Source organism: Pseudomonas idahonensis (assembly GCF_037903935.1).
GTDB classification, from domain to species: domain Bacteria; phylum Pseudomonadota; class Gammaproteobacteria; order Pseudomonadales; family Pseudomonadaceae; genus Aquipseudomonas; species Aquipseudomonas danubii.
This window is the reverse complement of sequence record NZ_CP149586.1, coordinates 5,197,094-5,254,764: the sequence shown is the minus strand read 5'-3', so window position 1 is coordinate 5,254,764 and position 57,671 is coordinate 5,197,094. Positions and strand designations below refer to the sequence as shown.

Here is a 57,671-nt window from a genome sequence, read left to right as displayed (position 1 = left end):
GTTTGCCCTGGTGCCGAACCAGCCGGATGCGCCGATGCCGGTGGCCAGCGCCGAGTCGGATGCGGTCAGTGCGCTGATCTCCCTGGGCTACAAGCCGCAGGAAGCCAGCAAGGCGGTTTCCGCGATCAAAGACAAAGGCTTGAGCAGTGAAGACATGATCCGCCGAGCCCTGAAGGGAATGATTTAAGTGATTGAAGCTGACCGTCTGATCGCCGCCACGGGCCCCCGTGAGCGCGAGGAAATCCAGGACCGGGCGATTCGTCCAGTCAGTCTGGCCGACTATATTGGCCAGCCTAGCGTGCGCGAGCAGATGGAGCTGTTCATCCAGGCGGCCCGCGGGCGCAACGAGTCTTTGGATCACACCTTGATCTTCGGCCCTCCGGGACTGGGCAAGACCACCCTGGCCAACATCATCGCCGAGGAAATGGGGGTATCGATCAAGAGCACTTCCGGCCCGGTGCTGGAGCGCCCCGGTGATCTGGCGGCGCTGCTGACCAATCTTGAACCCCATGACGTACTGTTTATCGACGAGATTCATCGGCTGTCGCCGATCGTCGAGGAAGTGCTGTACCCGGCCATGGAGGACTTCCAGCTCGACATCATGATCGGCGAAGGCCCTGCGGCGCGCTCGATCAAACTGGACCTGCCGCCGTTCACTCTGGTGGGGGCGACCACGCGTGCGGGGATGCTGACCAACCCGTTGCGCGATCGTTTCGGTATCGTCCAGCGCCTGGAGTTCTACAGCACGGCGGATCTGGCGACCATTGTCAGTCGTTCCGCCGGCATTCTCGGCTTGCCGTTGGACCCGGAGGGCGCCTTCGAGGTGGCTCGGCGTGCCCGGGGTACTCCGCGGATCGCCAATCGGCTATTGCGCCGGGTGCGGGATTTTGCCGAAGTGCGAGCCAAGGGCCATATCACCAAGCCGATCGCTGATCTGGCACTGAACCTGCTGGACGTTGATGAGCGTGGCTTCGACCACCAGGACCGGCGTCTACTGCTGACCATGATCGAGAAGTTCGACGGTGGCCCGGTAGGGGTCGACAGCCTGGCTGCGGCCATCAGCGAAGAGCGTCATACCATCGAGGATGTGCTGGAACCGTACCTGATCCAGCAGGGCTACATCATGCGTACCCCTCGTGGTCGTGTGGTGACCCGGCATGCGTACCTGCACTTCGGTCTAAACATTCCGTCACGAATGGGGGACATGCCCGTGGTAGACGAATTCCTCGATGCCGTGGACGATTAGTAACCCGCGCCTTGTCGATTTATTCGGGGTTTGTGCTGTCCTAGGGACTGGCGTCGTTAAAACTTCACGAAAAGTCGTTCAAGAATGAAAAAACAGTTGCCTGGCCGGATTGGCAACCTGAGGAGTAAGCACTAGAGTATGCGCGCGCAAAACGGGCTTGAGCCGTTCGCACATCGTTGTCGCGTTTATTACGAGGACACCGATGCTGGCGGCATCGTGTATTACGTTAATTACCTTAAGTTTATGGAGCGGGCTCGAACCGAGCGGCTACGACACTTGGGCTTTGCCCAATCGCAGCTGGCAGGGGAGAACCTGTTATTCGTCGTGCATTCCAGCGAAGCGCGTTATCACGCGCCGGCGCGACTGGACGACGAGCTTCTGGTCAGTGCCCAAGTCACCGAATTGAACCGGGTCAGCCTGCGCTTCACTCAGCAGGTCAGGCGATCCACGGATAATGCGCTGCTCTGTGAAGGGCAGTTTTTGGTGGCCTGTGTGCGCGCCGACACTTTCAAACCCCGCGCCATTCCAGACGCTCTGCGTACGGCCTTTGCCGACGAGAGCAGCGCGGGTACACACTCAGAGCAGGAGATAAAGCGTGGAAGCTAACGTCGTCGACCATTCCTCCATGTGGAGCCTGGTCAGCAATGCCAGCGTTGTAGTGCAGTTGGTAATGCTGACCCTGGTTGCCGCATCGGTGACTTCATGGATCATGATCTTTCAGCGCAGCAACCTGCTGCGCGCCGGTCGACGTGCCCTGGAGAGCTTCGAAGAGCGCTTCTGGTCCGGTATCGACCTGTCCAAGCTGTACCGTCAGGCGGGCAGCAACCCTGACCCGGATTCGGGCGTAGAGCAGATCTTCCGTGCCGGTTTCAAGGAGTTCTCCCGTCTGCGCCAGCAACCGGGCGTCGATCCTGAAGCGGTCATGGAAGGTGTGGCCCGCGCCATGCGTGTAGCGATTTCCCGCGAAGAAGAAAAGCTCGAACAGAGCCTGCCGTTCCTCGCCACCGTCGGTTCCGTCAGCCCGTACATCGGTCTGTTCGGTACTGTCTGGGGGATCATGAACTCCTTCCGCGGCCTGGCTCAGGCACAGCAAGCGACCCTGGCCACTGTGGCCCCGGGTATCGCCGAAGCCCTGATCGCTACGGCCATCGGCCTGTTCGCGGCCATCCCGGCGGTGATCGCCTACAACCGTTTCGCCGCTCGTGGCGAGACGCTGATCAGCCGCTACTACACCTTCGCCGACGAGTTCCAGGCGATCCTGCACCGTAAAGTGCACACCAGCGAAGAGTGAGCAGGTAAACCCAATGGCCCGAGTTCGCCACAAACGCAAGCCGGTTGCCGAGATGAACGTGGTGCCCTACATCGACGTGATGTTGGTACTGCTGGTTATCTTCATGGTGACCGCGCCGATGCTCAATCAGGGCGTGAAAGTTGATCTGCCCAAGGTTTCCAGTGAAGCCTTGCCCCAGGACAACAACACCCAGGTACTGACCATTTCGATCAAGGCTGACAAGACCTACTACTGGAACCTTGGCAGTGAAGTCGACACCGAAAAGCAACAGGACAAGGCGATGACCTTGCCGCAGATGACCGACGCGGTGACCAAGATCATCCGTGCCGGCAACGAAGGCGGCAAACACACCCAGGTGTTCATTCGCGGTGATAAATCCGTCGACTACGGCGCCGTGATGGGTGCCATGGGCGGCCTGCAGAAAGCCGGAGTCGGTAACGTTGGCTTGATTACCGAGGCGCCCTGATGCACCAACAGCGAGAGCCGTCCGCCTCGGAAAGCTACTTCTGGCCTAGTGTTTGGGCAATCGCCCTGCACGTGCTGGTGTTTGGCATGCTGTTTGTCAGCTTCGCCATGACCCCGGAATTGCCTCCGGCCAAGCCGATCGTCCAGGCGACCCTGTATCAGCTGAAATCCAAGAGCCCGGCGACCACCCAGACCAATCAAAAAATTGCGGGTGAGGCGAAGAAATCCGCCGCGCGTCAGACCGAAGCCGAGCAGTTGGAGCAGAAGAAGGTCGAGCAGGAAGAGATCAAGGCTGCGGAACAAAAGAAAGAAGAGGCTGCTCAAAAGGCCGCGGAAGCGAAAAAGGCCGATGAAGCCAAGAAAGCTGACGAGGCGAAGAAGGCTGATGAAGCCAAGAAAGCTGCGGAAGCCAAGAAGGCTGAAGAGAAGCAATTGGCTGATGTAGCCAAGAAGAAAGCCGAAGAAGAAGCCAAGAAAGCCGCTGAAGAAGAGGCCAAGAAAAAGGCCGCTGAAGAAGCGAAGAAGAAAATCGTCGAAGACGCGAAGAAGAAAGCCGCGGAAGACGCGAAGAAGAAAGCTGAAGCTGACGAGGCGAAGAAAAAGATCGCTGAGGATGCGAAGAAAAAAGCTGCTGCTGACGCCGCGAAGAAAAAGGCCCAGGAAGCAGCGCGCAAATCTGCCGAAGAGAAAAAGGCTCAGGCCCTGGCAGACTTGCTATCCGATACGCCGGAGCGTGAAGCCACGAAGTCGGATGAGGTGGGGGACAGTGTCGCGGGCAGTTTCGATGACCTGATTCGTATCCGTGCAGCGGAAGGCTGGGCTCGTCCTCCTTCGGCGCGCAAGGGCATGACGGTGGAACTGCGGATCGGCATGTTGCCTGATGGCACGGTGACTACGGTTAGCGTGATCAAGTCCAGTGGTGATGGTCCGTTCGACGCCTCGGCGGTGGCGGCAGTCAAGAACATTGGGCGTTTGACAGAAATGCAGGGTTTGAGTCCGAAGGACTTCGCTCCCTATCGTTCATTCAAGATGACATTCACACCTGAGGATCTAGCCTTGTGAGAAACCTTCTTCGAGGAATGCTTGTCGTTATTTGCTGTATGGCAGGGATAGCGGCAGCGGATGAAAAAAACATTCTGGTCACCAGCGGCAGTGATCGGGCCACTCCGATCGCGGTAGTGCCGTTTGGCTGGCAGGGCGGTAGCGTGCTGCCGGACGACATGGCGCAGATCATCGGTGACGACCTGCGCAACTCGGGTTACTACGCACCTATCCCCAAGCAGAACATGATCAGCCTGCCGACCCAGGCCAGCGAAGTCATCTTCCGTGACTGGAAAGCCCTGGGCGCGCAGTACGTGATGGTCGGCAGCATTGTTCCAGCGGGTGGTCGCCTGCAGGTGCAATACGCACTGTTCAACGTCGCCACCGAGCAGCAAGTGCTGACCGGTAGCGTGTCGGGCAGCGTCGATCAGTTGCGTGACATGTCGCACTACATTTCCGACCAGTCCTTTGAAAAGCTCACCGGCATCAAGGGCGCGTTCTCGACGCGCCTGCTGTATGTGACGGCTGAGCGCTTTTCGGTGAACAACACCCGTTACACCCTGCAGCGTTCGGACTACGACGGTGCGCGGGCCGTGACTCTGTTGCAGTCCCGCGAGCCGATTCTGTCGCCGCGTTTTGCACCGGATGGCAAGCGCATTGCGTACGTGTCGTTCGAGCAGAAGCGTCCGCGCATCTTCGTCCAGCACATCGACACCGGGCGCCGTGAGCAGATCACCAACTTCGAAGGCTTGAACGGTGCACCTGCCTGGTCGCCTGATGGCAGCCGCCTGGCATTCGTGCTGTCCAAGGATGGCAACCCGGATATCTATGTGATGAACATGGCATCCCGGCAAATCAGCCGTGTCACCAGTGGCCCGGGCATCAATACCGAGCCGTTCTGGGGCAAGGATGGTTCCACCATCTATTTCACATCCGACCGTGGCGGCAAGCCGCAGGTCTATAAAAGCAATATCAACGGTGGTGGCGCCGAGCGTGTGACCTTTATTGGTAACTACAACGCCAACCCGAAACTTTCTGCTGACGAAAAGACCCTGGTAATGATTCACCGCCAGGATGGTTTCACCAACTTCCGGGTGGCGGCTCAGGATTTGCAGCGCGGTAGCGTAAAAATCCTTACAGACACCAACCTTGATGAGTCAGCTACTGTTGCGCCCAACGGCACCATGGTAATCTACGCCACCCGCCAGCAGGGCCGGGGAGTCTTGATGCTCGTGTCCATTAATGGACGTGTGAGGCTCCCGCTTCCTACCGCTCAAGGCGAAGTCAGAGAACCGTCCTGGTCCCCTTACCTGAACTGACGCGGCGCTACAATGTTTCACTTAACACACTGGGGTTCATTAGGAGTTTCACGATGGAAATGTTGAAGTTTGGTAAGTTTGCTGCGCTGGCTCTGGCCATGGCTGTGGCTGTAGGTTGCTCCTCCAAAGGTGGCGACAACGCCGGCGAAGGCGCTGTTGATCCAAACGCTGGTTACGGCGCTAACACTGGTGCTGTTGATGGCTCCCTGAGCGAAGAAGCTGCTCTGCGCGCAATCACCACCTTCTACTTCGAATACGACAGCTCGGACCTGAAGCCAGAAGCCATGCGCGCTCTGGACGTTCACGCCAAAGACCTGAAAGCAAACGGCGCTCGCGTTGTTCTGGAAGGCAACACCGACGAACGTGGTACTCGTGAGTACAACATGGCTCTGGGCGAGCGTCGTGCGAAAGCCGTTCAGCGCTACCTGGTTCTGCAGGGCGTTTCCCCTGCACAGCTGGAGCTGGTTTCCTACGGTAAAGAGCGTCCAGTTGCTACTGGCCACGACGAGCAGTCCTGGGCTCAAAACCGTCGCGTCGAACTGCGTAAGTAATTCGTCATGCGAACGTGCCGTCGTGCTGTAACTATTTTGGCTCTCAGTCTCACGCCGCTTGCGGCGTGGTCTGCGGTTCCTGTGGTCGATAACAACTCCGGCTATAACAATAGCGGGAGCAGTTATCCGCCAGCGGGTTATGGCACGAACGGCGCCTATGCCGGGGGAGGGGTTTCGACCCCTGTCTCGGCACAGGGCGAGCTGTTCCAGCAACTGCAGCAAATGCAGGAGCAGATTGCACGCCAACAAGGCGTGATCGAAGTTCTGCAAAATGATGTAGCGCGCATGAAGCAAGAAAGCCTGGAGCGATACCAGGATCTTGATCGGCGCATAGGAAGCGGTGTTGCACCTGCCGCGACTCCTGAGAATTCTTCTACCGGTGGCGATAGCAATGCCGCCGGCGCTGCTGCCCAGGCACCAGCTGCCAGCAGCGAACCCGGTGATCCGGCCAAGGAAAAGCTCTATTACGATGCTGCCTTCGACCTGATCAAAGCCAAGGATTTCGACAAAGCCAGCCAGGCTTTCTCGGCATTCCTGCGCAAGTACCCCAACAGTCAGTACGCCGGCAACGCCCAGTACTGGCTGGGTGAAGTGAACCTGGCCAAGGGCGATCTGCAAGGCGCAGGTCAGGCGTTCGCCAAGGTTTCCCAGCTGTATCCCAAGCACGCCAAGGTGCCGGACTCGCTGTACAAGCTGGCTGATGTAGAGCGCCGCTTGGGTCATACCGACCGGGTCAAAGGCATTCTGCAGCAGGTGGTAGCCCAGTATCCGGGCACTTCCGCCGCTCAGTTGGCACAACGGGATCTGCAACGCATGTAAATGCGTTGGCGGCCGTTACAAGAAACCCGCGCTTGCCGCGGGTTTTTTCGTTAGAATCCATGCCCTTTTTTCTGAAACACGCTTCCTGGGATCTGCGCGATGGCGGGGTTCCTTGAAGTGCCTGACGGAGGCGGACAGCCTGTTTAGCTGTTACGCCCGTGGCGACTATGCAAGACACATTGAGAATCACCGAAGTTTTCTACTCGTTGCAGGGGGAAACTCGGACTGCCGGGCTGCCCACGGTTTTTGTGCGCCTGACCGGTTGTCCGTTGCGTTGCCAATACTGCGACAGTGCCTACGCCTTCAGCGGCGGCACCCTGCGTACTCTCGACAGCCTGCTGGAGCAGGTTGCCGATTTCCGTCCGCGTTACGTCTGCGTCACCGGCGGCGAGCCGCTGGCCCAACCTAATGCCATTCCCTTGCTCAAGCAGCTGTGCGATGCCGGTTATGAAGTGTCGCTGGAAACCAGCGGCGCCCTGGATATTTCGGCCGTGGATCAGCGCGTCAGTCGGATCCTTGATCTGAAGACGCCGGGCTCCAAGGAAGCTCATCGCAATCGCTACGAGAACATCGAGCTGCTGACCGCCAACGATCAGGTCAAGTTTGTCATCTGTTCCCGCGAGGACTATGACTGGGCCGTGTCCAAGCTGATCCAGTACGGCCTTGAGCGACGTGCCGGCGAAGTGCTGTTTTCGCCGAGCCACCACGACCTGAATGCACGGGACCTGGCGGACTGGATCGTCGCTGACAACCTGCCGGTACGCCTGCAATTGCAGCTGCACAAATACCTTTGGAATGATGAGCCGGGGCGCTGACATGACTGAGCAAGCACAGAACCAAACCTTGACCGAAAAACGTGCAGTGATCCTGCTCTCCGGTGGCCTGGACTCGGCGACCGTGGTCGCTATGGCCCGCGCCGAAGGCTACCGCTGCTACACCATGAGTTTCGATTACGGCCAGCGCCATCGTGCCGAGTTGCACGCTGCCGAGCGCGTGGCGCGGGATCTGGGCGTGGTGGAGCACAAGGTGATTGGCCTGAACCTCAACGGTATTGGCGGCTCGGCACTGACCGACAGTTCCATCGATGTGCCGGAAACTCCCGGTGAAGGTATTCCGGTGACTTATGTGCCGGCACGTAACACCGTATTCCTGTCCCTGGCCCTGGGCTGGGCGGAAGTCCTGGAGGCGCGGGATATCTTCATTGGCGTCAACGCCGTGGATTACTCCGGCTACCCGGATTGCCGTCCCGAGTTCGTCGAAGCGTTCGAGCGCATGGCCAATCTGGCGACCAAGGCCGGTGTCGAAGGGCAGGGCTTCCGTATCCAGGCGCCTCTGCAGAACCTCAGCAAGGCCGAGATCATCAAGGCCGGGGTGCGCCTGGGAGTGGATTACGGGCTGACGGTTTCCTGCTACCAGGCGGACGACAGTGGGCATGCGTGCGGTAAATGTGACAGCTGCCGTCTGCGTGCGGAGGGCTTCAATGCAGCCGGTATCAGCGATCCAACACCTTATTTTTGATTTTTTTCACATAGGGTGTTGAATTCCCGTTAGAAATCAGTATTATACGCGCCACCACACAGCGGGTCGTTAGCTCAGTTGGTAGAGCAGTTGGCTTTTAACCAATTGGTCGTAGGTTCGAATCCCACACGACCCACCATATTTGGCGGTTTAGAAAATCCGGAAGGCCCACGAAAGTGAGGATTTCCGGGTTTTTTTTTGCCTTGCAAAAACGTCCCTGCCGCGCTGCGATGGTTCAATTCACCAGCTCCCCCCACGACTCAAAGCCCCGTGTTTCTGTAACGACTGGCCTTTTGCCGGTAGCCCGACTCCTCCCTAAAAACCTTGATAAATTCAGGGGCTTTATCTGAATTCCCACTTTTTTTCAGTGGTTATCGCTTTAAATTCGAAATAAGTGTGGGTCTCGTTGACAGTGCAAATGCCTCCCGCGTAAATCTTGCCGCCATTGCCGACAGGGGTTGCGTCCCTGGCAAGGAGAACACGTACCAGGGTCGGTAACTTCGCAACCAGCAGGGCTTTGCCCTGCCTGCACGAATCTGTCCCTGAGTATGTGCGTGAGTCACAAGCCCGGCTTACTCAAGGTGACAGGATGTTCACAGAAGCGGTTGCAATATCCGTTAAGCGCAGCGCCCCCTCCAGCCCTTCCGTTGTTCGTGGCAAGGGATGCTTTCTTTACGATGAGCAGGGCAAATCCTTTCTCGACATGTCCGGTGGCAGCGGCGCCGCCAACCTGGGTTATCAGCGCGATGACCTGGTCGAGGTCCTCAAGCGTCAATCCGAACTGCTGATTCATACCGGCTGGAACATCGACAACCCGCAGCGCCATGAAGTGGTGGCCAAGCTGGAGGGCCTGGTGCCCTACGCGCAAGCTTCGGTGTTTGCCGCGGTCACCGGTGCCGAGGCGATCGAGGTAGCGCTGAAAATCGCCCGCGCCGCGACCGGACGCCAGGGCGTGATGTATTTCCACAACTCCTTCCATGGCAAGACCCAGGGCGCCTTGTCGGTGACCTCCAACCGCGGTTTTCGCAAGCACCTGGCCGGTAGCGACAGCCTGCAACTGACCGCCCTGGCCCTCGATTATGACGCCGACCAGGACCCGGCCCGAGCCGCCCTGTGGCGCGAGCAACTGGCCGAGGATCTGCGCCAGGCGCAGCAGGCCAATCGCTTGCCGGCGGCGCTGATCATCGAGCCGATCCAGGCGGCGGAAGGCATGTACCCGGTGCCCCTGACGGCGCTCGAAGCGATTGTCGAACTGGGCAAGACCTTCGGCGTGATCACCATCTTCGATGAGATCTACACCGGTTTCGGTCGCACCGGGACCCCATTTTTCAGCAACCCGCAGCTACTGCCGGACTTGCTGGTCCTGGGCAAGGCCCTGGGCAACGGCCTGCCGATTTCTGCAGTGGTGGGCCGCCCGGAGTTGGTGGACTGCCTGGGGTATGCCGAGCACTCCTCCACCTTCACCTTGATGCCCCTGGCCTGCGCCGTGGCCTCCAAGGTGCTGGACATCTATCACCAGGAGCAACCCTGGGAGTGGGCGGCGAGCAACGGCGCCTATCTGCGCCAGGCCCTTGAGGAACAGGGGGGGCAGGATGCACGGGTGGTCAATGTGCGCGGTCGCGGCCTGATGCTCGCCTTCGATTTCGAGGGCCAGGGTCAAGGCGGTGATGTACTGGCCCTGCGCAACCGCCTGCTGGAGCACGGCGTGATCGTGCGCACCGGCGGACGCAATCCGGCGACGGTCAAGCTGACCCCGCCACTGAGCATCTCCCGGCAGGAAATCCAGGCATTCATGCAGACGCTGCAGGGCGTTTGCCGCTCCCTCTAATAACAACAAGGCAGGGATATCATGTTGCAGGCTTTTGCTCGCATGGCGGGTACCGATGTTGCAGGAATCATTGATGTCCAGGGCAGCCTTGGTTTTGCCGAGCTAGACCAGTTGCGCGAGGCCTTCAGTGCCGAATTGGAAGGGTTGCAGCAGCCGGTGGTGGCGTTGTATGCCAGCCATGGCCGGGCCCTGTATGCGGCGCTGCTCGCGGCCCTGTCCAGCGCCCGGCGCGTGGTGTTCATTGACCCGGCGAGCAACCTGGATGAGTTGGCGCCAGTGCTCGAGGGCCTAGGCGTGAACCTGATCCTCAATGGCACAACCCGGCCCGGCGCGCAACTGAGCGCCTACTTGCCGGTGCTCGACTTGCTGCAGTTGCAGTCCCGGCCCGTAGCCCCTGGCCGTGCATACCCGCTGCGCTGCCAGGAGTACGTGATCTTCACCAGCGGCTCCACCGGCGAGCCCAAGGCCATAGTGCAGCGTATCGAGGCCCTGGGTCGGCACATCGATAACTACATCGGCTATGTCGGTATCGGCCCCGGGCAGCGTGTCCTGCAACTGGCTTCCGCTGGCTGGGACGCCGGCCTGATGGACATATTTGCCAGCCTGAAGACCGGCGCCACCCTGTGCAGCCTCAATCCCCGGGAACATGACTTCGCCGCCGTCGAGGCAATGATCGCCGAGCACGACATCGACGTGCTGCACATGACCGTGCCCTACCTGCGAGCCTTCTACAGCGACGCCAGCGCCACTTACGCCCGGCCCAAGCGGTTGGTGATCGGTGGCGAGATCATCCACCCCTCGGACATCCAGCGTTTCAACCAGGCCTTTGCGCCAGGTTCGCAATTGTTCAACGCCTACGGGCCGACCGAGTGCACCACCGCGCTCTACGCCAGGATCGATCAGGGGCAGACCCTGCAGGACCCGACCTGGGCCCTGGATCGTCCGGTGGAGGGTGTAACCCTGGAGATTGCCCAGGAACTGGGGCAGCCCTATGGCGAGGGCGTGGGTGAATTGCTGCTCTATTCCTCCCTGGTTGCCCGGCGCCTGGACCCGGCCAGCGGGCTGATCGTCGAACTGACCCAGCCCAGCCCCATGGACCCGCAGCGCCCGTGCTACGCCACCGGCGATCTGGCGTGCCGCCTGCCTGATGGCGCCATTCGCCTGCTGGGGCGCAAGGACTCCATCGTCAAGGTCAACGGGCAGAAGGTCAGCCTGGTTCAGGTGGAGTCGGAGCTCAAGGCCCTGGCCCAGGTGCAGGAAGCCTGCGTGATCGCCCATCAGGCGGGGGATAACGTGGCCCTGGTGGCCTTTGTCATTGCCCGCGACTCCAGCCTCGACGAAGACCTGCTGCGTCAGGCCGCCAGGGCCGCGCTACCCGCGCACAGGGTGCCGGCGCGGTTCATGCTGGTGGAGCGTTTCGCCCTGAACCGCAATAACAAGATCGACCGGCAAGCGCTCGCGCAACTGGCCGCCAGTGCCATGGCACCAACGTCAACAGAGGCCGCATCGGAGCCTTTGTGGCAGGCCATCGGCCAGGTGCTCGGCGGGCAGAGTGCGGACCCGGCCAGGAGTTTTATCGACAATGGCGGTGATTCGCTGCGGGCCTTGCAGGTGGTCGCCACGCTGAAGAGAAAAGGTCTGGTGCTGGACCTGGAAGAGCTGCTGTCGGATCAGGCACTGGGGCAGTTGCAGCTTCAACCGGCGAAGGCCAAGGCCCGTCCCGGAGTTTCCCGAGCACAGGCCATTGGCTTGCCCAATCGGCGTTTTCTGCTCAGTCGCGGGATCAGCGACCTGGACCACTGGAACCAGGCCCTGGTGCTGGATATCGCCGAAGGCGAGGAGCCAGGGCGGGTCAGCCAGGCGTTGCGGGCGATATTCAGCCATCACTTCATCGAGCACGGCGTGCAGGACCTCGGCTTGCTGCCCGCCACGACGGACCTGCAACAAGCCGTGGCCCAGACCTGCGCGACCATCTCCCTGAGTCAGGGGCAGCACTTGTGTTTCAGTCAGCAACAGGACGCCGATGGCCACCACCTGATCATTGCCGGGCATCAGTTCCACGTCGATCGGTACTCCTGGATGCTATTGGTTTCCGAGCTGGACGAATGCTTGGTACGGGGCCTGGAGTGCATGCAGCGCTGGGCTCGGCCAACGGCTTTCGAGGAGTGGCAGCAGACCTACCAGCGTGAGCATGCCGCTGCTACCCATGAGGCGTTCTGGGAGGCGCTGCCGTGGAGCCGCTGCGGGGCGTTGACGGAGCAGCCGCCCGAGTTTCCCCGGCGCGAGGCTTTTCGGCGTGTCGAGCTGTCGCTGGGGCCGGTCGGCGACCTGCCGCAGTGGGCCCAGGGCGTTGCCGAGACCAGCCAGCTGTTGCTGGCGGCGATTCTCCGTGCCATGAGCCAGGGCGACGACAACCCGTTCCAGAAAGTCCATGTGCTGGATCACGGCCGGGCCCTGGACAAGAGTGGCGCCGAGCTCAACAGCGTGTTCGGTTGGCTGACGGTGATCTACCCCCTGGTGTTGCAGATCACCAGCCTGGACCTGCAGGCGATTGCCGGCGCAATCAAGGCCAGCCAGCAGGCCAGCCAGGGGATCGCCCACAGTTTCGGCAACCGCTATTTCGCCACGCCCGAGGCCGAGCGGCTCAAGGGCCTGTTCGATTGTGGCTACAGCTACAACTTCCTCGGCGCCGTGGAGAACCAACCCGGGGCCCGGGTCGGCGTGCATCCCTTGAGCCTGCAGTTGATGCAGGGCAGCCCCAGCCATCACCTGGAGTTCACCGGCTACCTGGCTGCGGGCGAGCTATTGCTGAAAATCGATTACGACCCACAGGTCTTCGGCGCCGAGCGCCTGGAGTCGTTGCTGAGCGGAATCGTCACTGCCTTGAACTAGAGAAACCTCCATGAACGCCATGCCCGATAACAACAAGAAACCTCGTTCACTGGTTGCCGTGCTGATGTTTCTCGGTTGCCTGCTGATCTGGTCCACCAACTGGATCGCCATCTCCCTGCAGGTGGAGCGCAGCGACGTCGGCTCGTCGCTGATGCTGCGCTTCCTGATCGCCTATGGCGTGCTGTGGTTGTGGCAACGGCTGTTCGCTGGCCCCCGGCAACCGGTGGCACGCAAGGCCTACCTGCTGATGGCCACGGTGGGGGCGGTGTACTTCTATGCCGGCATTGGCCTGGCCTACCTGGCCACTGCCTACCTGGGCGCTGCGCAGATGGCCTGCCTCAGCGCCTTCGTTATTTTCTTCATCATCGGTCTCAAGCGGGTGTTCCTGCATGTGCCGGTGGCCTTGCACAACCTGCTCGGCGCAGTGGTGTGCATTGCCGGGCTGGGGGTGTTCATGCTTGGCGATCCGGGACGGCCGCTGTCGCTGGCTGGGGTGGCTCTGGGGCTGACGTCCTTTCTGGCGGTGGCCATCGCCTCGGTGCTTTCCGAACATATCCAGAAGACCTTCCAGCTCGGCACCCTGCACATCAACAAGGTCGCGTCCGGCTGGGCCTGCGCCCTGTACGCCATCAGCCTGCTGCTCAGCGGCCAGGGGCTGCAGCTGCCCGCAACCCTGGCCGACCTCGGCATCCTGCTGTACCTGGGGGTGGTGTGTTCGGCATTGGTGTTCGTGCTGTTCATCGACCTGATCAAACGCATGGGCGCCGAAAACGCCGGCTACGTCGGCGTGCTGTACCCGATTGGTGCCAGCTACCTGTCGGCGTGGTTGGGGGAGACGCCCCTGAGCCTGCACCTGATGCTCGGCAGCGCCCTGGTGATGCTGGGCAGCCTGATCAACTTCAAGTTTCGCTACCACCCCGCCCCCAAGAAAGTGGAGTTCAGCTGAATGAGCAATGTACGGATACGCCAGGCAACCACGGACGATCTGATCGGTATTTTCGAGGCCCACCGCAACTCGGTAGAGCGCCTGTGCACCTCTGAATACAGCGATCAGCAGATCCGCATGTGGCTCGATGGGCGCTCGCCGGAAACCTACCGCGAAGCCGTGGAAAAGGGCTTGTTGTGGCTGGCCGAGGGCGAGCAGATCGAAGGTTTCCTCGAGCTCGACGGCAACGAGATCAGCAAGTTGTTCATGCGTGGCGACGGTGCCAGGCGCGGTATCGGCAGCCGCTTGCTGGAGGTGGCACTCGCTCGACTGCGGGCCAGCGGTGCCCGTTCCGCCTACCTGGAGGCGACTCTGACGGCCGAAGGCTTCTATGCCCATCACGGCTTCCAGAAGATCGGCGAAGGTACTTTCAGCCGAGGCAACAGCCCGGTCTCCATCGAAATCATCAAGATGGAACGCCCGCTTTGAGCTGACCGTCAGCGGCCACTTCAGCACTGCAGGTTCTGCCCGCCCCTGATTCGCAGGGGCGCGGCCGGCTGCACCCGGAAAACGGCACACGAGGCTTGTCCAAGATGACAGGGATGTTATTGAAACTAACGGTGCTCGATCAGAATCTGTGTGCCGGTTGCGGCGCCTGTGCCCTGGTGTGTCCAGAGCAACTGATCAGCTTCGACCCGGATCGGGTGGTGCCTTTGCTGGAGGGCATCGGCGACAGTTGCGGGAGTTGTACCGAGTGCCTGGCGGTGTGTCCGGGGTTGCAGCCGGATACCGATCGCGCCGAGCTGGAGTTGTTCGGTCGTACCCGCCGCGCCGATGAGCGCTGGCTGGGAATCAGCCGCCAGGCCATCGGCGCGCGCTCCACCGATCCGCAGATTGTCCGGCGCTCGGCCAGCGGCGGCACCGCCACCACCTTGTTGCTGACTGCTCGGGACCACTTCGCCGTGGACCTGACCCTGACCATGGGCCGTCACCCCGAGCAGGGCTGGCGCAGTGCCCCGCAGCTGGGCAGCGCCGCACAGGCGATCATCAACAATGCCCAGTCCACCTACCAGTTGGCGCCTTACCTGAATGCCCTGCGTGAAGTTTACGAACAGCAGCCCAAGGCACGCATCGCCCTGGTGGGGCTGGCTTGCCACGTGCAGGCGATCCGCAAGTTGCAGCGTCGGGACACGGCCATCGGCCACTGGGCTCGCAGTCAGATCGTTTGCGTGATCGAGACCGCCTGTTCCTCCAACACCTTGCCGGCCGGCACCCGCAGCATCATCAGCGAAGTGCTGGGGCAGGACCCGCAACAGGTCCGCGGCATCAAGTACCGCGAAGGTGATTACCCCGGGCGCCTGCAAGTCACCCTGCTGGACAGCCAGACCTTCGGCATCGATTTCTGGGAAATCCTCGGCAAGCTCAAGGACAACAAGACCTTTCGCTGCCTCAGTTGCGGTGACTGGATGAGCGGGCTGGCCGACGTCAGCGTCTGTGACGGCGACCCGAACATTTTTGAAGCCAGCCTCAACGGCTCCCAGGAGCAGAAACACGGCCGTGCGCTGATCCGTACCGAAAGGGGCCAGGCCCTGGTGGACAGTGCGATCGCCCACGGCCGGCTGGAAAGCTGGGGCGTCGACCTGAGTGGCTTCAACCTCGGCCTTGAACGCAAGAAGAACCGCCGGCGCTTCTATGAAACCCAGCCGCTGGTGCTGCCCGCCGGCCCCGGCGTGGGCGACTCCTTCGACGACGAAGCACTGGTGGACGACGCCGAACTGATCAACCCCGCCAAGTACAGGAGTACCCCATGATCGATTATCCTGACCGGCCCATCGATTTCACCCTGGACCGTGAACAGCAGGTCTGGGCCAACATCGACGACTACTTGCCGTCGGACAAGTCCATCAGCCACCGGATGATCCTGTTCGCTGCGCTGGCTCGGCACCCGGTGCGCCTGCGGGACTTGAATCGGGGCAAGGCGGTGACCCTGTTGCTCGATGCCCTGCAGCAACTGGGCCTTGAGGTCACGCCGGGGCAAGCACCACAGACCCTGGAGATCAGCGGTGAGTTCGCCCAGGCAACCCATGATCGGCGGGTCGACCTGGGGCCCTCCAGCGCTGCGGCGCGGCTGTTGATCGGGATGCTGGTGGGGCTCAATGTGCCGTGCATCGTCGACGGCGACGAGACCCTGCGCAATCGTCCCTTCGACTGGATCGTCGAGCCCTTGAACCAGATGGGCGCCCACCTGGAGTACCTGGGCCGACCGGGAGCGCTGCCAATCCGCATTCATCAGGCGTCGTTCCAGGGCGGTGCGGCGCAGATCCGGATTGGCAGCGCCCAGGCCATCAGTACCTTGCTGTTTGCCGGGGTCGCGGCACGCAAGCCAATGTCGATCCGTTACCCGGTGGTGGCCCGGGATCACACCCAGCGCATCATCAACAGTTTTGGCGACTGGCTGCAGGACGAGCAGTTGCAGATCCACTATCAGCCCCGTGACTGTGCGATCTCCACCGAGATCAGCGTGCCCCGCGACCCATCGGCCATTGCCTATCCCGCGGCGTTGTTCCTGCTGTGCAACCGCCACCAGGAGCAGCAGTGCCTGAGCTTCGACAACCTGTGCCTGAACCCGACGCGCCTGGGCTTCTTCAACTGGCTGCTGGCCTGCGGCTTCAACCTGACGCTGGAAGTGGACAGCATTCGCCATGGCGAGCCGGTGGGGCGTCTGCTGCTGCGCGGCGGTGGCCGACCCAGGGCCCACGACTTGCGCGACAAGCATCAGTTCCACGCGATGATCGACGAGGTGCCGCTGGCCCTGGCCATCAGCTGCGTGCTGCCGGGAAGTGCGACCTTCAGTGACCTTTACGAACTGACCTTCAAGGAGTCGGACCGGATCGCCGCCACCCGCAGCATGCTCAATGCCCTGGGCCTGGACTATCGGGTCGAGGGCTACGACGTGCACGTGTCGGGCGGGCAGACACCGCGGGTGCAAGGGGCGATCCCGACCTTCGGTGACCATCGCCTGTCGATGACCGCTCACGTATTGCTGCTGGCCCACGGGCTCAAGGCCACCATCCTCGAAGGGCATTGCTACCAGACTTCCTTTCCAGGGTTCGCCCAATGCCTGGATCGCCTGACCGGACGGGAGGCCTGATGCGCGCTGATTGCTACACACTCACCGCCTGTGGCGCCAATGGCGTGATCGCCCTTGAGGCGCCGCTCGCCGCACTGGCGGCCACCGAAGTGCGGGTGGCGGTGGACTATTCCATGGTCAGCCCGGGGACCGAGCGCCACTACCTGCAGCAGGTTCGCGAGACGGGCGAGCAGTTGCCACTGGGCTATTGCGCGGTCGGGGTGGTTCACGCAGTGGGGGCCAAGGTTGCAGGCTTGCAACCGGGGGACCGGGTGGTGGCCATGGGCTGGAAGATCGCCACCCATTCCAACTGGATCCAGGTGCCGCAGCGCCTGGTGTGCAAGGTGCCGCCGTCACTGACTCAGGACCAGGCGATTCTCGCCACCCTGGGCGCCACGGCCGTGCACGCGGTGGACCGTGCGCAATTGCAGGCGGGGGAACAGATCCTGGTGGTGGGCATGGGCCTGGTGGGCAAGATGCTCGGCCTGGTGGCGGCCTGTCATGACGCGCAGATCTGGGTGGCCGACCTGAACCCGGCCGCCATCGATCCGGGCCTGCCAGTGCAGGTGCTCGACCTGCTGGCCGAGCCTGGGGCGATGGCCGGGCGCTTCACCCGGATCTTCCTGTGCATCGATGGCGATATCAGCGCCTTGTTTCCGCGCTTGCTGGCCCTGCTCAATCCGGAGGGTAACGGGCAGACCCGTTCGCGGCTGGTGAATGTCGGGCGAGTCAGCCTGACCCTGGAGCTCTCGCCGCAAATGGGCAACATCGACATCGTCAACGTTTCCCGCTGCGGCAACGGTTATCGCGACGACGCTTACCATCATGGCCTCAAGAACGTGCAGTGTCCGTTAGGAGAGGCCACGGTTGAGCGCAACATCGCGCGTTGCCTCGACTATCTGGTGACCGGCAAGGCCTGGCTGGAGCACTTGCGGCGAGTCGAGATGGACCTGGAGCAGGCGTTGCAGACCTACAACTCAGAGGCGTTCTTCGCCCCTGGAATCAACCTGATCAAGCACAGGGACGATTAACGGCATGGGCCATCTATCTATTGCTTCGCGCCTGGATGAAGTCTTCGCTCGCCACGCCACGGACACCGCGCTGAGCTGCAACGGCGCACGGCTCAGCTACCGAGAGCTGGAGCAGCGCTCGGCCGCTGTGGCGGCGCGGCTGCTGGGCCTCGGCCTGTCGCCGGGCAGCACCCTGGGTCTGGAGGTGGAGCGTTCGATCGAGCAACTGGTGCTGCTGGTGGGCATGGTCCGGGCAGGCCTGTCGTACTGCTATCTGGACCGCAGCAATCCGCCCCAGTGGAACCAGTCGGTCTGCGAGCGCAGCGGCGTGCATTGGCGCATCACTCAGGAGGCTGCCGGTGGCCCCGGGTATCTGGCACTGGAGCCATTGCTGGCGCCGACGGATGAGCGGCCGTGCTGGCCGCAGCTAACCGGTGCCGAGCCGGTGTACGTGAACTTTTCCAGCGGCACTACTGGCGCACCGAAGATCATTCCCTGCACCCATCGCGGGGTGTTGGGCTTTTGCGACCGCCCGCGACACTTTCCGTTGCAGCCGGGTTTTCGCATGCTCTATGCCTCGAACCTGACCTTCGATGCCTCGCAGTTCGAGATCTGGACCGCGCTGCTCAATGGCGGCGAGCTGCATATTCATTTCCCCGGTCCGCTGACCCTCGGGCACCTGCGGCGTTACATCCATGACGCCGGGGTCGACAGCCTGTGGCTGACCTCGACCCTGTTCAACACCTTCATCGACATCGATCGCGACTGGCTGCGGGGTGTCCAGCGGCTGATGGTCGGCGGTGAGGTGCTGTCCGCGGGGCATATCCAGCAGGCCTATGCCGCCGCCGACGGGCTGACGCTGTACAACGGTTATGGCCCCACGGAAAACACCATGGGCACTTGCGTCTATGCCATTCCCCGGGACTTTGACAGCACCCGGGAGATTCCCATCGGCCATGGCGTGGACGATGCTGTCTTGCTGCTGGTGCGGGCCGACGGGCAGGAATGCGATGTGGATGAGCCCGGTGAATTGCTGATTGCCGGAGATGGGCTGTCCCCCGGTTATCTTGGGGACGCGGCGCTGACCCGGGAGCGCTTCATCGAACGGCCGTGGCAGGGCCAGACTCTGCGTTGCTACCGCAGCGGTGATCTGGTTTCCCGCGATGGCCAGGGGCTGTATCACTTTCACGGCCGCAGCGATGACCAGATCAAGTTGCGTGGCCAGCGCCTGTCGTTGACTGAGGTGGCTGCGGCCTTCAAGCGTTATCCGGGAATGCTCGACTGTGCGGTACTGCTGGATGATCGGGGGAGCGAGGCGCAGTTGCTGCTGGTGTACCTGGAAGCCCCCGGTGTCGAGCCTGGGGCGCTGGCCGAGTATGGTCGGCAACGCCTGCCGCCGTTCATGCTGCCGCAGCGCTTTGTCGGGCTTGAACGCTTTCCCCTGCGGGCGTCCGGCAAGCTGGATATCGCTGAACTGAAGCAGCGCCTGTGCGGCGAGCATCGGCCCCGGGACGTGGACGATTCGGCGGCGGGGCGTTTTCTCGCGCGCTTTGGCGTGTTGGCTCATGACCGTCAGCGCAGTTTCTTCGACAACGGAGGCAACTCACTGGGGGCAATCAAGCTGGTGGATACGGTGAACCGGCACCTGGGCCGCGAGGGCCTGGGCCTGGAACAGTTCTACCGCATGAGCAGCCTGCAGCAGTTGCTGGACTGGCTGCAGGCGCAGCCCGTTTTGGCGCCGTTGCTGGAAAGGGGCACCGAGCAGTACTACGTCACGCCACTGCAGCAGGAGTCGCTGTCCGAAGCCCATGCAGGGTTTTCGATCAACAGCCACCTGGGGCGTTTTGCCGTGGTCCGCGCCACCTCCGCCAGCCAGGCCCGGGAGGCGCTGCGCAACGTTCCCGAGCCGTTGCAGGCGGCTGGCGACAGTCGCTGGATCGGCCTGAACAAGAGCCAGTTGTCGATGGTGTATGCCGAGCTGTTGCACAAGGACCTGCGGGCCAACAACGTGCTCTATCTGTTCCGGCCCGAGCAGTTACCGGCCGCCGGAGTGGACCTGGCGACGCTGGCCCAGGGGCTGAAGCAGCGTTATCCGCTAGCGGGCTGCCGAGTGGCCCGGGTCGAGGGCGAGTACTGTTTCGACCTGGCTCCCGAGCCGCCGGCGCGCCTTTGGCTGGACGCCGTGGCGGAGTTCCCCAGCCAGGAGGCCTGTGTGGAACACTTCCTCCAGCGGCCGCTGTCATTGTTCGAACAGGACCTGTGCAGCCTGTTCAAGGTGCGCATTGACGGCGTGCTGCATCTGGGGCTTTGGCTGCATCACATTCTCGGCAACCACGTTGGACAACTGAGCTTGCTGCGCAGCGTTGAGCAGTTGGCGCAGGACCCGCAGTCGATGCCGGAGGGGGCTGATTTCTCCTTTATTGGCAACAACCTGATGCAGGTCGAGGACTATGAACGCCTGGCAGATGGCGGCACCGAGGCCTGGGAGCAGGAGGCCGAGGAGTATGCGCCGCTGGCCGATGTCGCGGTGCCGGCGGCCATCGCCCAGCCGGTACAGATGCGGACGCGGCTGGCCATGGACCCGATGAAGCTGGCCTCGCCGCAACGTCTGTTCCACCTGTTGCAGGCGTTTCGCCAGGGCTGTGTCGGGGGACTGGGAATTGAGGCGCCGATTGTCAATCTGCTGTTCGCCTGGGCCGAGCAGGCGGTGATCAGCGGTTTTTCCACTTACACCGTGCCGGTGCCGCTGACAGCGGGGCGATTTGCCCAGGGTTGCGAGCCGCAAGCCGCTATGGACTACCTGAATGCCAAGCTGGCCCGAGCGGCGCTCGGCTATGAGGAGATACTCGCTGCGCTGGGCTTGTACGGTTTTGCTCCAGCGTTCCTGTGCAACTTTGTCGAGCTGCCGGCCAGTGATGCACAGTGGCTGCATACCCGAATCGCCAACCCAGTCACGGAGTGGCCCAAGACCCTGCTCGATCTGACGGTGGTCAAGTCGGCCCAGGACTGCGAGGTGCTGCTCAACAGCTATTTGCCAGAGCCGCAGGCCCGGGCCTTCCTTGAGTCTTTTGTTGCGGCGGGGGAACGGGGATGAAGCTGATCTGCTTTCCCGACTTTGTCGGCCATCCGATCTGTTTTTCTGCCCTGGGGCGGGCGCTCAAGGGGCGGGTGTCGCTGGTGCAGGTCAACTACAGCGACTACTGGCCCTATTCCAGTGTCGGCGCCCTGGCGCGAGACATTGCCCAGGAGCATGACCTGAGTACAGTGGACGCGGTACTGGGTTACTCCTTCGGCGCCTATGTAGCCGCTTGTTGCGTGGCACAGCGGACCGCGGCGAGCGCGCCGCAGCCCGTATTGCTGGTGGACCCGCCACGGCTGGCGGAGCTACGGGGACTGGACCCGGCCGCCATTGCTCAACGCCTGGAAGCCGACCCGCAGTACGACTACATCGACGACCTGGTGGATGCGCAGTTGGTCAGCCGCGACTGTGTCCACGGCAATATCCTGCTGCTCTCTGAGTGGCAGGCCGTGTCGCTGAAGGGGCGCGCGGTGGATGTGCTGTTGTCCGCTGGCCGCAGCGCCGAGGCGCTGGCCCAGGGCTTGGGCCTCGATCCGGCCCAGGACAATCGCTACTGGCGGGATGAGCGGAGTCACCATGCTTCAGTGATCAACAGCCCTGATGTGGCGACCTGGCTTCTGGATCGCAGCGCCCTGCCGCGAATCGCTTGGTGAGCGGTTGTGGGCTGTTCGAGGTGGGGGAAGTTCCCGTCGGGTCGTTCCTTGCACCTCCTGGTGGTGCATGCCGGACCGGGGCTGGGTAGTGTTCGGCCCGACCGACGGTCCAGGCGCGTCTTGAACGCGCCCGGGGCAGATACGGAGCCGGTGGGGCAGGGCGTGGCTGTTAGGCAGAATAGGCTTTTGAATACCCTGGATATTCTGTAGCCTTGCGCGGCTCCAATGCTGTCCGTACCTGATGAACTCACTCTCCCGGCGGGGCCCTAAGCGGTCCGGAGCCGGTGGTATACTCGACTTTCGCGCCCAAGCGCCTGCAGGTCTTGCGAACATGACGCAAATTTCTGAACGCCTTCTGGTTCAAGCCCACCTCGACGCCAAGCAGCCCAAACCCTTGAGCGCTGAGCAAGAGGCCCATCTGCGTACCGCCATCGCTGCCGAGCTCAAGGCTCAGGATGCGGTGCTGGTTGCACATTTCTATTGTGATCCGGTGATTCAGGCCCTGGCCGAAGAAACCGGTGGCTGTGTTTCCGACTCCCTGGAAATGGCGCGCTTCGGCAATGCCCATCCGGCCAAGACCGTCGTGGTTGCCGGTGTCCGCTTCATGGGGGAAACGGCGAAGATTCTCAATCCTGAAAAACGCGTGCTGATGCCGACGCTGGAAGCCACTTGCTCTCTCGATCTGGGTTGCCCGGTGGATGAGTTCTCGGCTTTTTGCGATCAGCATCCCGAGCGTACCGTGGTGGTGTATGCCAACACCTCGGCAGCGGTCAAAGCCCGCGCCGATTGGGTGGTCACCTCCAGCTGCGCCCTGGAGATCGTCGAAAGCCTGATGGATAACGGCGAGAAGATCATCTGGGGGCCGGACAAGCACCTGGGTACTTACATCCAGCGCCAGACCGGTGCCGACATGCTGCTCTGGGACGGTGCATGCATCGTTCATGAAGAGTTCAAGTCCAAGCAACTGGAAGACATGAAGGCGCTGTACCCAGAGGCGGCGATCCTGGTGCACCCGGAGTCCCCCAGTTCGGTGATCGATCTGGCTGACGCCGTTGGCTCCACCAGCCAGTTGATCGCGGCCGCACAGCGCTTGCCGAACAAGACCTTCATCGTCGCTACCGACCGCGGCATCTTCTACAAGATGCAGCAGCTGTGCCCGGACAAGGTGTTCATCGAGGCGCCTACTGCCGGTAACGGCGCGGCGTGCCGCAGTTGCGCCCATTGCCCGTGGATGGCCATGAATACCCTTGAGCGCACCTTGCAGTGCCTGCAGCAGGGCAGCAACGAGATCCATGTGGACCCGGCGCTGATCCCTAATGCGGTTCGGCCGCTCAAGCGCATGCTGGACTTTACCCAGGCGGCGCGGATGAAACTGGCGGGTAACGCCTGATCGGCTTTCTCCCGTGGTCATGAAAACGCCCCGATCTGTCGGGGCGTTTTTGTGAGTGGCGGGCTATTTCTTTTTCTTGGGGATACGCACCAGCTGGGTATTGGAATAGATGTCGTGCCAGCTGCGTTTCTGCTTGTCCACCAGCACCCAGAAGAAGCCCAGGCCGGCGCACAGCCAGGACGCGATGGACACCATGAAACGCAACAGCGCCTGCCACAGGCTGATGCGGCTGCCATCGGCGTTCTGCACCCGAATGCCCCAGACTTGCATGCCCAGGGTCTGTCCGGAATGGGTCCAGAACTTGGCGAAGAAACCGAACAGCACGAACAGCAGTACGGTTGAGTACAGTGGATCGCCGTCCAGGGCTCCAGACTCGGTCAGGGCGCGCATCCGCGTTTCGCCGATGATTTGCATCTGGATCAGTTTGTAGAGGCCGCCCGTGACAATCAGCAGGGCGACGCAGAGTAGAAAATCATAGAACATCGCTGCCAGGCGACGACCCAGACCGGCGGCGGGGAATTCGCCTTGGGGGCTTAGCAGATGTTTCGACATGACAGGCTCTCGACTGAAAAAAGAAGCCATTTTACGGAATTGCGCGCACAAAAAAGCCCCTGATGTCAGCATCAGGGGCTTTTTCGTTACAGACGATTAAGCTTCTGCTTGTACTTCGTCAGCCTGCATGCCTTTCTGGCCTTGCACAGCGATGAAGGTCACTTTTTGGCCTTCTTTCAGGCTCTTGAAGCCGTTGCCCTGAATGGCGCGGAAGTGTACGAACAGATCCGGACCGCTTTCTGGAGTGATAAAACCAAAACCTTTCTCGTCGTTAAACCACTTGACGGTACCGCTCTGACGTTGGGACATTTCTTATTTCCTTTGACGCTAAAAAATTAATGACAGTCTCTTCCTCATGAAAGAGTACTGGGCTGGGTTGCAGGAAAGTAAGAGACGTCGAACGGGTTGTAGCAAACTTGTTAGCTACTGCCCAGGTCACGATTCCAAGCGACCCATGCAAACACAGTGGGGAAACTCTACGCCAACTATGGGAGAAAAAACAAGCCCCGCGAAGCCCCGGTTTTACTCAGCTTTCCGAGGTTTGGCGGAACTAGCGTGCAGGGCTTATTCGATAGAGTTGTTCAATTGTTTTCGGGCGTTATAAGTAGCGTTCAGTATCGAAAATATGCACTGTTTTATGGCGGTTGCGTTACAGATTAGTGCACTTCTAACGCAACCGCGTTACTTATAGAAACAGTCCTTTAGCCACGGTAGTAGCGTTGTGGCACGAATGGCATTTTGCTTACAAGCATTGGCACCTTTTTCCCACGAACTATCGCAGCAACCGGCGTATCAAGTGCACTGTGCTTCACGTCGAGGTAACCCATGGCCAATGGACCGCCCAAGGTGGGGCCGAAGCCGCCGCTGCAGACGCTACCGATGATGTTGCCTTCGGCGTCGACGATTTCCGCGCCTTCTCGTACCGGTGTCCGTTCCTGGGGCAGCAGGCCGACGCGTTTGCGACTGACGCCATCTTGCTGTTGGGCAAAGATCGCCTGGGCGCCTGGGAAACCGCCAGCCCTGGCACCATCGGCACGGCGGACCTTGGAGATAGCCCACAGCAGGCTGGCCTGGATCGGCGTGGTGTCGCTGTTCATATCGTGGCCATATAGGCACAGGCCGGCTTCCAGGCGCAGGGAGTCACGGGCGCCCAGCCCAATGGCCGCCACTTCCGGCTCGGCCAACAGCGCCCGGGCAAGTTTTTCCGCCTGATCAGCCGGTACCGAGATTTCGAAGCCGTCCTCCCCGGTGTAACCCGAACGGCTGACAAAACAGTCGGCGCCCAGCACCTGCACCGGCTTGAACTGCATGAAGGTCATCTGCGCCACTTCCGGCGCCAGGCGTGCCAGTACGGTGACTGCTGCCGGTCCTTGTAGTGCCAGCAGGGCGCGTTCTTCGAACAGGGGTTGGATGTCGCATTGATCGCCGATGTGCTGGCGCAGATGGGCCAGGTCCTGCTCCTTGCACGCGGCGTTGACCACCAGGAACAGTTGCCCGTCGCCCAGGTTGGCGACCATCAGGTCATCGAGGATACCGCCCTGTTCGTTGGTGAACATGGCGTAGCGCTGCATGCCCACCGGCAAGTCGATGATGTCTACCGGCACCAGGGTTTCCAGAGCCTGGGCGGCATTGGCGCCGCTCAAGCGGATCTGCCCCATGTGGGACACATCGAACAGACCAGCGTGCTCACGGGTGTGCTGATGCTCTTTCATTACCCCAAGCGGGTACTGCACCGGCATGTCGTAGCCGGCGAACGGCACCATGCGGGCGCCGAGTTCCAGGTGCAGGCTGTGCAATGGGGTTTTCAACAGTGTTTCGGTGGACATGGGCAACTCCTGAAAAATGTGCGGATGCGTCGCTTGGGCATCAGCACTCGATAATGTTCACGGCCAGACCGCCACGGGCGGTTTCCTTGTATTTGCTTTTCATGTCGGCGCCGGTCTGGCGCATGGTGCGAATGACCTTGTCCAGGGAGACGAAATGCTGCCCGTCGCCGCGCAGGGCCATGCGCACCGCGTTGATGGCTTTGACCGAACCCATGGCGTTGCGCTCGATGCAGGGCACTTGGACCAGGCCGCCAATCGGGTCGCAGGTCAATCCGAGATTGTGTTCCATGCCGATTTCCGCCGCGTTCTCCACCTGCTGCACGCTACCCCCGAGCACCTCGCACAGGGCTCCGGCCGCCATCGAACAGGCCACGCCCACTTCGCCCTGGCAGCCGACTTCGGCGCCGGAGATCGAGGCGTTTTCCTTGTACAGAATGCCGATGGCCGCAGCCGTGAGGAGAAAACGCACCACCCCGTCTTCGTTGGCCCCGGGGATGAAGCGCATGTAGTAATGCAGTACCGCCGGAATGATTCCGGCCGCGCCATTGGTAGGGGCGGTGACCACTCGCCCGCCGTTGGCGTTTTCTTCATTCACCGCCAGGGCGTAGAGGTTGACCCAGTCCAGTACTGACAGGGCATCGCGCAGTGCCGCTTCCGGGTGTTTGCACAGTTGGCGATGCAAGGCGGCGGCGCGGCGCTTGACCTTGAGTCCGCCGGGCAGAATCCCTTCATTGCGACAACCGGCGTCCACGCAGTCCTGCATCACCTGCCAGATCTTCAGCAGCCCGGCACGGGTTTCCGCTTCCGGGCGCCAGGCGCTTTCGTTGGTCAGCATCACCTGGCTGATGGACAAGCCGTAGGTGCTGCAGTGCTGCAGCAGCTCCTTGGCGTTCCTGAAAGGAAAGGTCAAACGGGTGGTGTCTTCGACAATGCGGTCGGCGCCGGCGGCGTCTTCGTCGACCACGAAACCGCCGCCAACGGAGTAATACTCACGGCTACGGATCTGCAGGCCGGCGTTATCGAAGGCGCGAAAGATCATGCCGTTGGGGTGATAGGCCAGGGGTTTGCGGATCATTGCCAGGTGTTCTTTCTCATTGAACGCAATGCTGTGTTCGCCGAGCAGATCGATACGTCCGCTGCCGCGTATTTGCTGCAGGCGAGCGGCGATGTTTTCGGTGTTCACGGTGTCCGGGTGTTCACCTTCCAGGCCCAGCAGCACCGCCTTGTCGCTGCCATGGCCTTTACCGGTGGCGCCCAGCGAGCCGTACAGCTCGACTTTGACGCAGGTGGTGCTGGCCAGCAGTTGATCGCGCCGCAGGCCTTCGACAAAACGCGCGGCGGCGCGCATCGGGCCGACGGTGTGGGAACTGGAGGGGCCGATGCCAATCTTGAACAGGTCGAACACGCTCAGGGACATGTTGGTTCTCCGGTTTCTTATTGTATTGATCGGCAAGCAGGCACTTGCAGGAGCGGGCTTGCCCGCGATTCAGGCGCCGCTGCTCTGCCCGATTGATGCGTTATTGCTCATCGCCGGCGAGCCGGCTCCTACAGGTATACGCGGTATCTGCAGGGGCACGGCTCTCCTGTGATGGACGGCTTAGGCGTCCTGGTAGCTTTCGATCGACGGGCAGGCGCACACCAGGTTGCGGTCGCCAAACACGTTGTCGACCCGACCAACCGGCGGCCAGTACTTGCCTTCGATCAGCGATGCCACTGGGTACACGGCCTGCTCGCGGCTGTACGGATGGGACCATTCGCCCACCAGTTCTGCTGCCGTGTGCGGAGCGTTCTTCAGCGGGTTGTCGTCCTTGTCCAGAGTGCCGTTTTCCACGGCGCGGATTTCCTCGCGGATGCGGATCATGGCGTCGCAGAAGCGGTCCAGTTCTTCCTTGGATTCGCTTTCGGTCGGTTCGATCATCAGGGTACCGGCCACCGGGAACGACATGGTCGGCGCGTGGAAGCCAAAATCGATCAGGCGCTTGGCCACGTCATCGACGCTGATGCCGCTGCTGTCTTTCAAAGGACGCAGGTCGAGGATGCATTCGTGGGCCACCAGGCCGTTGCTGCCGGTGTAGAGCACGGGGTAGTGCTCTTCCAGGCGCCGGGAAATGTAGTTGGCATTGAGGATGGCCAGCTGCGATGCGCGCTTGAGGCCGGCGCCGCCCATCATGCGGATGTACATCCAGGTGATCGGCAGGATGCTGGCGCTGCCGAACGGTGCGGCACACACCGCGCCTGTCTTGTGTTCCAGCGCCGCGTGGCCCGGCAGGAAAGGCGCCAGGTGCGATTTGACGCCGATCGGGCCAACCCCCGGACCGCCACCACCGTGGGGAATGCAGAAGGTCTTGTGCAGGTTCAGGTGGGACACATCGCCACCGAATTTGCCCGGCGCGCAGAGGCCGACCATGGCGTTCATGTTGGCGCCGTCGATGTACACCTGGCCGCCGTTGTCATGAATGATGCCGCAGATTTCGCGGATGCCTTCTTCGAACACACCGTGGGTCGACGGGTAAGTGATCATCAGCGCGGCGAGGTGTTCGCGGTGCTCGATGGCCTTGGCCCGCAGGTCTTCAATATCGACGTTGCCGCGGGCGTCGCAGGCGGTGACCACCACGCGCATGCCGGCCATGTTGGCGGTGGCCGGGTTGGTGCCGTGGGCCGATGAAGGAATCAGGCAGATGTCGCGACGGTCATCGCCACGGCTCTGGTGATAGGCGCGGATGGCCAGGAGACCGGCGTACTCGCCCTGGGAGCCGGCGTTGGGCTGCAGGGAGACGGCGTCGTAGCCGGTGGCGGCGCAGAGCATGGCTTCCAGCTCGGTGGTCAGTTGCTGGTAGCCAGCACTCTGCTCGGCCGGAGCGAAGGGGTGCAGAGCACCGAACTCGGCCCAGGTGATCGGGATCATCTCGCTGGCGGCGTTGAGCTTCATGGTGCAGGAGCCCAGCGGGATCATGGTGCGATCCAGGGCCAGGTCCTTGTCCGCCAATTTGCGCAGGTAGCGCATCAGCTCGGTTTCCGAGTGATAGCGGTTGAACACCGGGTGGCTGAGGATTGCCGACTGACGGACCAGGGCGGCGGGGATGCTGCTGGTGACCGCAGCCGCCAGGGCGGCGAAGTCCGGCGCGGCCTTGCCTTCGCCCAGCAGGTTCCACAGGCCTTCAACGTCGGCCTGGGTGGTGGTTTCGTCCAGGGATAGACCGAGGCGCTCGGCGTCGATCACCCGCAGGTTGATGCCTCGGGCATGAGCCTTGTCGTGCAGCGCGGCGGTATCGGCACCGGTGCGCAGGCTCAGGGTGTCGAAGAAGTTGTCCTGCTCCACGGCCAGCCCCAGATCCTTCAGGCCCTTGGCCAGGATCGCGGTCAGTTGGTGGGTGCGCTGGGCAATCTGGATCAGGCCCTTGGGACCGTGATACACGGCATACATGCTGGCGATATTGGCCAGCAGGACCTGGGCGGTGCAGATGTTACTGGTGGCCTTTTCACGGCGGATATGCTGCTCGCGGGTCTGCATGGCCAGGCGCAGGGCCGGCTTGCCGAAACGGTCTACAGAGACACCGACCAGACGGCCCGGCATGTCGCGCTTGAAGGCATCGCGAGTGGAGAAGTAAGCCGCGTGCGGACCACCGAAGCCCAGCGGCACGCCGAAGCGCTGGGCGCTGCCGATGGCCACGTCGGCACCGAACTCGCCCGGCGGGGTCAGCAGGGTCAGGGCCAGCAGGTCGGCGGCCACGGCCACCAGGGCGTTGGCAGCGTGGAAGCGCTCGGCCAGTTCGCGGTAGTCGAACAGGTCGCCGTTGCTCGCCGGATATTGCAGCAGAGCACCGAAGAACGGGCTGACATCGGTCAGTTTGCGCTCATCGCCAACCACCACGTTGATCCCCAAGGGCTCGGCACGAGTGCGCAGTACGTCCAGGGTTTGCGGGTGGCAATGCACGGAAGCGAAGAAGGCGTGGCTGCCCTTGTTCTTGCTCAGGCGCTTGCAGAAAGTCATGGCTTCGGCGGCGGCAGTGCCTTCGTCCAGCAGCGAGGCGTTGGCGATCGGCAGGCCGGTCAGGTCGCTGATCAGGGTCTGGAAGTTCAGCAGGGCTTCCAGGCGACCTTGGGAGATTTCTGGCTGGTAGGGGGTGTAGGCGGTGTACCAGGCCGGGTTTTCCAGCAGGTTGCGCAGGATCGGCGAAGGCGTGTGACAGCTGTAGTAGCCCTGGCCGATGTAGGTCTTGAACAGTTGGTTCTTGGCGGCGATGGCCTTGATCGAGGCCAGGGCCTGGGCTTCGCTCTGGCCCTGACCCAGGTCCAGCACGCTGGTGCCCTTGATGCTGTCGGGAATCACGCTGGCGCTCAGGGCTTCCAGGGAGTCGAAGCCCAGGCTGTTGAGCATGGCTTGCTCATCGCCCTGGCGCGGACCGATGTGGCGCGCGATGAATTCGTTGGCGGTAGTCAGGTTGACGGTCATGACGGGCTCCTCAGGCTTCGGCGCTGGCTTTGATCAGGCGGTCGTAGGCGTCCTGATCCAGCAGTTGGCCGACAGCGGCGGCATCGGCGGGAATGAAGCGGAAGAACCAGCCTTCACCCAGCGGATCTTCGTTGACCAGTTCCGGGCTGTCTTCCAAGGCCGGGTTGGTGGCGACCACTTCACCGTCCAGGGGCATGTACACGCCGCTGGCGGCCTTTACCGATTCCACGGTGGCGGCTTCGGCGCCCTTGTCGTAGCTCTGCAGCTCCGGCAGTTGCACAAACACCACATCACCCAGAGCGTTCTGGGCGAAAGCCGTGATGCCGACGGTGACACTGCCATCCGCTTCGCTACGCAGCCATTCGTGATCTTCAGTAAAACGCAACTCGCTCATGGAAACTCCTCAAGGGCCAGACTCGTCTGGTGGACGCGATTGAATGCTCGTGCAGGGCCGAGCCGAATGGCAATGTCCATAGCAAGAACACGGCCAATAAATACTTAATCCTTTAAAAACAATGGCTTGAGCGTTTTTCTCTTTGGCCTGAAATTTTCGCGTGTAGCGAAATCGCTACACCTGATGCTGTAGAAAAAAGGCTTTGAGGATCAAAGCCTTGCACGGCAGCGATTACAAGGCTGTGTAGCGAAATCGTTCCGCTGTAGCGCTTTCAGTACAGTTGCAGGTCGTTTCTAGAACGGTAGACGCGGCGGGGAGGTAGGAGCTGGCTTGCCAGCGAAAGCACCCTTAAGAGCGACACAGGGCTTGAGGGCCTCTTCGCCGGCGAGCCGGCTCCTACGGGTGAGGGGGCAGGTCAGGCCTTGCTGGGGATGCCGTATTTGCGCAGGCGATGGGCGATGGCGGTATGGGAGGTCTGCAGGCGGTTGGCCAGTTGCCGGGTCGAAGGGTAGTTGCTGTAGAGGTTTTCCAGCAGTTCCTTCTCGAAGGCTTCCACTGCCTGTTCCAGGCTCTCGACTTCGGTATCGTTCTGTCGTGCCACCGAGGTGCCGGCGATGTCCAGGTCGCCGATATCCACCAGGTTGCTTTCGCAGATCGCAGCGGCGCGAAAGATCACGTTTTGCAACTGCCGCACGTTGCCCGGCCAGCGGTTGCCCAGCAGGGCGGGGTAGGTGCCCGGGGTCAGGCGACACACCGGGCGCTGGATCTGCGCGCAGGCCTGCTGCATGAAGTAGCGGGCCAGCAGCAGGATGTCCTGGCCACGTTCGCGCAGCGGCGGCACTTCGACATTCAATACGTTGAGGCGGTAGAACAGGTCTTCGCGGAAGCTGCCTTCGCCGACCATCTTTTCCAGGTCACGATGGGTGGCGCTGAGGATGCGCACATTGACCTTGATCTCGCGATCGCCACCGACCCGGCGAAAGCTGCCGTCATTGAGAAAACGCAGCAGCTTGGCTTGCAGGTAAGGCGACATCTCGCCGATCTCATCGAGAAACACCGTGCCCTGGTTGGCCAGCTCCATCAGGCCCGGCTTGCCGCCGCGCTGGGCCCCGGTAAAGGCCCCGGGGGCGTAGCCGAACAGTTCGCTCTCGGCGAGGTTTTCCGGCAGTGCTGCGCAGTTCAAGGCCAGGAAGGGCGCACTGTGCCGAGCGCTGATGGCGTGGCAGGCGCGGGCCACCAGCTCCTTGCCGGTGCCGGTTTCCCCTTGGATCAACAGCGGTGCATCCAGGGCCGCGACCCTTTGGGCCCGGGCCTTGAGCGTGCGAATTGCCGGGGATTCGCCGAGCAGGGCATCGAAGCCTTCGGCGTGATCATGGTGCAGGGCCGAGAGTCGCTCGCCGATGCGGTTGGGTTGATACAGGGTCAGCAGCGCGCCGGCATCGGTAATGGGCGTGGCGTCCAGCAGCAGCGTCTGTCCGTTGACCATGATTTCCCGCAGCGGCAGGCGAAAGCCGTTTTCCAGCAGGGCCTCCAGCAGTGCGGCATCGGCAAACAGTTCGGCGACGCTTTCTCCCGCCGGTTCACGACCATACAGGGCGATCAGCGCCGGGTTGGCCAGCAATACCTTGCCGGCGCTGTCCAGGGCCAGTACCGGATCGGTCATGGCCGCCAGCAAGGCGTCCAACTGCAAGTGGCGACGCTGGCCGGGCAGGATATCGACCACCGTTACCGCCTGCACGCCCTGTACGTTGAATAGCGCATCACGCAACTCTTCCAGTACCTGGGGGCTCAGGGTCGGGGCGTCGATATAGACGTTGGGCGGCACCATTTCCACCGCATCCAGGTTGAGATTGCGTCCGCCCAGCAGGGCCAGGACTTCCTGGGTAATGCCGACGCGGTCGATGAAACTGACGTGGATACGCATGGGATGACAGAAGATTCTGGGACACTGAAGTGCGCCAGTATGCCTTGGGCGAGGGCCTTAGTCGAAATCGATGGGGGCGTTGTAGGAGCCGGCGTACCGGCAAGCCGGCTCCTACAGAAGGGGGGTCATGCCAGGTGTTCGGGGTTGATCGGGTCGCCGGGCTTGACGTTCAGTTGCTTGCGTACGTCTTCGAACATCTCGTCGTAGTACTTGTGCATGGAGGCAATGCTGGCGCTCTTGGGCAAGCCGTACTGCTGGGCGATGCGGGTGGCGTGACGGGCGAAGTCAAAGGCCAGGTCCTTGGCCAGGAAGAACTGCTCTTTCAAGGATTTGTCTTCAATGGTGCCGTGCAGGGTGAACAGCATGCCATGACCCTCCTTGGGGTCCTGGGCCAGTTCGTAGTCGATGCACAGGTTGTAGCTGAAGTCGTCCTTGCTCAGCGCATGGCGCTCTATATGCAGGTGACCGGGCTCAAACATGGCCATAGGCGTCTCTCCTCCAGGGCTTTGAATGAGGGCAGGCAGCGGGCCTGCCCCGTGTTCTCACAGCAAGCGTCTTACAGGTAGCTGATGCCGGTTTTCGCTGTGCTGATGCGGGTGCCGGCCTTGCCCTGGACGATCGCTTCGATGTCCGAGAGTGAACCGATCACCGCGACTTTGCCAGTGTGCCGGGCAAATTCGCAGGCGGCCTGGACCTTGGGCCCCATGGAGCCGGCGGCAAAGCCCAGCTTGTCCATTTCATCCGGGTGGGCCTGGGCGATGGCCTTCTGGGTCGGCTTGCCGAAGTCGATGAATGCCGCGTTGACGTCGGTGGCGATCACTAGCAGATCGGCTTCGAGTTGCTCGGCCAGCAGCGCCGAACACAGGTCCTTGTCGATCACCGCCTCGATGCCCTTGAGCTTGCCGTCCTCGCCGTACATCGTCGGAATGCCGCCACCGCCGGCGCAGATCACGATGCTGCTCTTTTCCAGCAGCCACTTGATCGGGCGGATCTCGAAGATGCGCTTGGGTTTCGGGCTGGCCACCACCCGGCGGTACTTGTCGCCGTCCGGGGCGATGGCCCAGCCTTTCTCCTTGGCCAGCTTCTCGGCCTCTTCCTGGCTGTAGACCGGGCCGATGGGCTTGGTCGGGTTCTTGAAGGCCGGGTCCTTGGCGTCCACTTCCACCTGGGTCAGCAAGGTGGCGAAGGGCACCTCGAAGTCCAGCAGGTTGCCCAGTTCCTGTTCGATGATGTAGCCGATCATGCCTTCGGTCTCGGCACCGAGCACGTCCAGCGGATAGGGCGAAACCTGGGTGTAGGCGGCGGCCTGCAGCGACAGCAGGCCCACTTGCGGGCCATTGCCGTGAGCAATCACCAACTGGTTGCCGGGATGGATCTTGGCGATCTGTTCGGTGGCGATGCGGATATTGGCGCGTTGGTTGTCCGCGGTCATGGGTTCACCACGGCGGAGCAGGGCGTTACCGCCCAGTGCAACGACGATACGCATAATGCAGTCCTTCTAGAGGTTGCAGGCGCTGGCAAGCCAGCACCTGCAGGGGAGGCGGGTTAGAGGTCGGCCAGGGTCGAAACCAGGATCGCCTTGATGGTGTGCATGCGGTTCTCCGCTTGCTCGAAGGCGATGCAGGCCGGGGACTCAAATACGTCGTCGGTGACTTCGATGCCGTTGGCCAGGTGCGGATACTGCTCGGCGATCTGCTTGCCCACCTTGGTGTCGCTGTTGTGGAAGGCCGGCAGGCAGTGCATGAACTTGGTCCGCGGGTTGCCGGTGGCTTTCATCAGCTGGGCGTTGACCTGGTACGGCAGCAGTTGCTCGATGCGCTCGGCCCAGGCTTCCACCGGCTCGCCCATGGAGACCCAGACGTCGGTGTGGATGAAGTCCACGCCCTTGACCGCGGCCTTCGGGTCTTCGGTGAGGGTGATGCGGGCACCGCTTTCCTCGGCGTATTGCTTGCAGCGCTGCACCAGGTCGTCATGGGGCCACAGGGCCTTGGGCGCGCAGATGCGCACGTCCATGCCGAGCTTGGCGCCCACCAGCAGCAGCGAGTTGCCCATGTTGTTGCGGGCGTCCCCCAGGTAGGCGTAGCTGATCTCGTGGATCGGCTTGTCGGCGTGTTCACGCATGGTCAGCACGTCGGCGATCATCTGGGTTGGGTGGTATTCGTCGGTCAGGCCGTTGAACACCGGGACGCCTGCGAATTTCGCCAGTTCTTCGACGATTTCCTGCTTGAAGCCGCGGTACTCGATGGCGTCGTACATGCGCCCCAGCACCCGGGCGGTGTCCTTCATGCTTTCCTTGTGGCCGATCTGCGACGAGTTGGGGTCGATGTAGGTGACGTTGGCGCCCTGGTCATAGGCGGCCACTTCGAAGGCGCAACGGGTGCGGGTCGAGGTCTTTTCGAAGATCAGGGCGATGTTGTTGCCCTTGAGGTGCTGCTGCTCGGTGCCGGTGTACTTGGCGCGCTTGAGGTCACGGGACAGGTCCAGCAGGTAGCGCAGTTCGCGTGGGGTGTGGTGTTCCAGGCTCAGCAGGTTACGGTTGTGGATGTTGAACGCCATGATTAATTTCCTCGGATTCGGTAATCGGTCCGACCGGCGCCGGGTAGGCGCGGTCGGAGAGGGTGTCGTCTAAAGGCTCAGTAGTCGATCGGATCGCGGATGATCGGGCAGGTCATGCAGTGGCCACCGCCACGGCCGCGACCCAGTTCGCCGGCGCTGATGGTGATGACCTCGACCCCGGCCTTGCGCAGCAGGGTGTTGGTGTAGGTGTTGCGGTCGTAGCCGATGACCACGCCCGGCTCCACGGCCACCACGTTGTTGCCGTCGTCCCATTGCTCGCGTTCGGCGGCGAAGCTGTTGCCACCGGTTTCCACCACGCGCAGGGCCTTGAGGTTGAGGGCCTTGGCCACGGTGTCGAGGAAGCTGGTTTCTTCGCGGCGCACGTCAATGCCACCCGGTTTGCTTTCGTCAGGGCGCAGGCTGAAGGCGACGATCTGGCTCACTACTTCCGGGAAGACTGTGACCAGGTCGCGGTCGCAGAAGCTGAACACGGTATCCAGGTGCATGGCCGCGCGGGACTTCGGCAGGCCGGCAACGATCACGCGCTCCACGGCCTTGTGCTTGAACAGGCTCAGTGCCAGTTGGCCGATGGCCTGGCGCGATGAGCGTTCGCCCATGCCGATCAGGACCACGCCATTGCCGATCGGCATCACGTCGCCGCCTTCCAGGGTGGCATTGCCGTGTTCCTGGTCCGGGTCGCCGTACCAGATCTGGAAGTCGGCGTGGGTGAACTCGGGGTGGAATTTGTAGATGGCAGTGGTCAGCAGGGTTTCCTGACGTCGCGCCGGCCAGTACATCGGGTTCAGGGTCACGCCGCCATAAATCCAGCAAGTGGTGTCGCGGGTGAACTGAGTGTTGGGCAGCGGCGGCAGGATGAAGCTGGAGTGGCCGAGGAAGTCGCGGAACATCTCGATGGTCTTGCCGCCGAAGCTGCTGGGCAGGTCGTCGGCGGAGACGCCGCCGATGAGGAACTCGGCGACCTTGCGTGGTTCCAGGCTGCGCAGCCACGAGCCGACTTCGTTGACCAGGCCCAGGCCGACCTGATTGGCGGTGATCTTGCGCTCCAGAATCCAGTCCAGGGCTTCGGGGATGGCGACGATGTCGGTCAGCAGGTTGTGCATTTCCAGCACATCAATGTCCCGCTCGCGCATCTTGGTGACGAAGTCGAAATGGTCGCGTTTGGCCTGGGCCACCCACAGCACATCATCGAACAGCAGTTCGTCGCAGTTGTTCGGGGTCAGCCGCTGGTGGGCCAGGCCTGGGGAGCAAACCATGACTTTGCGCAGTTTACCGGCTTCGGAGTGGACGCCGTACTTAACTTTTTCCGTGGTCATTACTGTGATCCTCCAGAGACAAAACAATCGGGGTGTTGCTTGAAAGGCGGTGTTACAGGGTCAGGAAGCCGTCGTAGAGTCCGTAGGCCGCCACCAGGGCGCCTATGACCACCGCGGCAAAAATCAGCTTCTCGACGTTGGTGAAAATCGGTTTGTGCAGTTCCATCTTGGCCTTGGCGAACAGCACCACGCCGGGGGCGTAGAGCAGGGCCGAGAGCAGCAGGTACTTGACCCCGCCGGCATACAGCAGCCACATCGCGTAGAGCAGGGCGATGCCGCCGATGATCAGGTCCTTCTTGCGCTCGGCCAGGGCTTGTTCGTAGCTTTCGCCGCGTACCGCCAGCAGCACCGCGTAGGCCGCGGACCACAGATAGGGCACCAGGATCATCGAGGTGGCGAGGTAGATCAGCGACAGGTAGGTGCTGGCCGAGAACAGAGTGATGACCAGGAAGATCTGCACCATGGCATTGGTCAGCCACAGGGCGTTGGCCGGTACATGGTTGGCGTTCTCGCGGCGCAGGAACTCCGGCATGGTGTGGTCCTTGGCCGCGGCGAACATGATCTCCGCACACAGCAGCACCCAGGACAGCAGCGCCCCCAGCAGCGAGATGATCAGGCCGACGCTGATCAGCACCGCGCCCCAGTGGCCCACCACATGCTCCAGCACGGCAGCCATGGACGGGTTCTGCAGCTTGGCCAGTTCCGGCTGGGTCATGATCCCCAGGGACAGCACGTTCACCAGCACCAGGAACAGCAGCACGGTGATGAAGCCGATGACGGTGGCCTTGCCCACGTCCGAGCGCTTTTCCGCCCGGGAGGAGAAGATGCTGGCGCCCTCGATGCCGATGAACACCCAGACGGTGACCAGCATCATGTTGCGCACCTGGTTCATCACGCTGCCCAGGTCCGGGTTTTTCACGCCCCAGATGTCGGCGGTGAAGATGTCCAGCTTGAAGGCGAACAGGGCAATCAGCACGAACAGCAACAGCGGCACCACTTTGGCCACCGTGGTCACCAGGTTGATGAAGGCCGCTTCCTTGATCCCGCGCAGCACCAGGAAGTGCACCGCCCAGAGCAGGATCGAGGCGCCGATCACTGCGGCCGGGGTGTTGCCCTCGCCGAAGATCGGGAAGAAATAGCCCAAGGTGCTGAACAGCAGGACGAAATAGCCGACGTTGCCCAGCCAGGCGCTGATCCAGTAGCCCCACGCGGACGAGAAGCCCATGTAGTCGCCGAATCCGGCCTTGGCGTAGGCATATACACCACCGTCCAGATCAGGTTTGCGATTGGCCAGGGTCTGGAAGACAAATGCCAGGGTCAACATGCCGACAGCGGTAATTGCCCAACCAATAAGAACTGCACCGACATCGGCGCTGGCTGCCATATTTTGCGGTAAGGAGAAGATCCCGCCGCCAATCATGGAACCCACTACCAGGGCGACTAAGGCGCCCAGTCTTAGTTTACCGGGGGATTCAGACATTGCGTGACTCCAATGCAGGAGAAGAGAGACTTCAGAGTAAATCTGCTGGCAATCCGAACAGCTGACTTAGATCAGTTCATCGCTACATTCCGTTGTGAATGAATGACTTAAGATTTATTGCGGGAGGTAGAATGCTGCCCTGAAAGGGCCATTCCAGACGCTTTGTGATCTCCTAATCAGTAGGGGTTCTCATTACCGACGATGTTTGAAACTAGACCCTTTTGCAGAATGTGCAAATCTTTACGGGTGTTTATTAATCACTTACTGATGATGGCACTTAGTACATTTACAGAACAAAACACTCGGTTATTCAGTGTCTTCTGCAGGGTATCTAAAGCCAGTGCGGATAAAGGATGATTAATTGACTGTTACTGTTAGACGCACGTTTGTAGACGTTATTTAATAAACTTCAGGTTTATCGCCAGATCGACTCACTGAGGCAGAGGTAGGGATGACACAACCGGCGCAGAAGCTTCAACTCGGTGCACTGATCGCTCTGGTCGTGGGTTCCATGATTGGCGGTGGGATCTTTTCCCTGCCGCAGAACATGGCCGCCCGGGCCGATGCCGGTGCGGTGCTGATCGGCTGGGGAATTACCGCTGTGGGCATGCTGACCCTGGCGTTCGTTTTCCAGACCCTGGCCAATCGCAAGCCGGAGCTGGATTCCGGAGTCTATGCCTATGCCAAGGCCGGATTCGGCGACTACATGGGCTTCTCGTCCGCCTGGGGTTACTGGATCAGTGCCTGGCTGGGCAACGTCGGCTACTTCGTCCTGCTGTTCAGCACCCTGGGCTATTTCTTCCCAGTGTTCGGCCAGGGCAATACCCCGGTGGCCATCGGTTGTGCGTCATTGCTGCTGTGGGCCGTGCACTTTCTGGTGCTGCGCGGGATCAAGGAGGCGGCCTTCATCAACCAATTGACCACGGTGGCGAAGATTGTGCCGCTGGTGATGTTCATCGTCATTGCGGCCGTGGCGTTCAAGGCCGACATCTTCACCCGCGATATCTGGGGCCGCAGCAATCCGAATTTTGGCGGGGTGATGGACCAGGTGCGCAACATGATGCTGGTCACGGTATTCGTGTTCATCGGCATCGAGGGCGCCAGCGTCTACTCGGCCCGGGCGCAGAAACGCGCGGACGTCGGACGGGCCACGGTGATCGGCTTCCTGGGGGTGCTGGCGCTGCTGGTGCTGGTGAATGTGCTGTCCCTGGGGATCATGAGCCAGCCGGAGCTGGCCAAGCTGCAGAACCCTTCCCTGGCAGCGGTGCTGGAACATATCGTCGGCCCCTGGGGCGCCTTGCTGATCAGCATTGGCCTGGCGATTTCCCTGCTGGGGGCGCTGTTGTCCTGGGCCCTGCTGTGCGCGGAGATCCTCTATGCGACCGCCCGGGACCGGACCATGCCGGCGTTCCTGAAGAAGGAGAACGCCAACCATGTGCCGGTCAATGCACTGTGGCTGACCAACGTGATGATCCAGATCTTCCTGTTGATCACCCTGTTTTCCGCCGGCACCTATACCAGCCTGATCTATTTGGCATCGTCGATGATCCTGGTGCCCTACCTGTGGTCGGCGGCCTACGCGGTGTTGCTCAGCGGCCGTGGGGAAACCTACGAGCAAGCCTCCCGGGAGCGGATGAAGGACCTGTTCATCGCCGTCGTGGCCCTGAGCTACGCCATCTGGCTGTTGTACGCCGGCGGCTTGAAGTACCTGCTGCTGTCGGCGCTGCTCTATGCGCCCGGCGTGGTGCTGTTCGCCAAGGCCAAGCGCGAGCAGGGCGAGCCGTTGTTCACGGCGCTGGAGAAGCTGATTTTTAGCGCGGTGCTCATGGGGGCGTTGTTGGCGGCTTACGGGTTGTACAGCGGCTTGCTGAAGTTGTGATGCAACAGCCGCCGCTGTCGATCGTCCCTGAGCGACAGCGCTCCTGACCTTGGGGGCAAGGCCTGGTGTTACACCCGGAATTGATCCATCAGCTTCATCTGCTGGGTCGCCAGGGCATTGAGCTGGCTGCTGACCTGGGCCGACTCGCTGGCTTGCTCGGTCAGGGTCTCGGTCACGCTGCGAATCGCCGAGACGTTGCGGTTGACCTCTTCGGCCACCGCGCTCTGCTCCTCGGCGGCGCTGGCGATCTGCAGGTTCATGTCGCTGATCACGGTGACCGCGTCGCTGATCTTGCCCAGGGCCTGGACCGCTTGCTGGATCTGCCCGGCGTTGTTCTGCGCCTGGCTCTGGCTGGCGTGCATGGTGCTGACCACATCGCGGGTGCCGCTCTGGATGCGTTCGATCACCACGCGGATTTCCTCCACCGAGTCCTGGGTGCGCTTGGCCAGGTTGCGCACTTCATCGGCGACCACCGCGAAGCCGCGGCCGCTTTCTCCGGCACGGGCCGCCTCGATGGCGGCGTTGAGGGCCAGAAGGTTGGTCTGCTCGGCGATGCTGCGGATCACCTCCAGCACCGAGCCGATCTGCTCGCTGCTCACCGCCAGGGCTTCGACTTCACCCACCGCCTTGCTCACCTCGTCGGCCAGCAGGCTGATGTCCCGGGTGCTGCGTTCGATGATGCTCATGCCTTCCTTGGCCGACTGGTCGGCGCCACGGGCGGCCTGGGCGGCGTTGGACGCACTGCTGGCGACTTCGTGGGCGGTGGCGCTCATTTCGTTGGAGGCGGTGGCCACCTGGTCGATCTCGCGGAACTGCACTTGCATGCCTTCGCTGGTCTGGCGGGCGATTTCCGAAGACTGGTCGGCGGTGCCACGGGCCTCGATGATGCTTTGCTTGATCTGGGCAATGGTCGGTTGCAGCTTGTCGAGGAAACGGTTGAACCAACTCACCAGCTCGCCCAGTTCGTCTTTCTTGCTGTAGTTCAGGCGCTGGGTCAGGTCGCCGTCGCCGCTGGCGATGGCCTGGAGCATCTGCGCCACGCTGTTGATCGGCCGGGTCACGCCGGAGGCGCTGAGCCACATCAACAGCAGGCCCAGCAGGCCGGCACCGACGGCGACCAGCAGGGTTTTCAGGGTGCCGCTGGTCTGGGCTTGATCCAGCAGGGTTTGCAGCTTGACCGAGTCCGCCAGCAGTACCTGTTGTGGCAGGTCGATGGTCACGCCCCAGGCCTTGGCATCGGCAATCGGGCTGAAGGGATAGACCGCGCGGATCAGGTCGCCTTGCTGGAGGATTTTCGATGGGCTGCCGCTGAGTGTTGCGAGGATGTCCTTGCCCTGGGCGCCAAGGGTTTCATTGATGTTCTTGCCGACCTGGCCGGCATCGGTGCCGACAGCGGCCAGCAGCCCACTACCGGCGAGGATCATCATGTGCCCGGCTCCGTCGAACAGGTCCCGCTGTGCCTCAACAGCGGCGGCTTGCAGGGAGTCCAGGGCGATGTCGACGCCAATCACCCCCAGCACCTTGCCGTCCACCAGCAGGGGCAGGGAGATGGTGGTCATCAGCACTTGTTTCTTGTCCTGGCCGATGGTGTCGGCATAGGGATCGAGCAAGCAGATGCGTCGGGTGTCCCGGGGGCAGGTGTACCAGATGTTGTAGGGTGTGCCGCTGAGATTGAGGGTGGTCTTGGTCATGTCCTCCTCAGCCATCACGGTATTGAGTTGCTGGCCGCCGGCGCGACTCCAGTAGCTAGCAAAACGTCCGCGCTCGTTGGAGGCCCGGGTGGCATCGTTGGCGAACTCGCTGTCCTTGCCATCCAGGGCATTGGGCTCATAGGCGAGCCAGATGCCGAGCACCTTGGGGTTGCGCTCGAAGGCGGTTTTCAGGCTGCGGTTGAGTTCTTCGCGCAGCGCTGCAGCATCCAGGCCGCGCTGGTTGGCCAGGTCTCGCAAGTCCCGGACCTGATCCGCCAGGGCGGTGATTACCAGCTGGCTTTCGCCGAAGGTCTTCTGAATGTGTGCCGCTTGTTCGGCTGCCTTGGCCTGTAGCAGGTCCTCGACACCGGCCGTCAGCATCTGCGTGCTGGAGGTGTTGACCAGTTGGTTGTTCTGCTGGCTTTGATAGATGTTCATGCCGACGATCAGCGCCACCACGCCCAACAGGCACAGTCCGGACAACAGCACGATTTTCAGGCGGATGGAGAGAGAGTCGAGCATGAGGCGATCTCGCGAAAGGACGGATGGTAAGCACGGAATCGGTTGATTCCGGTCGCCAAGTCCTTTTAGCGCCATGTTTGGAACATCGGCTTGGCCTGCTTTTGCGTGAGGTTTAGCCGACGAACGGTAGGTATGAGGCCTTCGCCGCGTAGGCGCCGGCTTACCAGCGAAAAGGTCCGTGAAGCTCATGCCAATGCTGAGGGAGCTCTGCCCGGCAAGCGGGCTGTTACAGAGGCGGGGTGCAGGTTTGCGGCAGGGCTTCGGGGCGCGACCAGATCCACAGGTTGCCCAGGGTCATGCCAGCGATGGCGGCGTACATCGTCCAGTGATGATTGAGCAGGGTCAGCATCAGGCCGGCGCACAGCAGCATGCTGAGGGTGGCGCTGACTTTGGCCTTGCGGCTGACAATCCGGCCGTTGCGCCAGTTGCAGAGGATCGGGCCGAACAGCCGGTGGTTCTCCATCCAGGCACTCAGGCGTGGCGAACTCTTGGTAGCGGCCCAGGCGGCCAGGAGGATGAATTCGGTGGTCGGCAGGCCCGGTACGACGATGGCGATCAGGCCGATAGCCAGGCTGATATAGGCCAGCACGCCAAACAGCAGGCGGGATATTTTCGACGAGGAGGGGCGAGTGGGGGTCATGGCTTCGATGATGAGGTAACGCGTCGTGTGGCTCAATCCGGGGAAGATGCCGGCCGACAAAATACCGCTGTGGGCAGGGCAGAGGGGTCAGCCGCCACCGTGCCCACAACGTCGGGGTCAGGCCGGTTGCGCGGCGCTGGAGTAAGCCTGCTCCAGCAGTACGGTGAAGCGGTTGAAGGCATCCAGGGCGCCTTTTTCCGCAGCGGCTTCTTCTTCGGCGGTGAATTCCAGGCCGTCGAGGATGCGGGTGAAGGTCTTCCAGCCTTCGGCACGGCCACCGGCTGGTTCGCCCAGGTGCCGGGCGCCGAAGGTTTCGCTCAGGCCCAGGCCCACGGCGCGCTTGATCAGGAACGCGGCGCCGAGCTTGGAACCCTCGGAAACGAAGATCCAGCCCAGGGCTTCGGCCTTGCTCGGGTTGCGCACGGCGCCGGCTACCGGTGCTGGCACTTCAGTATCCAGGTCCGCCAGGTCGGCCTTGGCCGCTTCGGCGCGGCAGCGCTCGGCCAGGTCAGGCACGATGCGGTTCAGTTCGGCATCGTTGTACAGGTCCACCAGTTCCGACTGGAACAGGTATTGGGCGACCACGAAGCGGGCGAAGGCGCCCTGGGTTTCAAACGGTGCGTGGGCCTTGACCAGGGCGTCGAGCTTGGAATGGGGCTCGTGGGTGATCTGGTTCAGACGCTGGGAGCGCAGGTGATGACGCTGGGAGGAATCCTGGGAGGTCATGCAGATGTCCTTGAGAATGAGAGGCACTTAGTGACTAGACGAACAAGAAGACGCGACACAGTAAAAAATCCTCACTGCCCCGGATGAAAAAGGGCAGTGAGGCGGTTTGGGGTCAGATGTCCCACACCAGGTTGACCGAGAAGTTGCGGCCCGGCTGGGTCAGGCGGTCGAGGTTGGCGGGTGCGGTTTGTCCGGCCTCACCGACACTGTCGTAGCCGCGCACGTCGTCCCAGTTCCAGTATTTCTTGTCGGTCAGGTTGTACAGGCCGGCGTTCACGGTGAGGTCATCGGTGACCTTGTAGAAGCCGCTGAGGTCGAGGATGCCGTAGCCCGGTGTCTTGAACTGACCGCTGGTGGCGCGGCCATCCGGGGCCTTGAAGGTGCTGTTGTCGACCCGGTCCTTGCGTTTGACCAGGGTCCAGCTCAGCAGCGCGCCATAGTTGTCCTGGTCGTAGCCGAGGCCAAATACGCCCTTGAGCGGGTTGACACTGTTGATCGGCTCGCCGTTGTCATTGTTGCGACCGTAGGCGTAGGCCAGCGAGCCGATGCTGTACAGGCCCTGTGGTGCACCGAAGGCATCGAGGTTCAGACGGCCCCTGGCTTCGGCGCCCTTGATGGTGGCGTGTTTGATGTTGTTGCTCTGGATCACCGATTGCAGTGCGCCGGCGGTGATGGCGTCTTCGTTGATGAAGTCGCGGTACTGGTTGTAGAACACCGAGACATCGAAGGAGCCCGCGTCGAAGTTGCCGCGCAGGCCGGTTTCATAACCTTTGCTGGTTTCTGGCTTGAGGTTGGAGTTGGGCTCGACGACGTACCCGGTGGCGAGGTTTTCAAAGCGGCCGTAGAGCGCCTTGGCCGACGGCGTGCGGAAGCCCTCGGAATACTGGCCATAGGCCGTGTAGTGCTCGTCGAAGGCGTAGGTCAGGCCGAACTTGGGCGAAACCCGGTGCCAGGTCTTCTTGTCGTCGCTGACCGGAAAGTTGCCGGTAGGGTTGGCGACATTGAGGAACTCCTGGGTCAGTTTCGGCTTGAGCTGGGTGTAGTCGTAGCGCAGGCCAGGGGTGAAGGTCCAGGCGTTCCAGCTGATCTGGTCCTGGGCGAACAGGCTGTAGGTGCTGACGGTGGGGTCCGGGAAGTCGCTGGATTTTTTCACGCTGTCGCCGGCGTTCGGGCTTGGCGCGCCGATGGCGGTACAGCCGCCACCGACTTTCAGGCAGGTGGCGGTGCCGTAGCGCGAGCCGGTAACTTTCTGTTGCTTGAGGGTCGTACCGTAGGTCAGTTGATGATCGGTTTCACCCAGGGTGAAAGCCTTGTCCAGTTGCGCGTCGAATACCCATTGTTTTTCCTGGTACAGGGTTTGCCGTTCACGCAGCACGTCGCGGGCGTTGGGGGAGAACACCGAGACCGGGTTGTAGCGCTCGGACGTGGTCTGGTCGGTCTTGGCGATCTGGTAGTTCAGGCTCCACTTGATCCGATCGGCGATTGGCGACTCCAGGGCAAAGCTGTTTTCCAGGCCGAAGCGCTCACGGGTGATGGTGTCGTTGCCGACCCGCGAGCGATACCAGTTCTGACCGACGCCGTTGAGAAACAGGCCGCCTACTGCGCTTTTCTGGTTGGTGTCACGGTCATCCTTGTACTTTTCGTACGTCAGGCCCAGGCGAGCATCCGGTGCATAGTTCCAGCCGAGCTTGGCCAGGACGTTGGTGGTGCGGGCGTCTTCCGGGTTGGCGGCGGTGCGGTTGAGGCCGGTGCCGTTGTTGCTGCCATAGGACTCGGTTTCGTGGCCATCACGCCGGCTCAGGTGCAGCAGGGCGTCGAAGTCGCTGGCCCGGCCGGCGACGGTGGCGGATTTCAGCCAGCTTTCGTCAGCCGAGCTGTAGCCGCTCTTCAGGCGCGCGCCAACGTCCTGACCGGGTTTGATGATGTCGTCGGCGTCCAGGGTGTAGTAGCTGACGGCGCCGCCGATGGCGCTGCTGCCGTAGAGCACCGAGGCCGGGCCACGGAGGATTTCCACGCGCTTGACGATTTCCGGGTCGACATAGTTGCGGTTGGTCTTGGCGTAGGGACCGCTGAAGAAGTGATCCGGCACTTCCACGCCATCGACCTGGGTGAGAATCCGGTCGCTGTCGATGCCGCGGATGTTGTAGCCGCTGAGTCCTGCGCGCTGACCTGCACCACCGACGGACACCCCAGGCTCGTAGCGCACCAGCTCCTTGATGGTGTTGACGTTCTGGCGGTCCAGTTCTTCCCGGGTCTGCACGCTCACGGTGCTCGGCACCGAGTTGATGTCCTGCTCCTGGCGGGTAGCGCTAATGGTCACTTGCTGCAGGTTCACCACGTTGGCGCCGCTGCGCTTCTCCAGGACGATGCTGTTGTTGCCCAGTTTGCGGTAGCTCAGGCTGGTGCCGCTGAGCAGCCGATCCAGGGCCTTTTCCGGCGGCAGCGAGCCGCGTACGCCGGGGGAGGCAACGCCGGAACCCAGCTCGGCGGGCAGGCCCACTTGCCAGCCGGTGACCGCGGTAAAGGCATTGAGCGCCGAGACCAGCGGTTGCTCGGCAATGGCGAAGTTGTAGTTGCCCATGCGCTGGCTGGAGGGCGCCGGGGCATCGGCGGCCATGACAGGAGTGGCGTGAGCGCCGGCCAGCAGGATCGCTGCGGTGAGCAGCGACAGCGTGCAGTTCTGCAGACGGGTACAGGGAACAGAGGATCGGCTGTTGAGGCGAGGGGACATCGAGAGCGCTCCGGGTCGCACGAATCTTATAGGTGCAGACACGCATTAAAAATGCGAATCAGTTGCATTGGCTATAACGAGACGTATGATCCGTGGCTATCGCGTAAAAATAATTATTCTCAGTTGAGAATCACCAGCGCCGGGAATTCCGAGAGTCGCGCCGAGGTGATATGGGCCAGGGAACGCAACACATCCAGGGGCTGGTCCAGGCGGTAGTTGCCGGTGACCGCAACACTTGCCAACTGCTCGTTGTTGTTGACGATCCAGCCCGGGTAATAACGCCGCAGTTCCGCCAGCACCTGATTGAGGGGGCAGTTCTCGAACACCAGGCGCCCCTCGACCCAGGCCAGGTCCTTGCCAGCATCGAGCTTGGCCGGGCGCTCAAACCCCTGAGGGCCGACGCGTACGCTTTCTCCGGCCCTCAAGCGAATGCGCTGGTCGGCGTGGGTCGCCCGCAGGTCGATATCGCCGCGTTGCACCTGGACCTGGGCGATGCCGTCCAGATAGCGCACGGCGAAGGCGGTGTCGCCCACGCTGGCCTTGACCGGACCGGCGTCCAGTTCCAGGGGCCGGCCGAGAGTCGCCGGGATCTCGAAGAAGGCTTCGCCCTGGTACAACCGAGCCACGCGCTGGTGATCGTTGATCTGGCTGGAAAACGCCGAGTTGGTGTTGAGCAGGACTTTCGAGCCGTCTTCCAGTTGCAGGCGCTGGCGTTCACCCACCAGGGTCAGGTGGTCGGCCTGCAGGCGCAGGGGCAGGTTGCTGAAGCTGAACAGCCCAAGCACCAGCACCGCGGCGGTGGCCAGGGGCTTCCAGTGGGGGCGCAGGCGAGACAGGCGTGAAACCTTCGGTGCAGGGGCGGCCAGGGCCTGGGCACAGAGCGCCACTTGCGGTCCGTTCCAGATGGCCTGGGCCTTTTCGAAGGCCTGGGCATTGAGCGGTGAAGCCGCCAGCCACTGATGAAACTGGCGCACGTGTTCCTCGTTCGGATGTTCCAGCTCGATCAGCCAATCCAGCGCCTGATCCATGGCAAGGGTGCTTGAGTGCGAGCCGGCAGGGGTGGGCGGCTCGGCGCTGTGAAAATCCGTCACGGGTGTTCCTCGGCGGCGTCTGTGCGCAGCTGTTTTTTCAAGAGAGAGCGAAAGCCGGCCAAGGTTAACAAAGGCCTGGGGCTGACGCAGTCATTGTGCTCAGCGGTTGAGACTCACTGGCCGTCGAGACGTTCGGCGACGCCGATGCAGATGGCCATGATCAATTTCAGTTCCTTTTGCACGGTGCTCAGCGACACCCCGAGTGCGTCGGCGATCTCCTGATAGCTGTGGCCGTGCAGGCGGCTGAGGATGAAGATCTGCTGCTGGCGCGGGCTGAGCTGACCGAGGCTGAGGTTCAGGCGTTCGAGCAATTGCTCAGCGTGGGCTGCGTCCTCGGCGCTGCTGAGGGGAGCGGCGACGCTCTCCACCACCTCCGGTGGCACATCTTCCAGCAGGGTGCGGCCCTGGATACGCCGGGCCCGCAGGTGGTCGAGCGCCAGGTTGCGTGCAGTCTGGAACACGAAGGGCTCAAGGTGGGTGATCGGCCGCTCGCTGAGGGCGCGGGTCACCCGCAGATAGGTTTCCTGCAGCAGGTCTTCGGCGGTGCTGTGGTTGTTGACCATCCGCTCCAGCGTTCGCAGCAGAGAAATTCGTTGAGTGAGGAAGACGTGGTTGAAGTGCGATTGACTCACAGCAAGGCCTGATCCATTTTTGCAGCAGATGATAATGATTGTCATCTGCGCCAATGGTCAAGCCTTGTGTGATTTATCCCCGAGCGGCCAGGTACGCCTGGTAGTCGGGAATCCGGTGTTCATGGGCCTGGCTCATCAGTGGGCTGCTGAGCAGATAGTCGGCGCTGCACTCGTTGCAGGCCACGGGAATGTTCCACACCGCCGCCACGCGCAGCAGGGCCTTGATATCCGGATCGTGGGGCTGGGGTTCGAAGGGGTCCCAGAAGAACACCAGCAGGTCGACCCGCTGTTCAGCAATCTGCGCGCCCAGTTGCTGATCGCCGCCCAGAGGGCCGCTGATCATGCTTTGCACCGGCAGTCCCAGGCGTTTGCTCAGCAGCAGCCCGGTGGTGCCGGTGGCCAGCAGTTCATGTTCGGCCAGGCGTGACTTCTGCCGCTCGGCCCAGTCCAGCAGAAAGACCTTGCAGTGGTCATGCGCGACCAGGGCGATGCGCTTGCGCGCCGCCATGGTCTTTTGGGTAAAACTGATACCGATCATTGACGAATATCCGTTTTATTCCGCATTGCACAGGGCCAGGCAGTTATCCAGCATGCGGTTGGAGAAGCCCCACTCGTTGTCGTACCAGGCCAGCACCTTGAGCAAGCGACCGCCGCTGACCTTGGTGTGGTTGGCGTCGAAGATCGACGACAGCGGGTTGTGATTGAAGTCGCTGGAGACCAGCGGCAGGGTGTTGTAGCCGAGGATCTTCGAATGCTGGCTGGCACTCTTGAGCAGGGCGTTGACCTCTTCGGCGGTGGTGTCGCGCTTGAGGGTCACGGTCAGGTCCACCAGGGATACGTTGATCACCGGTACCCGCACTGCCATGCCGGTCAGCTTGCCCGCCAGCTCCGGCAACACCAGGCCCACAGCTTCAGCGGCGCCGGTCTTGCTCGGAATCATGTTCTGGGTGGCCGAACGGGCGCGGTAGGGGTCGCTGTGGTAGACGTCGGTGAGGTTCTGGTCGTTGGTGTAGGCGTGGATGGTGGTCATCAGGCCGTTGTCGATGCCCAGCTCGCGGTGCAGCACCTGGGCCACCGGGGCCAGGCAGTTGGTGGTGCACGAAGCGTTGGAAATGACCTGGTGCGACTGGCGCAGGATGTCGTGGTTGACCCCGTAGACCACGGTGGCGTCGGCGCCTTTGGCCGGGGCCGAGATGATCACTTTGCGGGCGCCGGCAGTAAGATGGGCAGCGGCCTTGGCGCGGTCGGTGAACAGGCCGGTGCATTCGAAGACCACGTCGATCTTTTCCGCGGCCCAGGGCAGTTCGGCCGGGTTGCGGATGGCACTGACAGCGATGCGGTCACCGTTGACGGTCAGGCTTTCCTGGTCGTGCTGGACTTCGGCGTCGAAGGTGCCGTGGACGGTGTCGTATTTCAGCAGGTGGGCATTGATCGCGCTGTCCCCCAGATCGTTGATGGCGACGATCTGCAGATCCTGACGATAGCCTTGGGTATAGAGTGCGCGCAGGACGTTACGGCCAATACGGCCAAAACCGTTGATTGCGATTCGAAGAGTCATGTGCAAACGCCTGTCGTTAAATTTGTTGTTGGAATTACAAGATTATTCGCATAGAAATAGAAAACAAGCCTTTTTAGTGGCAATATTTTGTCTTATCTACAACGAGTGACCTGAATCAACTGGTCCAAATGGTCAGAAATGTCCTCCACTGTCCCTCGGTGGCGGGGCTTCTGATCAGCATAGACAAACAGGTCGCCACATCCGTTAGCCTGGAGTTCTACATATGCATCCCCGCGTTCTTGAGGTCACCGAACGGCTTATCGCTCGCAGTCGCGCCACTCGCCAGGCTTATCTGGCGTTGATCCGTGGTGCCGCCAGCGATGGTCCGCAGCGCGGCAAGCTACAGTGTGCGAACTTCGCCCACGGCGTGGCCGGTTGTGGCGCCGACGACAAACACAGCCTGCGGATGATGAATGCGGCCAACGTGGCAATTGTTTCGTCATATAACGACATGTTGTCGGCTCACCAGCCTTACGAGCGTTTTCCCGAGCAGATCAAGAAAGCCCTGCGCGAGATCGGTTCGGTGGGCCAGTTCGCTGGCGGCACCCCGGCCATGTGCGATGGCGTGACCCAGGGCGAGGCCGGCATGGAACTGAGCCTGCCGAGCCGCGAGGTGATTGCGCTGTCCACGGCCGTGGCCCTGTCGCACAACATGTTCGACGCGGCGCTGATGCTGGGGATCTGCGACAAGATCGTCCCGGGCCTGATGATGGGCGCCCTGCGCTTCGGTCATCTGCCGATGGTCTTCGTCCCGGGCGGGCCGATGGTGTCGGGGATTTCCAACAAGCAGAAAGCCGATGTGCGCCAGCGTTATGCTGAAGGCAAGGCCAGCCGCGAGGAGTTGCTGGAATCGGAAATGAAGTCCTACCACAGCCCGGGCACCTGCACCTTCTACGGCACTGCCAACACCAACCAGTTGCTCATGGAAGTCATGGGCCTGCACCTGCCGGGCGCCTCCTTCGTCAACCCCAACACGCCGCTGCGCGACGCCCTGACCCATGAGGCGGCGCAGCAGGTCACGCGCCTGACCAAGCAGAGCGGCAGCTTCACGCCCATCGGCGAAATCGTCGACGAGCGTTGTCTGGTCAACTCCATCGTCGCTCTGCACGCCACCGGCGGTTCCACCAACCACACCCTGCACATGCCGGCCATCGCCCAGGCGGCAGGCATCCAGTTGACCTGGCAGGACATGGCCGATCTGTCCGAGGTGGTGCCGACCCTGTCCCACGTCTATCCCAACGGCAAGGCCGACATTAACCACTTCCAGGCAGCGGGCGGCATGTCCTTCCTGATCCGTGAACTGCTGGAAGCCGGGCTACTGCATGAAGACGTCAATACTGTGGCCGGCCGCGGCCTGAGCCGCTACACCCAGGAGCCGTTCCTCGATAACGGCAAGCTGGTATGGCGCGAAGGCCCGATCGAAAGCCTCGACGAAAACATCCTGCGGCCGGTGGCCCGGGCCTTCTCCCCGGAAGGCGGCTTGCGGGTCATGGAAGGCAACCTCGGCCGCGGGGTGATGAAAGTGTCCGCCGTGGCCCCCGAGCATCAGGTCGTCGAAGCCCCGGCCGTGGTATTCCAGGACCAGCAGGACCTGGCCGACGCCTTCAAGGCCGGCCTGCTGGAAAAAGATTTCGTCGCGGTGATGCGCTTCCAGGGGCCACGCTCCAACGGCATGCCCGAGCTGCACAAGATGACCCCGTTCCTCGGGGTTCTGCAGGACCGTGGCTTCAAGGTGGCGCTGGTGACCGATGGACGTATGTCGGGTGCCTCGGGCAAGATTCCGGCGGCGATTCATGTCAGCCCCGAGGCCCAGGTCGGCGGTGCGCTGGCTCGGGTGCTGGACGGTGACATCATTCGCGTTGACGGGGTCAAGGGCACCTTGGAACTCAAGGTCGACGCCGCCGAATTCGCCGCCCGGGAACCGGCCAAGGGCCTGTTGGGCAACAACGTCGGCACCGGTCGTGAACTCTTCGCTTTCATGCGCATGGCCTTCAGCTCGGCAGAGCAGGGCGCCAGCGCCTTTACCTCTGCTCTGGAGACGCTTAATTGAAACTGGCCCTGGTCGGTGACATCGGTGGCACCAACGCGCGCTTCGCGTTGTGGAAAGACCAACAACTGGACGCGATCCAGGTCCATGCAACGGCGGACTATCGCTGCCCGGAAGACGCCATCAAGGCGTACCTGCAAGACCAGGGCCTGGCCCTGGGTTCCATCGGTTCGGTATGCCTGTCGGTGGCCGGTCCGGTCAGCGGCGATGAGTTCCGTTTTACCAACAACCACTGGCGCCTGAGCCGCCAGGCGTTCTGCCAGGCCTTGCAGGTGGAGCAGTTGCTGCTGGTCAACGACTTCTCGGCCATGGCCCTGGGCATGACCCGCTTGCAGCCCGATGAGTTTCGCGTGGTCTGCGAAGGCGTTGCCGAGCCCTTGCGTCCGGCGGTGGTGATCGGCCCGGGCACTGGTCTCGGCGTCGGTACCCTGTTGAATTTCGGCGACGGCCGCTACATGGCCTTGCCGGGGGAGGGCGGTCATGTCGACCTGCCCTTGAGCAGCTCGCGGGAAACCCAGCTGTGGCAGCACATCCACAATGAAATTGGCCATGTCAGCGCCGAGACCGCTTTGAGCGGCAGTGGATTGCCGCGGGTGTACCGGGCGATCTGTGCGGTGGACGGTCATGAGCCGCGCCTCGATACCCCGGAGGCCATCACCGCTGCCGGGCTGGCCGGCGACCCGATTGCCCGGGAAGTGCTGGAGCAGTTCAGCTGCTGGCTGGGGCGAGTGGCGGGCAACAACGTGCTGACCACGGGCGCGCGGGGCGGGGTGTATATCGTCGGCGGGGTGATTCCCCGTTTCGCCGACTTCTTCATCCACAGCGGCTTTGCCAGGAGTTTTGCCGACAAGGGCTGCATGAGCGACTACTTCAAGGGCATTCCGGTGTGGTTGGTGACGGCGCCCTATTCCGGGCTGACCGGTGCCGGCGTAGCGCTGGAGCAGGCCCAGGGTTGACCTTGAGCCGCACGGCGTAGGAGCCGGCTTACCGGCGAAGAGGCGGTAACACGCCTCCCGGCATCAGGCATAATCGCGCTCCCTGCCTAACAATAAGGACGGCCCCGGTGAGTTCAGTCAGTAAGTCGATTTTGTTGGTTGACGACGATCAGGAAATTCGCGAGCTGCTGGAAACCTACCTCAGCCGCTGCGGCTTCCAGGTGCGCACGACCGCCGATGGCGCCGGCTTTCGTCAGGCCCTGAGCGAGGCCCCCAGCGACCTGGTGATCCTCGACGTGATGCTGCCCGACGAAGACGGCTTCAGCCTGTGCCGCTGGATTCGCCAGCACCCACGGTGCAGTCAGGTGCCGATCATCATGCTCACCGCCAGCTCCGACGAGGCCGACCGGGTGATCGGTCTGGAGCTGGGGGCCGACGACTACCTGGGCAAGCCCTTCAGCCCACGGGAGTTGCAGGCGCGGATCAAGGCGCTGTTGCGCCGGGTGCAGTTCGCCCAGGAGCGGGTCGCAGGTGACGTGCTGTGCTTCGACGAGTGGCGCCTGGATGTGATCAGTCACCGCTTGTTTCATAACGACGGCGAGGAGGTGATCCTCTCCGGCGCCGACTTTGCCCTGCTCAAGCTGTTCCTCGACCACCCCCAGGAAATCCTCGACCGCGACACCATCGGCAATGCCACGCGCGGGCGTGACCTGATGCCCCTGGACCGCATCGTCGACATGGCTGTCAGCCGCCTGCGCCAGCGTCTGCGGGACACGGAAAAGCCACCGCGGCTGATCCGTACCGTGCGTGGCAGTGGCTATCAATTGGCAGCCAATGTGGTTGCCGGCAATGGTCACTGAGGCATTGCGCAGAGTATTGCGGCGGGTGCCGGTGCCTCGCTCGCTGCTGGGGCGCATGCTTCTGCTGACCTTGCTGGCGGTGTTGTTCGCCCAGGCCCTGTCCAGCGTGATCTGGGTTTCGCAGTTGCGCGCTACCCAGCTCGAAGGCCTGGTGACCAGCGCCCGCAGCCTGGCTCACTCGATGACCGCCAGCGTCAGTTACCTGCGTTCGCTGCCGGTGGCTTATCGCCCCCTGGTGCTCGACCAGTTGCGCAGCATGGGCGGTACCCGTTTTGTCGTGACCCTCAATGACAAGCCCCTGGGCATGCAGGTGCTGCCCGCTACACCGCGCAAAGAGGCGGTATTGCAGGCGGTGGAGCAAGTGCTGCGCCAGTCCCTGGGCAACGACGCGGATCTATCCGTGACCTTTGTCAGCCCCGATGATCTGCGGATTTTCAATGGCGGCCTCAAGCTCGACGAATTGCCCCGCTCCTGGGCCCATTACGCCTTGACCCTGGAGCCGGTGAACCCGCCGGTGCTGGTAACCCAGATCCAGATGGCCCCGGGAGAATGGCTGTACATCGCTTCGCTGTTGCCCGAGCCCTATACCAGTCTTGAAGAGCAGGGGCTGCCGGCGCAGCAGGTGTGGTTCATCCTGCTCACCAGCGGTTTTCTGCTGCTGTTCATCGGTCTGCTGGTGCATTGGCAGAGCCGGCCCCTCAAGCGTCTGGCCCGGGCGGCGCGGGACATGTCCCTGGGCGCCGATGTCGAGCCGGTGGCGCAGGGCGGCGGCAGTGAAGTGGTGGAAGTGGGGCGGGCCTTCAACAGCATGCGCGAACGCATCAGCCGCTACCTGACCGAGCGCAGCCAGCTGTTCAGCGCCATCTCCCACGACCTGCGCACCCCCATCACCCGCCTGCGCCTGCGGGTCGAGCTGTTGGAGGACGAACAACTGCAAGCCAAGTTCGGCCGCGACCTGGACGAACTGGAACTGCTGGTCAAAGGTGCGTTGCAATGCGTCAAGGACACCGACATCCACGAGAACATCGAGCCGGTGGACCTCAACCAGGTGCTCGACTGCCTGGTGGAACCTTACCTGGCACCCAATGGCAATGGCCGCGTGACCCAGCAGGGCCGGGCGCTGGCCAGCTATCCGGGCAAGCCCCTGGCGCTCAAGCGCTGTATGGGCAACCTGATCGACAACGCCCTGAAGTACGGCCAGAACGCCCATCTGCACATCGAAGACGACGACAGCGGTTTTGTCCTGCATGTAGACGACGAAGGCCCGGGCGTACCGGAGCAGCGCCTGGAGCAGGTGTTCGAGCCGCATTTCCGTCTGGCCGGCCAGCAGCAGGGCTACGGCCTGGGCCTGGGCATCGCGCGCAACATTGCCCACAGCCATGGCGGCGAAGTCAGCCTGCAGAACCTGCGCGAAGGCGGCCTGCGCGTGACCCTGTACCTGCCCCGGACCTTCGACTGAGCGGCTGGCCTGTGCAGATGCTGACTTGTGTAGGAGCTGGCTTGCCAGGGAAGGCGTTCCCAAGGGCACTGCAGGACTCAAGGGCCTCTTCGCCGGCAAGCCGGCTCCTACGGGTGGAGCCGCGCAATGTCACGGTTTGGTGACATTGTGCTTGCCCTTCGTTACCTGCGGTTGCGAGCGGCTTGATTAGACTCAAGCCTTCGATAAAAACAACAACAGGCCACTCATGGACTCTCTCCCCCTGCCGCTGCGCAGTTGGCTGAACGCGCCCGCTCACCATTCCTGGCTCGCCGCCGAAGGCCAGCGCCTGCTTGATTTCGCCAAGGCTTCACGACTCGCCGAAGGCTTCGGCAACCTCGATGCCCGCGGCTGCCTGCCCGCCGGTGCCCAGGCCGAAACCATGAACACCGCGCGCATGACCCACAGCTTCGCCATCGCGCACATCCAGGGCCTGCCGGGTTATGCCGGGCTGGTGGATCACGGCATCGCCGCGCTCATGGGGCCGTTGCGCGATGCCGAGCACGGCGGCTGGTTCGCCGTGGCCGGTCAGGCCGATGGCAACGGCACCAAGGCTGCCTATCTGCATGCCTTTGTCGCCCTGGCCGCCAGCTCTGCGGTGGTGGCGCAGCGGCCGGGTGCCCAGGCCCTACTTGAGGAGGCGATCCGGATCGTCGATGGGTATTTCTGGAGCGAGGAGGAGGGCGCCATGCTCGAGTCCTTCAACCGTGACTGGCGCGAGCCGGAAGCCTATCGCGGTGCCAACAGCAACATGCACGCCACCGAGGCTTTCCTGGCCCTGGCCGATGTCACCCAGGACCCGCGCTGGCTCAACCGCGCCCTGCGCATCGTCGAGCGGGTGATCCATCAGCACGCCGCCGCCAACGACTTCATGGTGATCGAGCATTTCAACGCTGACTGGCAGCCCCTGCGCGACTACAACCGGGCCTTTCCCGCCGATGGTTTCCGGCCCTTCGGCACCACGCCGGGCCACGGTTTCGAATGGGCGCGCCTGCTGTTGCACCTGGAGGCATCGCGGGTCCAGGCCGGCCTGTTGACCCCGGGCTGGCTGGCGCTGGATGCGCAACGCTTGTTCCAGAGCAACTGTCGCCACGGCTGGGACGTGGACGGTGCCCCTGGCATTGTCTACACCCTAGACTGGGACAACCGGCCGGTGGTGCGCCAGCGCCTGCACTGGACCCACGCCGAGGCCAGCGCCGCCGCCAGCGCTTTGCTCAAGCGCACCGGCCAGGAGCAATACGAGGTCTGGTACCGGCGTTTCTGGGAGTTCTGCGAAGCGCATTTCATCGATCATCAGCAGGGCAGCTGGCATCACGAACTGGGCCGCGACAACCGCCCGGCTGCCGAGATCTGGGGCGGCAAGCCGGACCTCTATCACGCCTGGCAAGCCGTGCTGATTCCGCGTCTGCCTCTGGCACCGAGCATGGCCTCGGCTTTGGCCCAAGCGTCTGTTCCGGGCCTTGTGTAACCATGTCGTGACATTTCCCCGTCGCTTCGTTACCCGAACGTTCGACTAGGCTGTTTAGACTCGTATGCAGCGCAAGCACCAGACTTGCATGCATAACAACAAGAAAGGTACTTCAAATGAATGCGATTTCTCGCCTCGCCACTGTCATTTCCCTTGCCTCTCTGTTTCCCCTGAGTGCCCTCGCCGCCGATTCCAAAGGTTCCGTGGAAGTCGTCCACTGGTGGACTTCGGGTGGTGAAAAAGCTGCTGTCGATGTGCTCAAGGCCCAAGTGGAAAAAGACGGTTTCACCTGGAAGGACGGCGCCGTGGCCGGTGGTGGCGGTTCCACTGCGATGACCGTGCTCAAAAGCCGCGCCGTGGCCGGCAACCCGCCGGGCGTAGCCCAGATCAAGGGCCCGGATATCCAGGAATGGGGCAGCACCGGCCTGCTCAGCACCGACACCCTCAAGGACGTGGCCAAGGCGGAAAACTGGGACGGCCTGCTCTCGTCCAAGGTGGCCAATACCGTCAAGTACGAAGGTGATTACGTAGCAGTGCCGGTGAACATCCACCGGGTCAACTGGCTGTGGATCAACCCTGAAGTGTTCAAGAAGGCCGGGATCGACAAGGCCCCGACCACCCTCGAAGAGTTCTATGCCGCCGGCGACAAGCTCAAGGCCGCGGGCTTTATCGCCCTGGCCCACGGTGGCCAGCCGTGGCAGGACAGCACCGTGTTTGAAGACGTGGTGCTCTCGGTCATGGGCCCTGAAGGCTACAAGAAAGCCCTGGTGGACCTGGACCAGAAAACCCTCTCCGGCCCGGAAATGACCAAGACCTTCGCCGAACTGAAGAAAATCACCGGCTACATGGACCCCAACCGTGCCGGGCGTGACTGGAACATTGCGGCTGCCGACGTGATCGGCGGCAAGGCCGGCATGCAGATGATGGGCGACTGGGCCAAGAGCGAATGGACGGCGGCGAAGAAAGTTGCCGGCAAGGACTACCAGTGCGTACCGTTCCCGGGCACTGACAAGGCCTTCACCTACAACATCGACTCCCTGGCGGTGTTCAAGCTCAAGGCCGATCGCAAAGGTGATATCGCCGCTCAGCAAGACTTGGCCAAGGTCGCCCTGGGCAAGGACTTCCAGAAGGTCTTCAGCATCAACAAGGGCTCGATCCCGGTGCGCACCGACATGCTCAACGACATGAGCGCCGAGGGCTTCGACTCCTGCGCCCAGGCAGCGGCCAAGGACTTCCTGGCCGACGAGAAGACCGGCGGCCTGCAGCCGAGCATGGCGCACAACATGGCCACTTCCCTGGCGGTGCAGGGCGCGATCTTCGATGTGGTCACCAACTTCATGAACGACAAGGATGCGGACCCGGCCAAGGCCAGTGCGCAACTGGCCTCGGCGGTCAAAGCCGCGCAGTAATCCTTGATCCCGCCGCCGGTACGCCGGCGGCTGACCTGTGACTGTGTTGCCGCCCTGCAGGGCTTACGCCCATGCAGCGGCGGCGTGCATCCCGGATTCACTTCAATAACTGGGTTTTTGCGATGAGCTCTGTGGCGGTTTTCAGCAAGGCCTCACCCCTGGACGCACTGCAGCGCTGGCTACCCAAGCTGGTGCTGGCGCCGAGCATGGTGATCGTGCTCGTGGGGTTTTATGGCTACATCATCTGGACGTTCATTCTGTCCTTTACCAATTCCAGCTTCATGCCGAGCTACAAGTGGGTCGGCCTGCAGCAATACCTGCGCTTGATG

49 protein-coding genes and 1 tRNA gene (2 of these 50 running past the window's edge) are annotated in these 57,671 nt (G+C 62.2%); 30 read left to right on the top strand and 20 right to left on the bottom strand.

Features of this window, described 5'->3' with window-relative positions:
• The 22 genes from ruvA to nadA all read left to right on the top strand — a co-directional run.
• Positions 1 to 187 carry the end of a Holliday junction branch migration protein RuvA gene (gene ruvA / locus WIN67_RS23645; RefSeq protein WP_102880689.1) on the top strand. 422 nt of this gene lie to the left of the window's left edge, so only the last 187 of its 609 coding nucleotides appear in the window; the start codon falls outside the window, past its left edge; its stop codon occupies positions 185 to 187.
• Positions 188 to 1,246: a Holliday junction branch migration DNA helicase RuvB gene (gene ruvB, locus WIN67_RS23640; RefSeq protein WP_011063018.1), complete on the top strand. Its 1,059-nt coding sequence runs from the start codon at positions 188 to 190 to the stop codon at positions 1,244 to 1,246.
• Positions 1,247 to 1,384: 138 nt separating this feature from the next.
• On the top strand, positions 1,385 to 1,852 hold the full coding sequence (ybgC, locus tag WIN67_RS23635) for a tol-pal system-associated acyl-CoA thioesterase (protein WP_102860558.1): 468 nt from the start codon (positions 1,385 to 1,387) through the stop codon (positions 1,850 to 1,852).
• Complete coding sequence (gene tolQ, locus WIN67_RS23630) at positions 1,842 to 2,537, top strand: protein TolQ (protein WP_011063016.1); 696 nt, start codon at positions 1,842 to 1,844, stop codon at positions 2,535 to 2,537. Before ybgC ends, tolQ begins: the two co-directional genes overlap by 11 nt.
• Positions 2,538 to 2,550: 13 nt before the next feature.
• Complete coding sequence (gene tolR / locus WIN67_RS23625; protein ID WP_011063015.1) at positions 2,551 to 3,003, top strand: protein TolR; 453 nt, start codon at positions 2,551 to 2,553, stop codon at positions 3,001 to 3,003.
• Entirely contained in the window at positions 3,003 to 4,064 is a 1,062-nt protein-coding gene (gene tolA, locus WIN67_RS23620) for a cell envelope integrity protein TolA (protein ID WP_102860559.1), read from the top strand. Before tolR ends, tolA begins: the two co-directional genes overlap by 1 nt.
• Positions 4,065 to 4,081: 17 nt before the next feature.
• The gene (gene tolB / locus WIN67_RS23615) at positions 4,082 to 5,362 is read left to right on the top strand and encodes a Tol-Pal system beta propeller repeat protein TolB (protein WP_170001676.1); all 1,281 of its coding nucleotides are present in this window, start codon (positions 4,082 to 4,084) and stop codon (positions 5,360 to 5,362) included.
• A gap of 53 nt (positions 5,363 to 5,415) precedes the next feature.
• Entirely contained in the window at positions 5,416 to 5,913 is a 498-nt protein-coding gene (pal, locus tag WIN67_RS23610) for a peptidoglycan-associated lipoprotein Pal (protein WP_003227510.1), read from the top strand.
• 6 nt (positions 5,914 to 5,919) lie between these two features.
• Complete coding sequence (ybgF, locus tag WIN67_RS23605) at positions 5,920 to 6,732, top strand: tol-pal system protein YbgF (protein ID WP_296408846.1); 813 nt, start codon at positions 5,920 to 5,922, stop codon at positions 6,730 to 6,732.
• Between the two features lie 167 nt (positions 6,733 to 6,899).
• Complete coding sequence (gene queE / locus WIN67_RS23600) at positions 6,900 to 7,547, top strand: 7-carboxy-7-deazaguanine synthase QueE (protein ID WP_102860562.1); 648 nt, start codon at positions 6,900 to 6,902, stop codon at positions 7,545 to 7,547.
• Between the two features lies 1 nt (position 7,548).
• Entirely contained in the window at positions 7,549 to 8,250 is a 702-nt protein-coding gene (gene queC / locus WIN67_RS23595) for a 7-cyano-7-deazaguanine synthase QueC (protein WP_102880687.1), read from the top strand.
• A 63-nt stretch (positions 8,251 to 8,313) separates the two neighbouring features.
• A tRNA-Lys gene (locus WIN67_RS23590) sits at positions 8,314 to 8,389 on the top strand.
• A gap of 450 nt (positions 8,390 to 8,839) precedes the next feature.
• The gene (locus tag WIN67_RS23585; protein ID WP_339070107.1) at positions 8,840 to 10,078 is read left to right on the top strand and encodes an aspartate aminotransferase family protein; all 1,239 of its coding nucleotides are present in this window, start codon (positions 8,840 to 8,842) and stop codon (positions 10,076 to 10,078) included.
• 21 nt (positions 10,079 to 10,099) lie between these two features.
• On the top strand, positions 10,100 to 12,970 hold the full coding sequence (locus WIN67_RS23580) for an AMP-binding protein (RefSeq protein WP_339070106.1): 2,871 nt from the start codon (positions 10,100 to 10,102) through the stop codon (positions 12,968 to 12,970).
• Positions 12,971 to 12,980: 10 nt separating this feature from the next.
• Entirely contained in the window at positions 12,981 to 13,916 is a 936-nt protein-coding gene (locus tag WIN67_RS23575) for a DMT family transporter (RefSeq protein ID WP_102880684.1), read from the top strand.
• Entirely contained in the window at positions 13,917 to 14,384 is a 468-nt protein-coding gene (locus tag WIN67_RS23570; RefSeq protein WP_339070105.1) for a GNAT family N-acetyltransferase, read from the top strand.
• Between the two features lie 113 nt (positions 14,385 to 14,497).
• Positions 14,498 to 15,706 carry a Coenzyme F420 hydrogenase/dehydrogenase, beta subunit C-terminal domain gene (locus tag WIN67_RS23565; protein WP_249735702.1) on the top strand — a complete coding sequence of 403 codons (1,209 nt, stop codon included), beginning with the start codon at positions 14,498 to 14,500 and terminating at the stop codon, positions 15,704 to 15,706.
• On the top strand, positions 15,703 to 17,046 hold the full coding sequence (locus WIN67_RS23560; protein ID WP_339070104.1) for a 3-phosphoshikimate 1-carboxyvinyltransferase: 1,344 nt from the start codon (positions 15,703 to 15,705) through the stop codon (positions 17,044 to 17,046). The genes WIN67_RS23565 and WIN67_RS23560 overlap by 4 nt, the downstream gene beginning before the upstream one ends.
• Positions 17,046 to 18,056: a zinc-dependent alcohol dehydrogenase gene (locus WIN67_RS23555; protein WP_273906812.1), complete on the top strand. Its 1,011-nt coding sequence runs from the start codon at positions 17,046 to 17,048 to the stop codon at positions 18,054 to 18,056. Before WIN67_RS23560 ends, WIN67_RS23555 begins: the two co-directional genes overlap by 1 nt.
• Positions 18,057 to 18,060: 4 nt before the next feature.
• Complete coding sequence (locus WIN67_RS23550) at positions 18,061 to 21,129, top strand: AMP-binding protein (protein WP_339070103.1); 3,069 nt, start codon at positions 18,061 to 18,063, stop codon at positions 21,127 to 21,129.
• Positions 21,126 to 21,767 (top strand): thioesterase domain-containing protein, encoded by a 642-nt coding sequence (locus tag WIN67_RS23545; protein WP_339070102.1) that lies wholly within the window; start codon positions 21,126 to 21,128, stop codon positions 21,765 to 21,767. Before WIN67_RS23550 ends, WIN67_RS23545 begins: the two co-directional genes overlap by 4 nt.
• A gap of 331 nt (positions 21,768 to 22,098) precedes the next feature.
• Positions 22,099 to 23,157, top strand: coding sequence for a quinolinate synthase NadA (gene nadA, locus WIN67_RS23540; RefSeq protein WP_102860573.1), 1,059 nt, complete (start codon positions 22,099 to 22,101; stop codon positions 23,155 to 23,157).
• Positions 23,158 to 23,220: 63 nt separating this feature from the next.
• Here the strand turns inward: nadA and WIN67_RS23535 are convergent, their stop codons facing one another.
• The 12 genes from WIN67_RS23535 to arcD (WIN67_RS23480) form a co-directional block, all read right to left on the bottom strand.
• Complete coding sequence (locus WIN67_RS23535) at positions 23,221 to 23,709, bottom strand: RDD family protein (RefSeq protein WP_102880677.1); 489 nt, start codon at positions 23,707 to 23,709, stop codon at positions 23,221 to 23,223.
• Positions 23,710 to 23,805: 96 nt separating this feature from the next.
• Positions 23,806 to 24,018 carry a cold-shock protein gene (locus WIN67_RS23530; RefSeq protein WP_007977299.1) on the bottom strand — a complete coding sequence of 71 codons (213 nt, stop codon included), beginning with the start codon at positions 24,016 to 24,018 and terminating at the stop codon, positions 23,806 to 23,808.
• Between the two features lie 392 nt (positions 24,019 to 24,410).
• Entirely contained in the window at positions 24,411 to 25,535 is a 1,125-nt protein-coding gene (gene gcvT / locus WIN67_RS23525; protein WP_102860575.1) for a glycine cleavage system aminomethyltransferase GcvT, read from the bottom strand.
• Positions 25,536 to 25,575: 40 nt separating this feature from the next.
• A complete protein-coding gene (locus tag WIN67_RS23520; protein WP_273922999.1) occupies positions 25,576 to 26,952 on the bottom strand; it encodes an L-serine ammonia-lyase in 1,377 nt (458 codons plus the stop codon).
• A 180-nt stretch (positions 26,953 to 27,132) separates the two neighbouring features.
• Positions 27,133 to 29,988 carry an aminomethyl-transferring glycine dehydrogenase gene (gene gcvP / locus WIN67_RS23515; protein ID WP_339070101.1) on the bottom strand — a complete coding sequence of 952 codons (2,856 nt, stop codon included), beginning with the start codon at positions 29,986 to 29,988 and terminating at the stop codon, positions 27,133 to 27,135.
• Positions 29,989 to 29,998: 10 nt separating this feature from the next.
• Positions 29,999 to 30,382: a glycine cleavage system protein GcvH gene (gene gcvH, locus WIN67_RS23510; protein ID WP_102860578.1), complete on the bottom strand. Its 384-nt coding sequence runs from the start codon at positions 30,380 to 30,382 to the stop codon at positions 29,999 to 30,001.
• 415 nt (positions 30,383 to 30,797) lie between these two features.
• On the bottom strand, positions 30,798 to 32,306 hold the full coding sequence (locus WIN67_RS23505; protein WP_102880674.1) for a sigma-54-dependent transcriptional regulator: 1,509 nt from the start codon (positions 32,304 to 32,306) through the stop codon (positions 30,798 to 30,800).
• Between the two features lie 125 nt (positions 32,307 to 32,431).
• On the bottom strand, positions 32,432 to 32,791 hold the full coding sequence (locus WIN67_RS23500; protein ID WP_102860580.1) for a DUF5064 family protein: 360 nt from the start codon (positions 32,789 to 32,791) through the stop codon (positions 32,432 to 32,434).
• A 71-nt stretch (positions 32,792 to 32,862) separates the two neighbouring features.
• Positions 32,863 to 33,792 carry a carbamate kinase gene (arcC, locus tag WIN67_RS23495; protein WP_102860581.1) on the bottom strand — a complete coding sequence of 310 codons (930 nt, stop codon included), beginning with the start codon at positions 33,790 to 33,792 and terminating at the stop codon, positions 32,863 to 32,865.
• 59 nt (positions 33,793 to 33,851) lie between these two features.
• Entirely contained in the window at positions 33,852 to 34,862 is a 1,011-nt protein-coding gene (locus WIN67_RS23490; protein ID WP_015636749.1) for an ornithine carbamoyltransferase, read from the bottom strand.
• A gap of 77 nt (positions 34,863 to 34,939) precedes the next feature.
• Positions 34,940 to 36,196 carry an arginine deiminase gene (gene arcA, locus WIN67_RS23485; RefSeq protein WP_102860582.1) on the bottom strand — a complete coding sequence of 419 codons (1,257 nt, stop codon included), beginning with the start codon at positions 36,194 to 36,196 and terminating at the stop codon, positions 34,940 to 34,942.
• A 52-nt stretch (positions 36,197 to 36,248) separates the two neighbouring features.
• Complete coding sequence (gene arcD, locus WIN67_RS23480) at positions 36,249 to 37,676, bottom strand: arginine-ornithine antiporter (protein WP_115580751.1); 1,428 nt, start codon at positions 37,674 to 37,676, stop codon at positions 36,249 to 36,251.
• A gap of 451 nt (positions 37,677 to 38,127) precedes the next feature.
• Between arcD (WIN67_RS23480) and arcD (WIN67_RS23475) the strand changes: the two genes are divergently transcribed.
• A complete protein-coding gene (gene arcD / locus WIN67_RS23475) occupies positions 38,128 to 39,555 on the top strand; it encodes an arginine-ornithine antiporter (RefSeq protein WP_110594852.1) in 1,428 nt (475 codons plus the stop codon).
• A 68-nt stretch (positions 39,556 to 39,623) separates the two neighbouring features.
• Here arcD (WIN67_RS23475) and WIN67_RS23470 read toward each other — a convergent pair whose 3' ends face one another.
• The 8 genes from WIN67_RS23470 to gap form a co-directional block, all read right to left on the bottom strand.
• On the bottom strand, positions 39,624 to 41,768 hold the full coding sequence (locus WIN67_RS23470) for a methyl-accepting chemotaxis protein (RefSeq protein ID WP_110651419.1): 2,145 nt from the start codon (positions 41,766 to 41,768) through the stop codon (positions 39,624 to 39,626).
• Positions 41,769 to 41,994: 226 nt separating this feature from the next.
• On the bottom strand, positions 41,995 to 42,408 hold the full coding sequence (locus WIN67_RS23465; RefSeq protein WP_102880668.1) for a YbaN family protein: 414 nt from the start codon (positions 42,406 to 42,408) through the stop codon (positions 41,995 to 41,997).
• Positions 42,409 to 42,525: 117 nt separating this feature from the next.
• Positions 42,526 to 43,134, bottom strand: coding sequence for a biliverdin-producing heme oxygenase (locus WIN67_RS23460; protein ID WP_102860588.1), 609 nt, complete (start codon positions 43,132 to 43,134; stop codon positions 42,526 to 42,528).
• A gap of 112 nt (positions 43,135 to 43,246) precedes the next feature.
• A complete protein-coding gene (locus WIN67_RS23455) occupies positions 43,247 to 45,865 on the bottom strand; it encodes a TonB-dependent receptor (RefSeq protein ID WP_339070100.1) in 2,619 nt (872 codons plus the stop codon).
• 119 nt (positions 45,866 to 45,984) lie between these two features.
• Entirely contained in the window at positions 45,985 to 46,956 is a 972-nt protein-coding gene (locus tag WIN67_RS23450) for a FecR family protein (RefSeq protein ID WP_339070099.1), read from the bottom strand.
• A 113-nt stretch (positions 46,957 to 47,069) separates the two neighbouring features.
• Positions 47,070 to 47,588, bottom strand: coding sequence for an RNA polymerase sigma factor (locus WIN67_RS23445; RefSeq protein ID WP_102860591.1), 519 nt, complete (start codon positions 47,586 to 47,588; stop codon positions 47,070 to 47,072).
• Positions 47,589 to 47,661: 73 nt separating this feature from the next.
• Entirely contained in the window at positions 47,662 to 48,126 is a 465-nt protein-coding gene (locus WIN67_RS23440) for a methylglyoxal synthase (protein ID WP_102880665.1), read from the bottom strand.
• A 15-nt stretch (positions 48,127 to 48,141) separates the two neighbouring features.
• Entirely contained in the window at positions 48,142 to 49,146 is a 1,005-nt protein-coding gene (gap, locus tag WIN67_RS23435) for a type I glyceraldehyde-3-phosphate dehydrogenase (RefSeq protein ID WP_102880664.1), read from the bottom strand.
• Between the two features lie 223 nt (positions 49,147 to 49,369).
• Here gap and edd point away from each other — a divergent pair, with 223 nt between their 5' ends.
• The 7 genes from edd to WIN67_RS23400 form a co-directional block, all read left to right on the top strand.
• Positions 49,370 to 51,196 carry a phosphogluconate dehydratase gene (edd, locus tag WIN67_RS23430; protein WP_102860594.1) on the top strand — a complete coding sequence of 609 codons (1,827 nt, stop codon included), beginning with the start codon at positions 49,370 to 49,372 and terminating at the stop codon, positions 51,194 to 51,196.
• Positions 51,193 to 52,149 (top strand): glucokinase, encoded by a 957-nt coding sequence (locus WIN67_RS23425; protein WP_339070098.1) that lies wholly within the window; start codon positions 51,193 to 51,195, stop codon positions 52,147 to 52,149. Before edd ends, WIN67_RS23425 begins: the two co-directional genes overlap by 4 nt.
• A 107-nt stretch (positions 52,150 to 52,256) precedes the next feature.
• A complete protein-coding gene (locus WIN67_RS23420) occupies positions 52,257 to 52,988 on the top strand; it encodes a response regulator (protein ID WP_102860596.1) in 732 nt (243 codons plus the stop codon).
• The gene (locus WIN67_RS23415; RefSeq protein ID WP_102880661.1) at positions 52,978 to 54,447 is read left to right on the top strand and encodes an ATP-binding protein; all 1,470 of its coding nucleotides are present in this window, start codon (positions 52,978 to 52,980) and stop codon (positions 54,445 to 54,447) included. Before WIN67_RS23420 ends, WIN67_RS23415 begins: the two co-directional genes overlap by 11 nt.
• Before the next feature lie 226 nt (positions 54,448 to 54,673).
• Complete coding sequence (locus WIN67_RS23410; RefSeq protein WP_339070097.1) at positions 54,674 to 55,933, top strand: AGE family epimerase/isomerase; 1,260 nt, start codon at positions 54,674 to 54,676, stop codon at positions 55,931 to 55,933.
• A gap of 116 nt (positions 55,934 to 56,049) precedes the next feature.
• Positions 56,050 to 57,342: an ABC transporter substrate-binding protein gene (locus WIN67_RS23405; RefSeq protein WP_102880658.1), complete on the top strand. Its 1,293-nt coding sequence runs from the start codon at positions 56,050 to 56,052 to the stop codon at positions 57,340 to 57,342.
• 122 nt (positions 57,343 to 57,464) lie between these two features.
• Positions 57,465 to 57,671, top strand: the start of a protein-coding gene (locus WIN67_RS23400; RefSeq protein ID WP_102860601.1) for a carbohydrate ABC transporter permease. It continues 702 nt past the right edge of the window; the window shows 207 of its 909 coding nt (coding positions 1–207); the start codon lies at positions 57,465 to 57,467; its stop codon lies off the right edge, out of view.

Excerpts from the sequence above, each read along its gene's own strand:
- tolA (WP_102860559.1), top strand. The coding sequence starts at position 3,003 with ATGCACCAACAGCGAGAGCCGTCCGCCTCGGAAAGCTACTTCTGGCCT.
- gap (WP_102880664.1), bottom strand. The coding sequence starts at position 49,146 with ATGACTCTTCGAATCGCAATCAACGGTTTTGGCCGTATTGGCCGTAAC.
- WIN67_RS23415 (WP_102880661.1), top strand. The coding sequence starts at position 52,978 with ATGGTCACTGAGGCATTGCGCAGAGTATTGCGGCGGGTGCCGGTGCCT.
- WIN67_RS23580 (WP_339070106.1), top strand. The coding sequence starts at position 10,100 with ATGTTGCAGGCTTTTGCTCGCATGGCGGGTACCGATGTTGCAGGAATC.
- gcvT (WP_102860575.1), bottom strand. The coding sequence starts at position 25,535 with ATGTCCACCGAAACACTGTTGAAAACCCCATTGCACAGCCTGCACCTG.
- gcvP (WP_339070101.1), bottom strand. The coding sequence starts at position 29,988 with ATGACCGTCAACCTGACTACCGCCAACGAATTCATCGCGCGCCACATC.
- queC (WP_102880687.1), top strand. The coding sequence starts at position 7,549 with ATGACTGAGCAAGCACAGAACCAAACCTTGACCGAAAAACGTGCAGTG.
- WIN67_RS23500 (WP_102860580.1), bottom strand. The coding sequence starts at position 32,791 with ATGGCCATGTTTGAGCCCGGTCACCTGCATATAGAGCGCCATGCGCTG.
- WIN67_RS23520 (WP_273922999.1), bottom strand. The coding sequence starts at position 26,952 with ATGTCCCTGAGCGTGTTCGACCTGTTCAAGATTGGCATCGGCCCCTCC.
- WIN67_RS23505 (WP_102880674.1), bottom strand. The coding sequence starts at position 32,306 with ATGCGTATCCACGTCAGTTTCATCGACCGCGTCGGCATTACCCAGGAA.
- WIN67_RS23440 (WP_102880665.1), bottom strand. The coding sequence starts at position 48,126 with ATGATCGGTATCAGTTTTACCCAAAAGACCATGGCGGCGCGCAAGCGC.
- WIN67_RS23490 (WP_015636749.1), bottom strand. The coding sequence starts at position 34,862 with ATGGCGTTCAACATCCACAACCGTAACCTGCTGAGCCTGGAACACCAC.
- WIN67_RS23575 (WP_102880684.1), top strand. The coding sequence starts at position 12,981 with ATGAACGCCATGCCCGATAACAACAAGAAACCTCGTTCACTGGTTGCC.
- WIN67_RS23550 (WP_339070103.1), top strand. The coding sequence starts at position 18,061 with ATGGGCCATCTATCTATTGCTTCGCGCCTGGATGAAGTCTTCGCTCGC.
- tolB (WP_170001676.1), top strand. The coding sequence starts at position 4,082 with ATGCTTGTCGTTATTTGCTGTATGGCAGGGATAGCGGCAGCGGATGAA.
- WIN67_RS23530 (WP_007977299.1), bottom strand. The coding sequence starts at position 24,018 with ATGTCCCAACGTCAGAGCGGTACCGTCAAGTGGTTTAACGACGAGAAA.
- WIN67_RS23460 (WP_102860588.1), bottom strand. The coding sequence starts at position 43,134 with ATGACCTCCCAGGATTCCTCCCAGCGTCATCACCTGCGCTCCCAGCGT.
- pal (WP_003227510.1), top strand. The coding sequence starts at position 5,416 with ATGGAAATGTTGAAGTTTGGTAAGTTTGCTGCGCTGGCTCTGGCCATG.
- arcD (WP_110594852.1), top strand. The coding sequence starts at position 38,128 with ATGACACAACCGGCGCAGAAGCTTCAACTCGGTGCACTGATCGCTCTG.
- arcD (WP_115580751.1), bottom strand. The coding sequence starts at position 37,676 with ATGTCTGAATCCCCCGGTAAACTAAGACTGGGCGCCTTAGTCGCCCTG.
- WIN67_RS23405 (WP_102880658.1), top strand. The coding sequence starts at position 56,050 with ATGAATGCGATTTCTCGCCTCGCCACTGTCATTTCCCTTGCCTCTCTG.
- tolR (WP_011063015.1), top strand. The coding sequence starts at position 2,551 with ATGGCCCGAGTTCGCCACAAACGCAAGCCGGTTGCCGAGATGAACGTG.
- arcC (WP_102860581.1), bottom strand. The coding sequence starts at position 33,792 with ATGCGTATCGTCGTTGCACTGGGCGGTAACGCCCTGCTCCGCCGTGGT.
- WIN67_RS23410 (WP_339070097.1), top strand. The coding sequence starts at position 54,674 with ATGGACTCTCTCCCCCTGCCGCTGCGCAGTTGGCTGAACGCGCCCGCT.
- WIN67_RS23535 (WP_102880677.1), bottom strand. The coding sequence starts at position 23,709 with ATGTCGAAACATCTGCTAAGCCCCCAAGGCGAATTCCCCGCCGCCGGT.
- WIN67_RS23470 (WP_110651419.1), bottom strand. The coding sequence starts at position 41,768 with ATGCTCGACTCTCTCTCCATCCGCCTGAAAATCGTGCTGTTGTCCGGA.
- WIN67_RS23585 (WP_339070107.1), top strand. The coding sequence starts at position 8,840 with ATGTTCACAGAAGCGGTTGCAATATCCGTTAAGCGCAGCGCCCCCTCC.
- WIN67_RS23465 (WP_102880668.1), bottom strand. The coding sequence starts at position 42,408 with ATGACCCCCACTCGCCCCTCCTCGTCGAAAATATCCCGCCTGCTGTTT.
- WIN67_RS23555 (WP_273906812.1), top strand. The coding sequence starts at position 17,046 with ATGCGCGCTGATTGCTACACACTCACCGCCTGTGGCGCCAATGGCGTG.
- gcvH (WP_102860578.1), bottom strand. The coding sequence starts at position 30,382 with ATGAGCGAGTTGCGTTTTACTGAAGATCACGAATGGCTGCGTAGCGAA.
- arcA (WP_102860582.1), bottom strand. The coding sequence starts at position 36,196 with ATGACCACGGAAAAAGTTAAGTACGGCGTCCACTCCGAAGCCGGTAAA.
- ybgC (WP_102860558.1), top strand. The coding sequence starts at position 1,385 with ATGCGCGCGCAAAACGGGCTTGAGCCGTTCGCACATCGTTGTCGCGTT.
- nadA (WP_102860573.1), top strand. The coding sequence starts at position 22,099 with ATGACGCAAATTTCTGAACGCCTTCTGGTTCAAGCCCACCTCGACGCC.
- WIN67_RS23560 (WP_339070104.1), top strand. The coding sequence starts at position 15,703 with ATGATCGATTATCCTGACCGGCCCATCGATTTCACCCTGGACCGTGAA.
- queE (WP_102860562.1), top strand. The coding sequence starts at position 6,900 with ATGCAAGACACATTGAGAATCACCGAAGTTTTCTACTCGTTGCAGGGG.
- ybgF (WP_296408846.1), top strand. The coding sequence starts at position 5,920 with ATGCGAACGTGCCGTCGTGCTGTAACTATTTTGGCTCTCAGTCTCACG.
- WIN67_RS23565 (WP_249735702.1), top strand. The coding sequence starts at position 14,498 with ATGTTATTGAAACTAACGGTGCTCGATCAGAATCTGTGTGCCGGTTGC.
- WIN67_RS23545 (WP_339070102.1), top strand. The coding sequence starts at position 21,126 with ATGAAGCTGATCTGCTTTCCCGACTTTGTCGGCCATCCGATCTGTTTT.
- WIN67_RS23455 (WP_339070100.1), bottom strand. The coding sequence starts at position 45,865 with ATGTCCCCTCGCCTCAACAGCCGATCCTCTGTTCCCTGTACCCGTCTG.
- WIN67_RS23570 (WP_339070105.1), top strand. The coding sequence starts at position 13,917 with ATGAGCAATGTACGGATACGCCAGGCAACCACGGACGATCTGATCGGT.
- edd (WP_102860594.1), top strand. The coding sequence starts at position 49,370 with ATGCATCCCCGCGTTCTTGAGGTCACCGAACGGCTTATCGCTCGCAGT.